This is a genomic window from Pseudomonas sp. FP1762, assembly GCF_030687105.1.
GTDB classification, from domain to species: Bacteria; Pseudomonadota; Gammaproteobacteria; order Pseudomonadales; family Pseudomonadaceae; genus Aquipseudomonas; species Aquipseudomonas siliginis.
In genome coordinates this window covers 5,856,109-5,913,779 of record NZ_CP117458.1, presented here as the reverse complement: position 1 = coordinate 5,913,779, position 57,671 = coordinate 5,856,109, and the positions used below count along the sequence as shown (strand labels likewise).

The window sequence follows — 57,671 nt, the reverse complement described above, 5'->3', positions numbered from 1 at the left end:
CCGGAGATTTTCCCGTCGCTGCACTTGGGCCAGACCGAGATGCTGCCGGTGTGCGCGGCAGATCTGGATGGCAAACCGCTGTTCGATCTGGAAGGCGAGGCGAGTGTGCCGTTGCTGGCTTACAGCGCCGGGGCGTTTCTTGGGCGTTCGGTGAACGGCTTGCTGCGCCAGCGCCAGTTGCGTTTCACCACGATCTACGAAACCGCGATGGCCGACAGCCTGAAAAGCATGGCCCTGGAAGGCCTCGGCATTGCCTGGGTGCCGCAACTGAGCGTACGCGCCGAACTGGCCCGCGGTGAACTGGTGGTGTGCGGCGGCCCGCAATGGCATGTGCCGCTGGAGATCCGCCTGTACCGCTGCGCCCTGGTGCGCAAGGCCAACGTGCGGTTGCTGTGGCGAAAACTAGAAGGTGGCGCCGCACAAAGCGCTTGAAGCTGATGAAGATCGAATGTGGGAGCGAGCCTGCTCGCGAATGCGGAGTTTCAGGCGCTGAGGTATCGTCTGACGCAACGCTTTCGCGAGCAGGCTCGCTCCCACAGGGGGATTTTTGCGGTGTTCTTTCGCTGACCTCAAGGTCAATAAAACCGGGCGTTTCGCTCATTTGACAGATGGTCGTTTCGGGGGCTGTTTATTGCTTTCTTTGCGGTATACTGCGCGGCCTTCGGCCGGCACGTCCGGCCATTTTTCGTACAATCAAGCCACGCAACCTGCGTGGCTTGTTGTTTTATGACGCGCCTGCGGGCGCTCCAGAGAGAAGAGGCGCGACGATGAGTGCACTGGTTGGCGTGATCATGGGCTCCAAGTCCGATTGGTCCACCCTTAGCCACACCGCCGATATGCTGGAAAAGCTCGGCATCCCGTACGAGGTCAAGGTGGTCTCTGCCCACCGCACCCCGGATCTGCTGTTCCAGTACGCCGAAGAGGCTGAAAGCCGCGGCATTGAGGTGATCATCGCCGGTGCCGGTGGCGCAGCCCACTTGCCAGGCATGTGTGCGGCCAAGACCCACCTGCCGGTGCTGGGCGTGCCGGTGCAGTCGGCCATGCTCTCGGGCGTCGATTCGCTGCTGTCGATCGTGCAGATGCCAGCTGGCATTCCGGTTGCCACCCTGGCCATCGGCAAGGCTGGCGCAATCAACGCCGCCCTGCTCTCGGCGAGCATCCTCGGCGCCAAGCACCCGCAGTTCCACGCGGTACTGAAAACCTTCCGTGCCGAGCAGACAGACAGCGTCCTGGACAATCCAGACCCACGTATTGCCTGAGGTTGTTGAGATGAAGATCGGTGTAATCGGTGGCGGCCAGTTGGGTCGCATGTTGGCCCTGGCGGGCACTCCGCTGGGCATGAACTTCGCTTTTCTCGACCCTGCGCCGGACGCCTGTGCGGCCGCGCTGGGCGAACACCTGCGGGCCGATTACGGCGATCAGGATCATCTGCGCCAACTGGCCGATGAAGTCGATCTGGTGACCTTCGAATTCGAAAGCGTCCCGGCCGAAACCGTGGCGTTTCTTTCGCAATTCGTGCCGGTCTACCCGAGCGCCGAAGCCCTGCGCATTGCTCGTGACCGCTGGTTCGAAAAGAGCATGTTCAAAGACCTCGGCATTCCGACCCCGGCCTTCGCCGACATCCAGTCGCAAGCCGACCTGGATGCCGCCGTCGCTTCCATCGGTCTGCCGGCCGTGCTGAAAACCCGCACCCTGGGTTACGACGGCAAGGGCCAGAAAGTCCTGCGCAAACCGGAAGACGTAGCGGGTACTTTCGCCGAACTGGGCAGCGTTGCCTGCCTGCTGGAAGGCTTCGTGCCATTCACCGGCGAAGTGTCGCTGATCGCCGTGCGTGCCCGCGATGGTGAAACGAAGTTCTATCCGCTGGTGCACAACACCCACGACAGCGGCATCCTCAAGCTGTCGGTGGCCAGCACCGATCACCCGCTGCAGGCGCTGGCGGAAGATTATTCCAGTCGCGTGCTCAAACACCTCGACTACGTCGGCGTGATGGCTTTTGAGTTTTTCGAAGTCGACGGTGGCCTCAAAGCCAACGAAATCGCCCCGCGCGTGCACAACTCCGGGCACTGGACCACCGAAGGTGCCGAGTGCAGCCAGTTCGAAAACCACCTGCGCGCCGTGGCTGGCCTGCCGCTGGGTTCGACCGCCAAGGTCGGCGAGAGCGCGATGCTCAACTTCATCGGCGTAGTGCCGCCGGTGGAAAAAGTCATCGCCATCGAAGACTGCCACCTGCATCACTACGGCAAAGCTTTCAAGGCCGGACGCAAGGTCGGCCACGCCAACCTGCGCTGCGCCGACATGGCCACGCTGCAAGCGCAGATCATCAAGGTCGAAGCGCTGATCGCCGAGTAAACCAGTTTCATGTGGCCGCGGCGGAACCATTCAGGGGCCGCCGTTCTCTCATGGCAGGATGCGAAACACTGGCTAGTCTTTCGCATATCTTCCAAATCAGAGGGAAATGCCATGGGAATTATCGGAACCATCTTTATCGGCTTGATCGTCGGCCTGCTGGCTCGGTTCCTGAAACCGGGCGATGACAGCATGGGCTGGATCATGACCATCCTGCTCGGTATCGGCGGTTCGCTGGCGGCCACCTACGGCGGCCAGGCTCTGGGCATCTATCAGGCGGGCGAGGGCGCGGGTTTCCTCGGCGCACTGGTCGGCGCTGTGGTGTTGCTGGTGATCTACGGTCTGATCAAAAAGAACTGATCGAAAGCGACAAAGCCCTCTCGGCCAGCGCGGCCGGGAGGGCTAGAATGCGCGGCGACTCACCGTCCATTCCTTTGCCTGCCGAGCACCTTCATGCGCCGTCTTCTGTTGACTCTCCTCTTGCTGGGCAGCTATCTCGCCCACGCCGGCGAACTGCCGGAAACCGACTGGCTGGAACTGATGCCCAAGTCGGATCAAAAGGCCCTCGAGGCCATGCCGGAAATCGACCACAACTCCCCCGAAGCCACCGGCACCTTCACCGAGAAGGGCGGGATGAAGCAGGCCAAGGGTCTGCCAGCGGTGATGTATTCGACGAAAACCGTGGCGTCAATGAACGACAAGCACATCCGCATCGGTGGTTACCCGGTGCCGCTTGAGTCGGATGCCAAGGGCCGCAGCACGCTGTTCTTCCTTGTGCCGTATCCGGGCGCCTGCATCCACGTGCCGCCACCACCGCCGAATCAACTGGTGCTGGTGCGATATCCGAAAGGGTTGAAGCTGGAGGACATCTACACACCGCTGTGGGTGACCGGCACGCTTAAAATCGAAAAGGTCAGCAATGACCTGGCGGATGCGGCGTATGCGCTGGAGGCGGAGAAGGTGCGGGTGGTGCAGGAGGCTGACCTCTAAAGCGCGCCGTACATAAATTTGGGAGTGAGCCTTTGTGGTGAGGGGATTTATCTGTGGTGAAGGGATTTATCTGTGGCGAGGGGATTTATCCCCGCTGGACTGCGCAGCAGGCCCCAGCTTTTGATTTAAAAAAAGCGGGGGCCGCTTCGCGACCCAGCGGGGATAAATCCCCTCGCCACGGGGCTCTTTGCCCTTTTGTATTGCGCTAGAGCTTAGAGCGGCGTAGCGGCTACGCTAACACCCATCGTATGGCGCGCACCCGGCGCCAGGGTCACCAGATCATCCATCACATTCGCCGTTTCGATGCACAGCATGCGCTGCCAGCCATCGTTGTCCATGTCCGGCAGTGCGGCGGCGCGGTCGATCCACGGGTTCCAGATCACCGCAGTGCGCGAGCCGGTAGAGGTCAGCACGATGCGTCGTTCCCAGGTCGGATCAACGATGCTCAATTGCGGCGGAGCATTGAGGTAGATGCGGTCGGTCTCGCCGGCGAAATGCAGATCGCCGCTCTGGCTGGCCGTGTTCCAGTCGTCCAGGGTCTCGATGTAGTTGAGCCCGGCCACGCCGTCGACATGCACATTACGCACGTCACTCACGGCGAAATAGGTGTGCAGCGCCTGACTCAGCGTGACGCTGTCCGTCCCCCGGTTATGGCTGGTCAGACTGTAATGCAGTTGATCCGCCAGATGCAGGGTCAGGGTCAGATCGACTTCGTGGGGCCAGCCCGGCAGGCCACCTTCCGGGTAGGGCAGCTTGAATTCGACCTTGATGCCGTCAGCCTCTGATTCGATGTTGCCCAACTCCCAGTCCATCGCCCGCACCAGACCGTGCGCGGGGGCCGGCTGCTCGCCGGTGTACATGGCCTGCACGCTGCTCGGGTTGCGTTCGAATTTGCCAAACCACGGCCAGCACACCGGCACGCCGGCGCGGATGCTCTTGCCGGTCTTGAACTCGGCCTTGTCGTTGAGCCAGATGATCGGCGGCTGGCCGTCGATCTGATAACTGAGGATGTGCGCGCCTTGCTGGGCCACCAGCACTTCGGCCTTGCCGTGGCGGATGCGCCAGCAGTTCAGTTCATCCTGTTTCACGGCTTCAACGTTGGGCGTGTTCATGGGCAACTCTCGATCAGACACTGGGGACGACTATCGACCGCAAAACGGTCGCGAGGTTTAACGCGCGCGTGGCGGCACCGAACGGGTGCGACCGCTGCCGTCGATGGCGACGAAAACGAAAACCGCTTCGGTGACCTTGCGCCATTCGCTGGAGAGTGGGTCATCGCTCCACACTTCGACCATCATCTGGATCGAGCTGCGGCCGATTTCCAGGGTCTGGGTATAAAAGGACAACTGCGCGCCGACCGCGACCGGGACGAGGAACGCCATGCGGTCGATGGCGACAGTGGCAACGCGGCCACCGGCCACCCGGCTGGCCATGGCGGTGCCGGCCAGATCCATCTGCGCGACCAGCCAGCCGCCGAAAATATCGCCAAAGCCGTTGGTTTCGCGGGGAAGTGCGGTGATTTGCAGGGCCAGGTCGCCCTGTGGGATCGGATCTTCTTGTTCGAGCTCTATCATGCCGAGGGGCCTCTGACCCGTGACTCTTCGTGGGTATTGCGGGTGGTAGCCGTCTTCAAGAAAAACGATTCAACACCGAACACACTGCGTTCGTCACGTTTTCCATCAGGCGCCTAAAGGGAAACTCTGCGAAAAAGGCTAAATCCCGAGCAAAGGACGGGCCAACAACGTTTTCGCACAGCAACCTCTTACAAATCCTGCGCAGGTGGCGAGTATATCGGTCGATAGACCCCGCGACGACCACCCGGTTCTGATTTCGACCGTCAATTACGCGCCTCTATGTGCTTTTTCGAACAATTTGCTATGGTGCCGAACCTGTCCAAGCCACCGCCAGCGTTGTTGTGGCGACAGATTCGACTATAAGAGAAGCCCTTGCCATGACCACAGCGCCTTCGAGCCTCGCGCAGCCCGAGCAACCCGCACGACCGTTGACCCGCAATGACTACAAGACTCTGTCGCTGTCCGCCCTCGGCGGGGCGCTGGAGTTCTACGATTTCATCATCTTCGTTTTCTTCGCCACCGTCGTCGGCAAGCTGTTCTTCCCGGCCGACATGCCCGAGTGGCTGCGCTTGATGCAGACCTTCGGCATCTTCGCCGCCGGCTATCTGGCACGTCCTTTGGGCGGCATCGTCATGGCGCACTTCGGTGACCTGCTGGGGCGCAAGAAGATGTTCACCCTGAGCATTTTCATGATGGCGGTGCCAACGCTGATCATGGGCCTGCTGCCGACCTACGCGCAGATCGGTATCTGGGCGCCGATCCTGTTGCTGCTGATGCGGGTGATCCAGGGCGCCGCTATTGGCGGTGAGGTGCCGGGAGCGTGGGTCTTCGTTTCCGAACACGTACCGCAAAAGCACATCGGTTATGCCTGCGGCACGCTCACCAGCGGCCTGACTGCCGGCATCCTCCTCGGCTCGCTGGTCGCCACTGCGATCAACAGCATTTATACGCCAGCCGAAGTGTCGGATTACGCCTGGCGGATCCCGTTCCTGCTCGGCGGCGTGTTCGGCCTGTTCTCGGTGTACCTGCGCCGCTGGCTGCACGAGACACCGGTGTTCGCCGAACTGCAATTGCGCAAGGCACTGGCCGAAGAAGTGCCGTTGCGCGCGGTGCTGCGTGATCATCGCGGCGCCATCGCCATTTCGATGCTGCTGACCTGGCTGCTCTCGGCTGGCGTCGTCGTGGTGATCCTGATGACCCCGACCGTGCTGCAAACGGTCTACCACTTCTCGCCAACCACGGCGCTGCAGGCCAACAGCCTGGCCATCGTCTTCCTCAGCCTCGGCTGCATTGGCGCTGGCGCGCTGGCCGATCGCTTCGGCGCCGGTCGCGTCTTCGTCTTTGGCTGCCTCGGTCTGCTGATCAGCTCCTGGACCTTCTACCACAGCCTCGCCGACCACCCGGACTGGTTGTTCCCGCTGTACGCATTGACCGGTTTGCTGGTCGGCACCATCGGCGCGGTGCCGTACGTGATGGTCAAAGCGTTCCCGCCGGTGGTTCGCTTCAGTGGCCTGTCGTTCTCGTACAACGTCGCGTACGCGATCTTCGGTGGCCTGACGCCAATGGTGGTGAGCCTGCTGCTGAAGGAAAGCGCGATGGGGCCTGCCTACTATGTGGCAGTGCTGTGCGGGATGGGAATTCTGGTAGGCGCCTGGCTCTGGAAGAAGGGGCGCTAAAGCCCAGGATCTACTCCACCAATACCGGCCACTTCGCGAGCAGGCTCGCTCCCACAGTTGGAATGCATTTCAATTGTGGGAGCGAGCCTGCTCGCGAATGGGGACGCCACAAATCATCCAGCAAAACCCGATGCTGGCCTTTCATCCAATTGTCATATTTCAGCCATAGAGTGTTCACATGGCCTGCTGATACTTGGCCCCGACTTAACACACCCTATCTGCTAGGAGTAAGGCATGAAACTGAAGCGTTTGATGGCGGCAATGACTTTTGTCGCTGCTGGCGTTGCGACTGCCAACGCGTTCGCCGCTGTTGACCCTGCTATCCCGAGCTACACCAAGACCACTGGTGTGTCGGGCAACCTGTCCAGCGTCGGTTCCGATACCCTGGCAAACCTCATGACCCTGTGGGCCGAGAACTACAAAAAAGAATACCCGAACGTCAACATCCAGATTCAGGCTGCCGGTTCTTCCACCGCGCCACCTGCACTCACCGAAGGCACCGCTAACCTGGGCCCGATGAGCCGCAAGATGAAGGACAACGAGCTGCAGGCTTTCGAGCAGAAGTACGGCTACAAGCCGACGGCGATCCCGGTTGCCGTGGATGCCCTGGCCGTGTTCGTGCACAAGGACAACCCGATCAAGCACCTGACCATGGCTCAGGTCGATGCGATCTTCTCCTCGACGCGCCTGTGCGGTGCCAAAGCTGACGTCAAGACCTGGGGTGACCTGGGCGTGACCGGTGACCTGGCCAACAAGCCGGTCCAGCTGTTCGGCCGTAACTCGGTGTCCGGCACCTACGGCTACTTCAAGGAAGAAGCCCTGTGCAAAGGTGACTACAAGCCAAACGTCAACGAACAACCAGGTTCGGCGTCGGTGGTGCAGTCGATCAGCAGCTCGCTTAACGGCGTCGGCTACTCGGGCATCGGCTACAAGACCGCCAGCGTGAAAACCGTAGCCCTGGCCAAGAAAGAAGGCGGCGAGTTCATCGAAGACACCGAAGAAAACGCCCTGAACGGCAAGTATCCGCTGTCGCGCTTCCTCTACGTTTACGTCAACAAAGCCCCGAACAAGCCTCTGGCCCCGCTGGAAGCCGAGTTCGTGAAGCTGGTGCTGTCGAAGCAGGGCCAGGAAGTGGTAGTGAAAGACGGTTACATCCCGCTGCCAGCCAAGGTTGCTGCCAAAGCACTGGCTGACCTCGGTCTGCAAGAAGGCGGCGCTGTCGCCAAGAAGTAACACCGCAGATCCGGGGCAACCCCCCGGACCTGCTGGAACCGTGTAGGAGCTGTCGAGTGAAACGAGGCTGCGATCTTTTGATCTGGCCTCTGATCGCAAGATCAAAAGATCGCAGCCTCGTTTCACTCGACAGCTCCTGCACAGGTTTCACAACCTCGAATTCTCGACTCCGCTGCCGGACTTCCGGCTGGCGGATTTGCTGCGTCACTGCACTGTCATCTTTCTGTCATACAGGATCGCTAGGGTGTGCGCATGAATGATCTGGCCAATTCCCCAATGACTACGTCTTCCCCTCCCAAGCGCATTGACTTCAATACGCCTGAGCTGCAACGCAAGCGCCGCATCCGCGCGCTCAAGGATCGCTTCACCCGTTGGTACGTCCTCGTCGGCGGCCTGGCGGTGCTGGCGGCCATCACCCTGATCTTCTTCTTCCTCGCCTACGTCGTTGCGCCACTGTTTCAAGGCGCCGACCTGACCGCGAAAGACTCGATCACCCCGGCCTGGATGCAGGACGCGGGCAAGCCGCTGATGATCTCGCTCGAGGAGCAGAATCAGGTGGCCATGCGTGTATCCGACAAGGGCCAGGCGCTGTTCTTCGATCTCGACAGTGGCGCTGAATTGAGGCGTGTCGATCTGCCGCTGCCTGCGGGCGCCACTGTGACGTCTATTGGCGAAGACCAGCCGGGTCATCCGCTGGTGGCCGTGGGTCTGTCCAACGGTCAGGCGCTGGTGTTCCGTCATACCTATAAAGTCAGCTATCCCGATGGCAAGAAAACCATCAGCCCGGCCATCGAATATCCCTATGGCGAGGCGCCAATTGCGCTGAACGAAAGCGGCGGCGCGCTGGAGCATGTCAGCCTCAACGCCACCGACTCGACGCTGATGCTGGTCGGCTCCACTGGCTCGCAACTCAATGTGCTGTCGCTGACCAGCGAAGAAAACATGATGACCGGCGAAGTCACCAACGAGCAGACGCGCATCGATCTGCCGCAGATGACCGAGCCGGTGAAAAACATCTTCGTCGACCCGCGCCAGCAGTGGCTGTACGTGGTCAACGGTCGTGCTCAGGCCGACGTGTTCAGCCTGCGCGACAAGAGCCTCAACGGGCGCTACAAACTGCTGGAAAACGCTGACGCCCAAGTCACTGCCACCGCGCAGCTGGTCGGCGGTATCTCGCTGATCGTCGGCGATTCCAAGGGCGGTCTGGCCCAGTGGTTCATGGCTCGCGATACCGATGGCGAGCAGCGTCTGAAGCAGATCCGCACCTTCCAGATGGGCACCACGCCGATCGTTGAAATCGCTGCCGAAGAACGCCGCAAAGGCTTCCTCGCCCTTGATGCCAGCGGCAAGCTCGGCGTGTTCCACAGCACCGCACACCGCACGTTGCTGGTCGATCAGGTGGTTGAAGGCCAGGGCCTGTTTGGTCTGTCGCCGCGCGCCAACCGGGTGATCGTCGAAGCCGGCGGCAAGCTGCAACCGCTGCTGCTCGACAACCCGCACCCGGAAGTATCGTGGAGCGCGCTGTGGAGCAAGGTCTGGTACGAGAACTACGACGAGCCTAAATACGTCTGGCAATCGACCGCCGCCAACACCGATTTCGAACCGAAACTGAGCCTGTCGCCGCTGACCTTCGGCACCCTGAAAGCCGCGTTCTACGCCATGCTGCTGGCCGCGCCACTGGCCGTCGCTGCGGCGATCTACACCGCGTACTTCATGGCGCCGGGCATGCGCCGCAAGGTCAAACCGGTGATCGAGCTGATGGAAGCGATGCCGACGGTGATCCTCGGTTTCTTTGCCGGCCTGTTCCTCGCGCCGTACGTAGAAGGCCATCTGCCGGGCATCTTCAGCCTGCTGATGTTGCTGCCGATCGGCATTCTGGTCGCCGGTTTCACCTTCAGCCGCCTGCCCGAGTCGATCCGCCTGAAAGTCCCGGACGGCTGGGAAAGTGCGCTGCTGATTCCGGTGATCCTGTTTGTGGGCTGGCTCTCGCTGTACATGAGCCCGTTCATGGAGAACTGGTTCTTCGGCGGCGACATGCGCATGTGGATCTCCCATGACCTGGGCATCACCTACGACCAGCGCAACGCCCTGGTGGTCGGTCTGGCCATGGGTTTCGCGGTGATCCCGAACATCTACTCGATCGCCGAAGACGCCGTGTTCAGTGTGCCGCGCGGCCTGACCCTGGGTTCGCTGGCCCTGGGTGCGACGCCATGGCAGACCATGACCCGCGTGGTGATCCTGACCGCCAGCCCGGGCATCTTCTCGGCGCTGATGATCGGCATGGGCCGTGCGGTCGGCGAAACCATGATCGTGCTGATGGCCACCGGCAACACCCCGGTGATGGAGATGAACCTGTTCGAAGGCCTGCGCACCCTGGCCGCCAACGTCGCGGTGGAAATGCCCGAGTCGGAAGTCGGCGGCAGCCACTACCGCGTGCTGTTCCTCTCGGCGCTGGTGCTGCTGTTGTTCACCTTCGTCATGAACACCCTGGCAGAACTGATTCGTCAGCGTCTGCGCAAGAAATACTCGTCGCTTTAAGCAAAGGTAGAAGTCTGTGAAACAGAACTCCCTGAAAGGATGGTTCAAGAGCGGCGCCCCGGGCGTCTGGATCAGCGGTGGCGCGGTGTCCATCGCGGTCATCATGACCATTGGCCTGTTGGCGGTGATTGCCGTGCGCGGTCTCGGTCACTTCTGGCCGGCGGACCTGATCCACGCGCATTACGACGTACCGGGCCAGGCCAATCACCTGGTGATCGGCGAAGTGGTGCAGAAAGAAGAAGTGCCGCGCGCACGTCTGAAGAGCGCCGGTCTGCCGGTGCCGGACGAAGGTCCGGAATTCATGACCCGCGAGCTGATCAAGGTCGGCAACCGTGACTTGAACGGTAACGACTTCACCTGGATCGTCGGCGAGTGGCTGACCAAGCAGACCACGCCGCCCGAGCTGATGGCGATCGAGCGTCGCGAGTGGGGCAACTTCTACGGCTACCTGGTCAACGTCAAACAGGATGGCAAGGTCATCGCCGAAGGCGAGGCCGCTTGGCCTGAACTGCAAGCGCGCATCGATCGGGTGAACGATCTTGCGGCTCAACTGAAAACGCTGGAAAAAACCGACATCGGCGCAATCAATGCCGGCCTCGAACGCATCCGACTTCATGGCCGCAAACTGGAGCTGGAAGGCAAACTCGACGCCACCGCACAAGCGGACATGGAGTCCGAGCGCGCCGAGCTGGACGCGCGCTACAAAGACATCGAAGCACGTCTGTCTGATTTGCATGCACAGTTCAACCGCGACGCCTTGACCGCCCGTGACGCCAACGGCAAGGAAATCGAAATCGGTCTGGGCAAAGTGGTTCACGCTTACCAGCCGAACGGCATGAGTACCTTGACCAAGGTCGGCTTCTACTTCAGCAAGATCTGGGAATTCCTCTCCGACGACCCGCGTGAAGCGAACACCGAAGGCGGGATCTTCCCGGCGATCTTCGGCACTGTGATGATGACCCTGATCATGGCGATGATCGTTACACCGTTCGGCGTGCTGGCAGCGGTGTACCTGCGCGAATATGCCAAGCAGAACACCCTGACTCGCGTCATTCGTATCGCGGTGAACAACCTCGCCGGCGTACCGGCGATCGTTTACGGCGTGTTCGGTCTGGGCTTCTTCGTCTACGTGCTGGGTGGTTCGGTCGACCGCTTGTTCTTCCCTGAAGCTCTGCCGGCGCCGACGTTCGGTACGCCGGGCCTGCTCTGGGCTTCGCTGACCCTCGCGCTGCTGGCAGTGCCGGTGGTGATTGTGGCGACCGAAGAAGGTCTGGCGCGGATTCCTCGTACCGTGCGTGAAGGCTCGTTGGCCCTCGGCGCGACCAAAGCGGAAACGCTGTGGAAAATCGTTATCCCGATGGCCAGCCCGGCCATGATGACCGGCATGATCCTCGCCGTGGCCCGTGCCGCCGGTGAAGTGGCGCCGCTGATGCTGGTGGGTGTGGTGAAACTGGCGCCGTCGCTGCCGGTTGACGGCAACTACCCGTACCTGCACCTGGACCAGAAGATCATGCACCTGGGCTTCCACATTTATGACGTCGGCTTCCAGAGCCCCAACGTCGAAGCAGCCCGCCCGCTGGTGTACGCCACCGCGCTGCTGCTGGTGCTGGTGATCGCGACGCTGAACCTGTCGGCGGTGTATATCCGCAACCACCTGCGCGAAAAATACAAAGCACTGGATAGCTGATTTTGCAGCACTGATTTTTATGTGGGAGCGAGCCTGCTCGCGAAGGCATCACCGCGGTTTCATAGACAAACCGCAGCGCCTGAATCGCGAGCAGACTCACTCCTACAAAACCGAACCGAATTTGTTAGCACAGGGAGCCTCCCATGCAGCACGAAACACACAGCCACGGCATCAACATGTCTGCCCTGGGCCGCGACAAGCAGAGCCTCAACCTGGCGCAGGAAACCGTCGCCATCGAAGTGCCGGGCCTGAGCCTGTACTACGGCGACAAACAGGCACTGTTCGACGTCAGCATGAACATCCCGAAGCAGCGTGTGACCGCGTTCATCGGCCCGTCCGGCTGCGGTAAGTCGACGCTGCTGCGTACCTTCAACCGGATGAACGATCTGGTCGACGGCTGCCGTGTCGAGGGCGCGATCAACCTGTACGGCAACAACATCTATCGCAAGGGCGAAGACGTTGCCGAACTGCGTCGTCGCGTCGGCATGGTGTTCCAGAAGCCCAACCCGTTCCCGAAGACCATCTACGAAAACGTGGTCTATGGCCTGCGCATCCAGGGCATCAACAAGAAGCGCATCCTCGACGAAGCCGTTGAGTGGGCGTTGAAAGGCGCGGCATTGTGGGACGAGGTCAAAGACCGTCTGCACGACTCGGCCCTCGGCCTGTCCGGTGGTCAGCAACAGCGTCTGGTGATCGCCCGTACCATCGCGGTTGAGCCGGAAGTGCTGCTGCTCGACGAACCTTGCTCCGCTCTCGACCCGATCTCGACGCTGAAAGTCGAAGAGCTGATCTACGAGCTGAAGTCCAAGTTCACCATCGTCATCGTTACCCACAACATGCAACAGGCGGCACGGGTGTCCGACTACACCGCGTTCATGTACATGGGCAAACTGGTGGAATTCGGCGACACCGATACTCTGTTCACCAATCCGGCGAAGAAGCAGACCGAAGACTACATCACCGGTCGCTATGGCTGATTGGAGCAGCTGCACGCCGCAAGCTTCAAGCGGCAAGAAATAATTGGTGCGATATCAGGACTTATACATAACTGCTTGAAGCTTGCAGCTTGAAGCTTGCAACTTTCGCGGAGCGAACAATGATTTCCAAAGAAGGCCTTACCCATCACATTTCCGCGCAGTTCAACGCTGAACTGGAGGAAGTGCGCAGTCACCTCCTTGCCATGGGCGGGCTGGTCGAGAAGCAGGTCAACGACGCGGTCACGGCGCTGATCGAGGCCGACTCCGGCCTGGCTCAGCAGGTCCGTGAGATCGACGACCAGATCAACCAGATGGAACGCAACATCGACGAAGAATGCCTGCGCATTCTTGCCCGTCGTCAGCCGGCAGCCTCTGACCTGCGTTTGATCATCAGCATTTCCAAATCGGTGATCGACCTCGAGCGTATCGGCGACGAAGCCACCAAGATCGCCCGCCGCGCCATCCAGTTGTGCGAAGAAGGTGAAGCGCCGCGCGGTTACGTCGAGGTTCGTCACATTGGCGACCAGGTGCGCAACATGGTTCGTGATGCGCTGGACGCCTTCGCGCGTTTTGACGCCGATCTGGCCTTGTCGGTGGCGCAGTACGACAAGATCATCGATCGCGAATACAAAACCGCTTTGCGTGAGCTGGCCACCTACATGATGGAAGACCCGCGCTCTATCTCGCGGGTGCTGAGCATCATCTGGGTCCTGCGTTCACTGGAGCGCATCGGCGATCATGCGCGCAACATCTCCGAACTGGTGATCTACCTGGTGCGCGGCACCGACGTGCGCCACATGGGCCTCAAGCGCATGAAGGAAGAAGTTGAAGGCACAAGCGCTGAAACCGCTAATGTTCCGGGCGAAGCTGACGATAAGTAAGATTGCCTGAGAAAAGCGCCCGGCCCTCTGGCCGGGCGTTTTTGTTTCTGCTTTTCAGAAGCGGATTCGTATTAAAAGCAGCACCCGCGAACGAAAAGTCCCGGCGTGACTGAAGAGTTTTGGCAATGTGCCATCAGCCAGCGTTATGCTTGCCGGGATTTTAATAGGGGTGTTGGATGAGCAAGATCAGTGTGTTGGTCGTGGACGATGCTTCGTTCATTCGTGACCTGGTGAAAAAGTGCCTGCGTAATTACTTCCCGGGGATCCGCACCGAGGACGCCATCAACGGCAAAAAGGCCCAGGCGATGCTGGCCAAAGAGGCTTTCGACCTGGTGCTGTGCGACTGGGAAATGCCGGAAATGTCCGGCCTCGAACTGCTGACCTGGTGCCGCGAGCAGGACAACCTCAAGACCATGCCGTTCGTCATGGTCACCAGCCGTGGTGACAAGGAAAACGTCGTGCAGGCGATTCAGGCCGGCGTATCCGGTTACGTCAGCAAGCCGTTCACCAACGAGCAGCTGCTGACCAAGGTCAAGCAGGCACTGAACAAGGTCGGCAAGCTCGACACCTTGATGAACAGCGCGCCGACCAAGATGAATTCGGCATTCGGCAACGATTCCCTGAGCGCACTGACCGGCGGCAAGCCTGCCGTGGTCGGCGGCGCTGCGGCCAGGCCTGCCGCTGCTGCACCCGCTCCAGCCGCTGCGCCGTCGCGCGGTTTGCTCAACAGCCCGCCAGTTCAGGCGCCCGGTGCATCCAAGGCGCCGGTGGGCGGTCGTGGTCAGGGCCAGTTGCGCCTGCCGAGCGGTACTCAGCAATGCGTGATCAAGGCCTTGAGCATCAAGGAAGCCCTGCTGGTGGTGAAGCGCACCGAAACCCTGCCGCAGATCCTCGACAGCGCCGTGCTCGATCTGGAGCAGGGCGACAACGCCGAGATCGCGCGGCTCAATGGTTACCTGCACGCCATCGTCGCCCACGAGCAGAAAGCCGACAGCGACTGGCTGCAACTGACCTTCCGCTTTGTCGACCAGGATGCGCAGAAGCTCGACTACATCTCGCGCCTGATCGCCCGGGGCACGGCGCAGAAGCATTTCGTACCCGGCGCGTAAGCTTCGTCGCCCGATAGGCCGCCTTCGCGAGCAGGCTCGCTCCCACCCTGGAACGCATTCCAAATGTGGGAGCGAGCCTGCTCGCGAAGGGGCCAGCCAAAACACCACTTGTCTCCCGTGCTCTGATCGTTCCCACGCGCAGCAAAGGAATGCCTCAACCGGACGCTCCGTGTCCTCTGTGCAGGGGACGCAGAGCGTCCCGGGCTGCATCCCCACGCAGAGCGTGGGGACGATCATTTGAAACATCTGTCGACTAGCCTGGTCTGTCTCAGCTGCTAGGCTGATTCCCAGGCCTTCCCTCGACAGACTTCTGCCCATGCTCGCGCGCCTGCTGTTTTTCTGCGGTCTCTGCCTGGCCTCCCAGCTGGCGATGGCCATGACCATCTACAAATCCACCGATGCCAACGGCGTGGTCTCGTACAGCGACCGCCCGAGCAAAGGCGCAAAGGTGTTCGTGTTTCAGGACCGTATGGTCGAGCGCCTCGACCGCCAGGTGTACCTGGACATCAAGAAGCAGAAAGGCGTCGACGTGGTGTTTGCGCGCAACGATTTGTACGCGCCGGTCGAGGTTGCCCTGGCCTTCATTGGCACGAGCAATGTGCGCGGCGTGCCCGCGCGGGCGATCCGTCGCGTGCTGCCGCCGCGCAGCAACACACGGCTGGCGCTGCTGACGGCGATCAGCCGTGACCAGCCGCTGGTGTATTCGCCGCAGTTCCAGTATTCGCTGGGCGACCCCGCAGGCACCGCACAGAGCTATCGCTATCCGCTGCCCTGGCGTGGCGGGCCGTTTCGCCTGAGTCAGGGCGCCAACGGCCAATACAGCCACTACGGGCCGAAGAACCGCTACGCCATGGACATCGCCATGCCGGTGGGCACGCCGATCATCGCCGCGCGAGCGGGAGTAGTGGTGAAAACCGAGAATTCCCAGAGCGGGCGCGGTACCGATGCCTCCGGCAATTTCGTCCGGGTGCTGCACGACGACGGCACCATGGGCGTGTACCTGCATCTGAAACAGGGTTCGGTGAGTGTGCGCGAAGGCCAGCGGGTCAAGGTCGGCAGCCCGCTGGCGCTGTCGGGCAACACCGGCAACAGCAGCGGCCCGCACCTGCACTTCGTGGTGCAGCGCAATACCGGAGAAGGGCTGGTGTCGATTCCCTATCAGTTCAACCAGCCGCTGGGGGCGTTGCCCAACTTTGCGTTGGGCAAACAGTAGGCGCGATAGGGTGTTGAGGGTTTTTGTGGCGAGGGGATTTATCCCCGTTGGGCCGCGAAGCGGCCCCAAATATTGCAACTCTGTACTAACTGACTGCATTCAATGGTTTTGGGACGGCTGCGCCGTCCAACGGGGATAAATCCCCTCGCCACAAGAGCCCCCCAAACTCCCATCAATCGAGCATCAACACCTTGGCCAGAACAATCTTCGGCCCTTTCATCTTCTTGATGATGATCCGCAAGCCTTCGACTTCCAGCACTTCTTCCTCTTCCGGCACCCGTTTCAGGGTTTCGTAAACCAGCCCGGCAAGGGTTTCCGCTTCGATGTGATCGAGATCGATGCCCAGCAGACGTTCGACCTTGAACAACGGCGTATCGCCACGCACCAGCAGCTTGCCTGGCTGATAGGCGAGAATGCCGCGCTCTGCCTTGCGGTGTTCGTCCTGAATGTCGCCGACCAGCACTTCCAGCACGTCTTCCATGGTCAGGTAGCCGATGATGTTGCCGTCAGCCTCTTCGACCACGGCGAAGTGCGAGCCACCCTTGCGGAACTGCTCCAGCAGCTGCGAAAGCGGCATGTGCCGCGACACGCGCTCCAGCGGGCGGGTCAGCTCGGCCAGGTTGAACGACTCTGGAATGTGGTCCAGCGCGGCCAGTTCCAGCAGCAGATCCTTGATGTGCAGCAGGCCGACGAACTCCTGGCGCTCGCTGTCGTACACCGGATAACGGCTGAACTTGTGGCGACGGAACATCGCCAGGATTTCCTTCAGCGGCGCGTTGAACTCCAGGGTGATCAGGTCTTCGCGGGAGTTGGCCCAGTCGACCACTTCCAGCTCGCCCATTTCCACCGCCGAAGCCAACACGCGCATGCCCTGATCGCTCGGATCCTGGCCACGGCTGGAGTGCAGGATCAATTTCAGTTCTTCGCGGCTGTAATGGTGTTCATGGTGCGGGCCGGGTTCACCTTGCCCGGCGATACGCAAAATCGCGTTGGCGCTGGCGTTGAGCAGGTAGATCGCCGGGTACATCGCCCAGTAGAACAGGTACAGCGGCACCGCGGTCCACAGCGACAAAAGCTCGGGTTTGCGGATCGCCCATGACTTGGGCGCCAGCTCGCCGACCACGATGTGCAGGTACGAAATGATGAAGAACGCGGTGAAGAACGACACGCCTTTGATGATCTCGGGCGAGTCGACGCCGACTGCGCTCAGCAGCGGCTCGAGAATATGCGCGAACGCCGGTTCACCGACCCAGCCCAGACCGAGAGAGGCGAGGGTGATGCCGAGCTGGCACGCCGACAGGTAGGCATCGAGCTGACTGTGCACGGTGCGCAGGATATGTCCGCGCCAGCCATGTTGTTCAGCGATGGCCTCGACCCGGGTCGAGCGCAATTTGACCATGGCGAATTCCGCTGCAACGAAAAAACCGTTGAGCAAAACCAGGATCAGAGCAAAAAGAATCATGCCGAAGTCGGCAAAAATGGTTGCGAGGGACAAGCCAGGGGAAGGGTCCATGATGGAGTTTTGCGGGTTCCGTGTGATTCGAAAGTAGGGAGAAACAGCGCCTGAAAGGCAGGCACAAGTCAGCCAATGTAGCGGCTGACCGTGCGATTGCCTAGTGGCGTGTGCCGGGCGGCATCACTCGGCGGCGCTGATCGCCCGTGCGCTGGCCACCTGAGCCGGGGCGAAATGGCAGGTGAACGTGCTGCCGTGGCCGGGCACGCTGCTGATCTCCATGCGCGCGCGGTGGCGCAGCAGCACGTGCTTGACGATGGCCAGGCCGAGGCCGGTGCCGCCCGTGTTGGAGTTGCGGCTGGAATCGACGCGGTAGAAACGCTCGGTCAGGCGCGGCAGGTGTTTGCTGTCGATACCGATGCCGGAATCCTGCACGCTCAGGTGCGCGCCCTGATCGTCGCCCCACCAGCGAATGCGGATGTTGCCCTCGGCGGGGGTGTACTTGACCGCGTTGAACACCAGATTGGAGAACGCGCTGCGCAACTCCGCTTCGCTGCCCTTGAGCAGCACTCCGGCATTGGCCTCGAGGCTGATGCGCTGGTTCTTCGCCCCGGACAACTGCTGCGCATCGCTGGTGATCGATTGCAGCAAGGTGTCGATCTGCACTGGCTGGTTGTCCGACGGATAGTCGGTGGCTTCCAGCTTGGCCAGCAGCAACAGATCGTTGAGCAGCGTCTGCATGCGCCCGCCCTGTTGTTGCATCTGTTGCAGGGCTCGGCTCCAGCGCGGGTTCACTTCTTCGACATTGTCCAGCAGGGTTTCCAGATAGCCGCAGATCACCGTGAGCGGTGTGCGCAGCTCGTGGGAGACGTTGGCGATGAAATCCTTGCGCATCTGTTCCAGCTGATGGATGCGCGTCACGTCGCGGACCAGCATCAGGTGTTCATTGTTGCCGTAGCGGGTCAGGTACAGCTGAATGCGCACGCGATCGTTGGTCGGCGAAGGGATTTCCAGTGGCTCGGCAAAGCTGTCCTGCTCGAAGTATTCCTTGAAGCGCGGATGGCGCACCAGGTTGGTCACCGGTTGGCCGCTGTCCTGCGGAGTCTTCAGGCCGAGCAGGGTTTCAGCGGCGCGGTTCCACCATTCGAGATTGCCGTCGCTGTCGAGCATGATGACTGCATCTTTCAGCGCGGCGGTGGATTCCTGCACCCGGTCGATCACCGCTTGCAGACGCCCGCGCACCCGTTGGTCGCGGCGTTGCAGGTGATAGATGCTGTCGAACACCTCGCCCCACAGACCATAGCCATCGGGCGGCGCTTCGTCGGGTTGGTGCTGGCGCAGCCATTCGTGCAGACGCAGCAATTGCTTGAGCGTCCAGGCCAGATATAGGCCCAGACCCGCCGCGAGGCTCCAGCCGTAATAGCCGGTGATCAACCCGATCACCAGACACGCTGTGACCAGCAGCAACATGTGGCGAATCAGGGTGCCATGCCAGTTTTGATTCACAGAGGCGTCCTTAGCCGCAGCGTCAAGTTTCAAGCTACAAGCTGCAAGTCAGAGCGGCTCGCTGTTTCTTGCCGCTTGTAGCTGAAAGCTTGCAGCTGCTTTCATGCTTTTGTGGAGAACCGGTAGCCGGTGCCGCGCACGGTTTGTACCAGATTTTCGTAAGCGTCGCCGAGGGCCTTGCGCAGGCGCCGGATGTGCACGTCGACGGTGCGCTCTTCGACGTAGACGTTGCCACCCCAGACCTGGTCAAGCAACTGGCCACGGGTGTAGGCGCGTTCCTGATGGGTCATGAAAAATTGCAGCAGGCGGTATTCGGTCGGGCCCATCTCGGCGGGTTTGCCGTCGATGGTCACGCGGTGGCTGATCGGGTCGAGCAGCAGGCCGCCGACTTCGATCGGCGCTTCGCCATCGGTCGGTCCGGCGCGGCGCAGCACAGCCTTGAGGCGGGCGACCAGTTCACGCGGGGAAAACGGTTTGGTGATGTAATCGTCGGCGCCGACTTCCAGGCCCTGGATCTTGTTGTCCTCTTCGCCCTTGGCGGTGAGCATGATGATCGGGATGTCCCCGGTCAGTTCATCGCGCTTCAGGCGACGGGCCAGTTCGATACCGGAGGTGCCGGGCAGCATCCAGTCGAGCAGGATCAGGTCCGGCTTGCGGTCGACGATGATGGCGTGGGCCTGCTGCGAGTTCTCTGCCTCGAGGCAGTCATAGCCGGCCATTTCCAACGCCACGGCGATCATCTCGCGAATGGGCGCTTCGTCGTCGACGATCAGAATGCTCCTGCCAACCATGCCTTAATCCTCTTGTCATTTAACTGTCTTGCGCCGCATTAGATAACGGAATTATTGCAGTCGTGTGACAGTATTTCAGGCCCGCAACATTTGCACCCATCCTCGACTAAGCTCTAAGTCCGAATCCTGACAACCACAAAAGAAGGTTTCCATGACTCAGATGACTGCTTCGTTCAAAGCCCTGCTGCTGGCCGCCGCCCTGACAATACCGGGGCTGGCCATGGCGGCCGATCCGGCGATGGAAAAGGACGGCATGTACACCGACCACAAGGGCATGACCCTGTACACCTTCGCCAAGGACTCCGCTGGCAAGTCCGCGTGCAATGACAAGTGCGCGGCAAACTGGCCGCCGTTGATGGCGCAGGCGGGTGACAAATCCATGGGCGACTGGACGGTGATCAAGCGTGACGACGGCACGATGCAGTGGGCCTACCAGGGCATGCCGTTGTACACCTTCGTGATGGACAAGAAGGCCGGCGACATGACCGGCGACGGCAAAATGGACGGCGCCTGGAAAGTCGCCAAGGCCAAATAGATGCAACCCAGACGCTGTGGGAGCGAGCCTGCTCGCGAAAAGTGTCAGTTATCGCAGAGGTGACTGACATGACGCCTTCGCGAGCAGGCTCGCTCCCACAGGTGTCATGCATTAGCGCAGTGCGTAATCCAGCACGATCCCGACAAATATCGCCAACCCTGCCCAGTGGTTGTGCAAGAAGGCCTGGAAGCAACGCATGCGGTCCTTGCTGCGTGTGTACCAGAACTCCCACGCATAACACCCCGCAGCCACCAGCAAACCGAGGTGGAACCAGATCCCCAGCTCGAACTTCGATCCGGCCAGGATCAGGCAGCCCAATGACAGCGCCTGCAAGCTGAGGATGATCACCCGATCCGCCTCGCCAAACAGAATCGCCGTGGATTTCACGCCGATCTTCAGATCGTCATCACGATCGGTCATCGCGTAGTAAGTGTCGTAGCCCACCGTCCACAGCAGGTTGGCAATCCACAGCAGCCACGCCGCCGCTGGCAACTCGCCGGTCTCGGCGGTAAAGGCCATCGGCATGCCCCAGGAGAACGCCGCACCCAGCACCACTTGCGGGTAATAGGTGTAGCGCTTCATGAACGGATAAGTGAATGCCAGCGCTAGACCGCCGAGCGACAGCCAGATCGTCGGCGCATTGGTGCACAGCACCAGCAGAAAACTGATGCCCATCAGCACGGCAAAGAACACCAGCGCTTCCTTCGAGCTGATCCGGCCAGCGGCGAGCGGCCGTTGCGCGGTGCGTTTGACGTGGCCGTCGACCTTGCGGTCGGCCCAGTCGTTGATCACGCAGCCGCCGGCACGGGTCAGCACTACGCCAAGAACAAAAATCACCACGTTGGCCAGCGACGGCGAGCCCTTGCCGGCAATCCACAATGCCCACAATGTCGGCCACAGCAGCAGGTAAATGCCGATCGGCTTGTCCATGCGCGTCAACTGAACGAAATCCCAGGCGCGCGGGTTCAGACGGTTGAGGGACTTGAGCAGGCTCTGATACATCAGCAGTTCTCCGGATGGGCGCGGGCGGCGTCCCACAGGCTCGGCAGGAAGATTTCCGCGACCAGCACGCTCAGCGCGCCACGGTCGAAACGCGAACGCCGGCCCCACAGCTCAGGAGCTTGCACCGCTGGCGGCAACCATTGTTCAGGGTAGTGACAGACTTCAATCGCGCGGCGCTGAAATGCGCGATCGCAAAACAGCAATTCGCCCAGCGAGCGGCTGCCCAGTTCATCCATGTGTAAACCATCACCTTGCAGGGCGGCGCGCGAGGCGACGCTGCGGGCAAACACCCAGGCTTCGCCATGACCACGCAAATACACCTCACGCACCCAGCCTTCGCTGCCCTCGGCCAGATCCAGCGCCGCGCATTCATCAGCGCGCAGGGTGTCCCAGCCTTCGAACAACGGCGACACGCTGAAGCCATCCTCGGACAAACGGGTCAAACGGCGGGTCAGCGAACCTTCGTCGAACAACCAGTCCAGGGTCAACGGATCGGGGCGGGGCGTCAGGCGGTCTTGGGTCAGCCAGAGCGGGGCGGGGCAGGCATTTGAATGTTGCACAATGAGTCATTATTGGCCGCAAATGAGGCGGCGAGCTTACCATGGCAGGCGACAGGATTGAGCGGCGCCGGCCGCCGTTGCGCCGAACAGGCTTGCATCTGCGCGGCACCCTCAGTACAAAACGCCCTGAGCAGGATGGCAGCGCAACACCCATCGACCGTCCGCGCCGGCACTACGCCTGAACCCTGAGGAAGTACCTGAATGAAGAAGTGGCAATGTATCGTCTGTGGCCTGATCTATAACGAAGCCGAGGGTTGGCCGGATGACGACATCGCGCCGGGCACCCGCTGGGAAGACGTACCGGCAGACTGGCTGTGTCCCGACTGCGGCGTCGGCAAAATGGACTTCGAAATGATTGAAATCAACTAAGCAAATAGAGGAGTAAGGCATGAGCGCACCAGTCGTCATCATCGGCACCGGGCTTGCGGGCTACAACCTGGCCCGCGAGTTTCGCAAGCTCGACAGCGAAACCCCGCTGCTGCTGATCACCGCCGATGACGGCCGCTCTTACTCCAAGCCGATGCTCTCCACCGGCTTCGGCAAGAACAAGGACGCCGACGGCCTGAGCATGGCCGAACCCGGCGCCATGGCCGAGCAGTTGAAGGCCGAAGTGCGCACCCACACGCGCATCAGCGGCATCGACGCCGGCCACAAACGCTTGTGGATCGGTGAAGAAGCCGTGCCTTATCGTGATCTGATCCTGGCCTGGGGCGCGGAAACCGTGCGCGTGCCGATCGAAGGCGACGGCGCGGAACTGGTATTTCCGATCAACGATCTGGAAGACTACGCGCGCTTTCGTGCCGCAGCCGCGGGCAAGCGTCGGGTGTTGTTGCTCGGCGCCGGGCTGATCGGCTGTGAATTTGCCAATGACCTGATTCTCGGCGGCTACGAAGTGCAACTGGTCGCGCCGTGCGAACAAGTCATGCCAATGCTTTTGCATCCTGCCGCTGCGGCGGCCGTGCAGGCCGGGCTGGAAAGTATCGGGGCGAAGTTTCACCTCGGCCCGGTGCTGACCCGCCTTGAGCAAGTAGTCGATGGCCTGGAAGCGCACCTGTCCGACGGTCAGATCATCCCGTGCGATGTGGTGGTCTCGGCGATCGGTCTGCGCCCGCGCATCGATCTGGCAGCGGCTGCCGGCGTGCAGATCAATCGCGGCGTGATGGTCGATCGTTACCTGAAGACCTCTCACGCCAACATTTACGCCTTGGGCGATTGCGCCGAAGTCGACGGGCTCAACCTGCTTTACGTGATGCCGCTAATGAGTTGCGCGCGCGCGTTGGCGCAAACCCTCGCCGGAAACCCGACCGCGGTCAGCTATGGGCCGATGCCGATCACCGTGAAAACCCCGGTGTGCCCGCTGGTGGTTTCGCCGCCGCCACGGGGCAGCGAAGGCATTTGGAGCGTCGAAGGGCAGGGCGCCGACATCAAAGCGCTGTGCCACAGTGCCGACGGTCAGTTACTCGGATACGCCCTGACCGGCGGGGCAGTCATGGAAAAACTGGCCCTCAACAAACAACTGCCGCCGTTGCTGGCGTAAATGCCGGTCGTTCTGTCGCAAACACCGCTCTTTTGCCCCGACAAAGGTCTTGGGGAGACTGGCGCCGCCGTTGGCGGCGTGCCATTCTCACTCCCGTCTGCCGCAGAGTAGAGCCTGCGGCGCCTTGGGCGCTGTTCCAACGAGAACAGCACGGACATAACAACAAAAAACCGTCAAAGGGGCTTCACTAATGCGTAAACCAGAACTCGCCGCTGCAATCGCCGAAAAGGCAGACCTGACCAAAGAACAGGCCAATCGCGTCCTCAACGCCGTCCTCGAAGAAATCACCGGCGCCCTGCACCGCAAGGACAGCGTGACGCTGGTCGGCTTCGGCACCTTCCTGCAACGCCACCGCGGCGCCCGCACCGGCAAAAACCCGCAGACCGGCGAACCGGTCAAGATCAAGGCCAGCAACACCGTGGCGTTCAAGCCAGGCAAATCGTTGAAAGACAGCGTCAATCCTTGATGGCGGCGTGCTCCCCTGAATGACGGGGAGAACCGCAAATGAAAAATGGGCACACCGATTGCGGTCGGGTGCCCATTTTTTGTGGCTGTCTGTTGGCTTACTGGCGTCGGAAGCAGGCCTTGCCGTTGCCGAAATCCACGGCCAGGCAGTTTGGCTCGATCGCCAGTTGCAGGTCCTGGAACAGTCCGCCCAGATCGCTGTTGGAGGCAGGCTTGGTTTTGCTTTCCAGCAGTACTGTCTGGTTCTCGACTTTCCAGGTGCCTTTGGCAAAGCCATCGGCGCTGCCATACGCCACACCGGCATCAAAGGTGCCGTCGTTTCGCAACAGCAACTCGGCGCCCATTTCCATTGCGCCGGTCAGGTAGTAATGGCCTTCCAGCTGTGGGGTGTCCGCTGACGCTTGGGAGGCGGGCAGCCACATCAGTGCGGCGAAAAACAGTGGTTTCAGTTCCATGAAATGAAGCTCCTTGGCAGTTGTAGTAGAGGGAGCGCATTTTCGAGCGTTGGATTCTGGCACAGCCATGTTTTGCCCGCCCGTTGTTCAGGCGCTACACAATCGAATCAATATCCAGCTGAAACGGCGCGCCAACTGCATGCCCACCGGTCATCGCGGCGATAGCGGCGTCGTGGTCTTCAGCGGCTGGCGGGATCATCGCCAGTTGCTCCTGAACCAGGTTTTCAGGGTGGGCGTTCCAGCGCAGCAGACCTTCCTCGACCCATTCGGGCTGGTCGGCATAGCTGCCGTAAACGTCGGTCTCAGTGACCCGTTGACTGCGCAGCGCTGTCAGGCGGGCTTTGGTCATGCTGATCTTGTCTATTTCCTGATTGAGCATCAGCGTCTTGTGCGCGCGCTCCTGCTCTCGCACGTAAGAACGGTGGTTGTTTTGCAGATCGCGCTTAACGGCCCGCAGCTGTTGCTGAATATTCTCCAGCGCGCTGCTGATCCACTCGAATTCGCGATTGGTCACCAGCGAACGCTTGAGCTGCAGTGCTTCCTGCCAACGGCGCAAGCTGGCCCAGCAGCCGGGGATGTAGCTGCCGACCATTGAGTGGTGACCCCGGTCGAACAACTGCCGCAGAAACGATCCGCGTTCGGGCAAGCCGTTGGTAGCGCGCAGGGCCTTGGCGCAGCCGTGATCGACGATCGTGCTGCAACCCGGCTCCCAGAGAAGGGAGGATCGGTGGTCCTTGTCGAACTCAACGGGCATGAAATGGCGCAAAGCACCGTGATGCCCATAGTCGTCGCCAAAGAAATTGATGATTCCCCAGATCAGCAGGCCGAGGCCGGCGACCGGGTTGAAGCCCAGCACCACGGCGTTGGTTGCGTACATCGGCCCAGGCTTGGCAAAGGTGTTCATCCAGGTCGCCGGCACGCTCGGTACCGGATCGTTCTGATTGACGATGCGGTGATGCACCAGCGATCTGGCGCTTTCGATGAAGGTGGTGTCGCCGGCACGGGGGGCGCCGTAGGTGTAGAGCACGATTTGCGGGGAGAACTCCAGGTTGCGTCTCAGCATCTCGGACAGGATCAGTGCAACTGCACCGCCCAGACTGTGACCCGTGATCAGCAGCTTTTGCCCGCTGTAGAATTTTTCCAGATAAGTCACGATAAATGGATAAGCCGCCAAAGCGCCACCGTAGAAACCGCGGTGCACTTTGCCTTCGCCTTCGGCAAAGGGAACCTGATAGGCATCGCCGTCACGCCGGCCGTCGGGCCAGATCTCACTGGTACCGCGTACGCTGATCAGGATCAGTTCGTCGTGGTGGCAGATGAAAGCCTGAGTGTCCGTGCTTTCGACCTGTTTGCGATCATCGAAAAAATGCAGTCTGGCGGGGTGTTCTTGTTGATTCCCTAACGCGGGGTCATTCACTTCGGGGTAAAGATTCGGGTCAAACGGCACCACTTCCAGGCGTTTCGAATACGGCACGTCTTCATACAGTGGATAGTATTTCTGCGATTGTGAGTCATCGACCTTCCACAACTCATCGAACTGCGGCAGCGCGTGGCCGAACCAGTTGCCGCTGCTGGGCTGTAGCGGAAAGCTTACCGTGTCGGTCTGCACCGGTTGAGTGTTGGGTTCCTGTCCGAAATCGGTGTAGCTCAGCGTCGCCATCACCGACAGCTGATAAAGGTTGAGCGCGCAGAACGCGTCGCCTGTCGACAGCATTGGCCGTAGCGCTCTCATCGGCCGTACTTCCAGCACATGGTGTTTGTTCGGCAGCAGTGCGACGCCCTTGGGCGGCGGCGGGGAAAACCCCAACTCGACGGTGGCCATCTCCGCCGCACTCAAGATGGTGTGCAGTCCGCCATCCGCAGAAGTTTTATCGACGACCGTGAAGTCTCTGGACTTCGCAGCGGGGCGCATGAGCTTGTGCGCCGCCCTCTTCGGAGCGTCGCGACGAGCAGCCAGCGGCGGCAAGTGGGCGATGTATTTTACCAGTTCACTGACTTCGACCTGGCAGTACGCATCGGTTTCGGACAGGTCCTTGGCGGGGTTGGCCTGGGTGCGAGTGCCTGTTTTGTGGAAGAAGCGGGTTTTTTCGGCGCGGACTTGGAGTTCGGTGATGGGGAGAGGGTAGTGCGGTCGTTCCTTCAGTCGCGCATATACTTCCTCTTTACCCTGATAAAACTGACTGAGCTTCAGGGTTACGGGACCGCAGTAATGATCAAGAACTTTTCCGGAGCCCGAGGAATCCAGTTTGCCGGTATAAACAATATCTTCGTAATCGACGGCTTCGTAGGTCAAACCGGCGTAGGGTTTGCCATCACCGAACTCGTCCACCAATTGAAAACTTGTGGCTTGTCCGCGTCTTGGGCAGGCGTGGATGTTGCCTTGCATAAAGGCCGCAATGCCGGAATCTGTCGGCTCAATGCTCATGGGGTCTGATCCTTGTTTTCAGTGCAATCGGGGTAAATAGTGCAGATGCGCTCGTCTACCATCCTGAATGTGCTGAAGTCTTTGTAATTGCCGAAACAGAACGCATCCTGATCCTCAAAGGCTTTCCCCATGCAGCGCTTCCATCCGCCGGGCACTTTTACCCACGTGTCACCAAAAGCGGGCTTTTCCCGCTCAGATAATTGGATTTTCAGAGTCACCGTTTTTCCAGAAAGCTGAGTCAGCGTGTACGCCGTGAAAGGACGGCTCCGCCCGACATTGCCCTGTGCATCCATTTTTTTGCAGGTCAGCAGTTTGATCAGATAACGCTTCGGGCCCACCGTGCGAAAAGACCACATGCACTCACCAAAGAACTCAGCTGTCTCGTCATCTCTGAAACTACCCATCTGTCGTTCCAGCAACTCCGGACGTACAGCAATCGAGGCGTAGTCATAGCTGAAGTTGCTTCGCCCTGAACCATAAATACCGATGACCTTGATCTCGATGTAATTCAGCGCCAGCGGACATTCGCTTACGGTTCTGTACAGCGGGATCTCGGAAGTCCCTTGGTACTTCATATTGGTTTTGTTGTATCCCAGCTGAGTGTTTCTCCCGCCAGGCACGGTGCATGTTTGGCCCTTGGCCGGAACATAGGTGGCCGTCAGGTCGTACTTGAATCCAGGTGGAAAATCCGGAACAAACATAAAGGTGTTCGGGGTCTTCACCGTCGTACAACCCACCAGCAATCCCAGGCAACCACTCAGCAGCAACCCTCGTTTCAAGTTCCTCATCGACCTACCTCTCCCTGCCAATACAACGCTTCCTGATATACCCGCTCAAAATGCATCGCCGGATCTTCACCGGGTTTGGGCAGCCATGATTTGCCTGGCCGATATCCCGGTAACTGCAAACTGCGGGTCAGCAAGAAATGCACGTGCTCCGGTTGTTGCCAGCCCCACAGGTGCGTCAGTTGAATCAGGCCCCACAACCATTCATCGACGTCCAGTTGTTCGGCCAGCTCGGCCATGGCTTCGGTGTGTTCGCCGACCAGGTAACGGCGGGTGTTGTCGAACAGCACGTTGGCGTAGATCAGTTCCGGGGTCGGCGTGTGCAGCCACGGCGGATCCATCGGCAGCGGGTGGTGGCCGGGGTCCGGGTTGTCGATGGCGTTCCATCGTTCTGCGTGCCAATAGCAAACGCTGTTGAATGGCCCGAGAAACGCCGCGCGGTGCTCGGGTTGCAGGTGCGCCAGCGCACGTCCCAGAACCCGGTTGTCATGCACGCGGTACACCGCCTGATTCGGACGTTCGCCGGTTATCAGGCGATCGCGCCAATGCGCCGCCAGCAGATCAAGTTCGACGTGACGGGCACTGGCCAGCCAGCCCCAATTGCGCTCGGGCGTGGCGAGCAAGGTCTGGATCGCGGGATGCTGCGCCGTATCGATCTGCAACAGCAGCGGGCCGGTCGGCACCAGCGACTCGGCCGGCGTGCCGGTGTAGAGCGGACGAAACCGCTCGGTGCCGAGGTCGCGGGTCAACGCAGCGTGCTCTGCGCTGTGGCCGTCGGTGTCGAGCATCAGATACAGATCGCAGCCGGCGCGGGACTGAGCGTGCAACCATTGTTCGACCGGGCTCATGCGACTTCTCCCAGCTCGCACAGACCCGCTGCGCAGGCTTCGCACAGCGGGCAAAAATCCGCTGCCTGCTGGCGGGCGCTGTTGACGATCGACAGCGGCGTGGCGTTGATCGCAGCTGGCAGGCCGGCCTCAACTTGCAGCGGTTGTAGCGGTGCGAGAGCCGGCAGTGGCGCGCCGCCCTGAACGATGGGCACGCTGCTGAAAATCCCGCCGGCATTGATCACGATGTGATGACCGCCCGCTGACAGCGTCAGGCTCATGCCGGCATCGATCACCACGTTGCTTGCCGTGACATGCGCCTGCTGGCCGGCCTGGATCACCAGAGCGCCCAGGGTCTGGCTGCTGGTACCGCTGACCTGCAACAAGTCATCGGCGTTGATCACGGTGCTGCGCAGTCCTTGATGGGTGCGCGAATCCCTGCCCTCGATGAGACTGGTGCTGTCATTGCCGACATGCTCATAGCGGTCGCGAGTGATCAGGCTGCGGCTGTCGTTGAGGATCAGTTGCTCGAGGTCGCGCTGCGCGCGCAGGCAGATTTTCTCCTGCCCGGCGCGATCCTCGATCGACAGTTCGTTGTAGCCGCCATTGCGCGGTGAGCTCTGGCTGCGTAATACCGTGCGGGTTTTACTCGCCGACAAGGGATGGGCGACGGCATTGACCTTGTTGGCGACGCAGCCGGTAATCAGCGGTTGGTCCGGGTCGCCTTCCTGGAAGGTCACGACCACTTCCATGTCGACCCGGGGAATGGTCACCGCACCGAATCCGTCACCTGCCCAACTGGACGCTACGCGTAACCAGCAGCTGCTTTTTTCGCTGTTGCGTTCAGCGCGATCCCAGGGAAACTCGACACGAACCCTGCCGTATTCATCACAGAAGATCTCCTCTCCGGGAGGCCCGGTAACGCGCGCGGTCTGGCAGACCAGCAAGGGTCTTGGCGCGGGCAAAGGCGGACGGTAAACCACCTCTGCGGGAATGGCCCTGAAGGTATTGCGGTAGCCCTGGGAAAAACCATCGGCAGGATTCGCCTCGCTGCTGAAAGCCTCTTCGAGTACTGCCGGTTGCTTGCCTTCGTGACTGAGACTGACCAACAGCCACAACTCGTTGCAGTCGGCCCTGGGATGTTCGCTCAGCTTGAACAGGTGACCGCTGCGCAAAATCGGCTGATTGCTTTTGCCTTCAATCCATTGATAGTCGCTGCGATGGCGCTCCAAGGCCTGACGCGCCAGCTGTTTGCCGTGCTTCTCGGACTTGATCAGCAGTGGATAGCGATAGTCCTCCAGAGCCGGCGTGAACTCGGCGGTGAAGCGGCTTTCCAGCAGCAGGCTTGGGCGCATGAGGTCATAGTCGCGGCGGGTGACCGTGCTGGTACGGGTGTTGAAGCCCATGCTCAGGTGGTTGACCACCGGGTGTTCGGCGACCATGCCGCTATCCACCCGAAAGGCTGTCGTACCCAATTTGCGCGCGAACACCGGGCTGTCGCTGAACACCAGCAAGTGCCTGTCGAGCGAATGCTGGTGGTGCCAGGCAATACCCTCTTCGGCGCACAGGCGCTGAATGAACAGGAAGTCGCTTTCGCCGTATTGCGTGCAGTACTCACGAGGCTCACCGGCGGCGACATTGAACGTGAAGTCATCGGCCTGGATGCCATGGCCTTTGAGGACTTGCGCGATGATCTGCGGCACTGTCAGTTGCTGAAAAATCCGCTGGTCGTGGCTCATTTGCAGATAATGCAGCGCCGGTACCAGTGACAGCTCATAGCGGGTCAGGCGCTTTCCCGATTCGCCGAGCATGACATTTTCGATCCGCCCGTGAATGCCTTCGCCCGCTAACCCGAATTGCAGAAAAGCAGGCTGGCTGAGCAGGCTTTCCAGATCGAAATCCGCGTACTCGCTCACCAGCTCGATGCGAAATGCGTACAGCTGACTGATCGCTTCGGTGCCAGTGAACGCGAGCACCTTGAAGTCGTGACGAATGGCCGGGATATGCAGTGAGAATGGCGCGCAGTGGCCTTTGCCGAACATGGGCTTGTCCTTAAGCAAAGTGAGTCAACGCGCGATACCGTCCTCCCTGATCGCCGCGCATGAAAAGTTGCCAAGGCAAGCTAGCGGCGCGGCAAACTAATTGATGTAAGAAGTATCCCTGAAATTTGTCAGAGTATTCCGGTGTGGAAGTCTTGGTTGGGATGCGAGAAGTGTCTGTAGGACGCGGCTCGGATAACTATCGAAGTGCCAGTATTTGCCGGGGGAGTAAAGTTTCAGAATAATGAAATGCCATCATTATAGTGGCACTTTTTGCATTGATCGTTGTCGCTGCAAACTTCTCGATGGAACCCGGTCATTTTAGGAAGTGTCCTACTTCTATTTTTTTTTGAATTTGGCATGCTGCACGCCGCTCGAGGGTGCGGGCGTCAGGTAAACTCGCCCGGCTGCGGCCGAGGCTCTGGGACAATGGTTTGGCGGGAGCCGGGAAAATGCGCTGATTTATAAACGGCATCAGGGAAACCCCTGCGACATATAGGGCGATCTCCTACAGATCGCAATGAACAGTTCGTCTTGTTGTTTAATCAGATGCTTGCTAGTGGCCATCATAGTGATTACGATGCGCCCACTTGAAAGAGCACATCTCAATTGGATGAGTCGCTGAACTGCTCTTCGATACTGTCCCGCGTTGCTGAAACTCCATTCGCGCGCATGACTGTAATCCTTAATAAAGGCCATGGATGTCCTACTCAAGCAAACTTTCCGCCCATTACCTCGAACTCGCAAAAGTCTCTGTTTCCAAAGAGAATTTCGCGGGCGAAGACGTTCGTTTTTCGAGCGAGTTCGAGGCGCTGGAAAGTGAGCTGGCCAAGGCTTCGTCGATGCACGAAAGCGGGCAGATCGACTGGCTGAAAATCCGCGAAAACAGTGAAAATCTGCTGCGTACCCAATCCAAGGATCTGCGTGTCGGCGCCTGGCTGACGTGGTCGCTGTACCAGCGCGAATCCTTCCCCGGGCTGCTTGCCGGCCTCGGTCTGCTGCACCATCTGTCGGAAAACAACTGGGCCGACGTCCACCCGCTCAAACCCCGCACCCGTGCCGCCGCGATCGGCTGGCTGGTGCCGCGTCTCGAGCAGGTCATCACCGAAAACATTGCGATCAAAGAGCAGTTGCCGATGTTCCGGCAGCTCTCTGAGCACCTGGCCGGTCTTGAGGCCGCGTGCACTGAACATCTGGGCGATGACGCGCCACTGCTGCTGCCGATCTCCCGCCGCCTGAAAACCATGATCCAGCGTGCCGCCGACAACCAGCCGGCGCCCGGCGTGGTGGGCGCGGCGGTGGCGCAGGTCAAGCAGGCCGCGACCCAGCTGCTCACTCCTGGCGCACCGATCGACAACGAGCGGGATGCGCACAAAGCCCTGCGCGCCCAGCAGGACAGCGCCCGGCCGTTGTGTGCCTGGTGGCTCAAGCAGAAGGCTACCGATCTGCGTGCCCTGCGCCTCAATCGCACGCTGTTGTGGATGACCATCGACGCAGTGCCCGAGCGCAACGCCGAGCAGATCACCGTGCTGCGCGGTCTGCCGCTGGAAAAGCTCAAGCTCTATCAGGACCGTTTCGATCAGGGCAAATACGCCGACCTGCTGGTGGAACTGGAGGCGAGCCTGGCGAAGGCGCCGTTCTGGTTCGATGGCCAGAGGATGGTCTGGGAATGTCTCCAGAACCTCAACGCCGAGCTGGCCATGCGCGAAGTGGAAATCCACTTCGCGCTTTTGATTCAGCGCCTGCCGGGCATCATCGAGTTGCGCTTCCATGACGGCGCGCCGTTTGCCGATCCGTCCACCCGGGCGTGGATCGCCGCCAATGTCATGCCGCACCTGCAAAGCGCCAGCGCGCCGCGCAAGGTCGAAAGCGAGAACGTCGAAACCCAGCCGGCCTGGGAAAAAGCCCTCGAGGAAGTCCAGCCGATTCTGCGCAAGGAAGGCTTGAAGCCGGCCGTGCAGATTCTCAAGCAGGGTCTGCAATCGGCCCACGGTGGCCGCGAACGCTTCTTCTGGCAGTTCACCCTCGCGCGGCTGTGTTTCCTGGCCAAGAAATACGAACTGGCCAAGAACCAGCTCGAAACCCTCGATCAGACATTACAGGACTCAGGCCTGCACGCCTGGGAGCCCGATCTTGCATTGCAAGTGCTGCACCTGCTGCACAGTTGCTGCGAGTTGTTGCCGCAGAACCACGCCGTACGTGAAAGCAAGGAAGAGATTTATCGCAGGCTGTGCCACCTCGACCTCGAAGTGGTACTCGAATAGGCCCCAGGGCCACAACCGCAAGGAGAAAAGCCATGGCCAAAGAAGGCTCGGTAGCCCCCAAGGAACGCATCAACGTCACCTTCAAACCCGCCACCGGCGGAGCTCAGGAAGAGATTGAACTGCCGCTGAAGCTGCTGGCAATCGGTGACTACACCCACCGCAAGGACGATCGCAAAATCGAAGATCGCAAGCCGATCAGCATCGACAAGATGACCTTCGACGAAGTGTTGGCCAAGCAAGAGCTGGGTCTGACGCTGAGCGTGCCGAACCGTCTTCAGGAAGATGGCGAGGCTGAAGAGCTGGCCGTGCAATTGCGCGTCAATTCGATGAAGGACTTCAACCCGGCCAGCCTGGTCGAGCAAGTGCCTGAGCTGAAAAAACTGATGGAACTGCGCGATGCGCTGGTGGCCCTCAAAGGCCCGCTGGGTAACGCACCTGCGTTCCGTAAAGCGATCGAAGGCGTGCTCGCCGACGACGAATCCCGCGGTCGCGTACTCGGTGAGCTGGGCCTGAACGCCGCAGCCCCGGACGCCTGAGACTCCAGTAGCCAAGGAAGCCAACACAATGAGCACTAGCGCAGCACAAGAGAAGAGCGCCGCCAGCGGCGAATACAGCATTCTCGACAGCATCATCGCCGAAACCCGTCTGACTCCGGACGACGAAGCCTACGACATCGCCAAGCGTGGCGTGTCGGCGTTCATCGAAGAGCTGCTCAAGCCGCAGAACAACGGTGAGCCGGTCAAGAAAGCCATGGTTGACCGCATGATCGCCGAGATCGATGCCAAGCTCAGCCGTCAGATGGACGAGATCCTGCACCACCCGGATTTCCAGGCGCTGGAATCGTCGTGGCGTGGTCTGCAGTTGCTGGTCGACCGCACCAACTTCCGCGAAAACATCAAGATCGAAATCCTCAACGTCTCCAAAGAAGACCTGCTGGACGATTTCGAAGATTCGCCGGAAGTCATGCAGTCGGGCCTGTACAAGCACATCTACACCGCTGAATACGGCCAGTTCGGTGGTCAGCCGGTGGGCGCGATCATCGCCAACTACTACATGTCGCCAAGCTCGCCAGACGTCAAGCTGATGCAGTACGTGGCCAGCGTTTCGTGCATGTCCCACGCGCCGTTCATCGCTGCCGCCGGGCCGAAATTCTTCGGTCTGGAAAGCTTCACCGGCCTGCCGGATCTGAAAGATCTGAAAGACCACTTCGAAGGCCCGCAATTCGCCAAATGGCAGAGCTTCCGTACTTCGGAAGACTCGCGCTACGTTGGTCTGACCGTGCCGCGTTTCCTGCTGCGTAACCCGTACGATCCGGAAGAAAACCCGGTGAAATCGTTCGTGTACAAGGAAACCGTTGCCAACAGCCACGAGCACTACCTGTGGGGCAACACCGCTTACGCCTTCGGCACCAAGCTGACCGACAGCTTCGCCAAATTCCGCTGGTGCCCGAACATCATCGGCCCGCAGAGCGGTGGCGCGGTTGAAGACCTGCCGTTGCACCACTTCGAAAGCATGGGCGAAATCGAAACCAAGATCCCAACCGAAGTATTGGTTTCCGACCGTCGTGAATACGAACTGGCCGAGGAAGGCTTCATCTCCCTGACCATGCGCAAAGGCTCCGACAACGCGGCGTTCTTCTCCGCAAGCTCGGTGCAGAAGCCGAAGTTCTTCGGCATCAGCGCAGAAGGCAAGGCGGCAGAGCTGAACTACAAGCTCGGCACCCAACTGCCGTACATGATGATCGTCAACCGCCTGGCTCACTACTTGAAAGTGCTGCAGCGCGAGCAACTCGGTTCGTGGAAAGAGCGTACCGACCTCGAGCTGGAACTGAACAAGTGGATCCGTCAGTACGTTGCCGACCAGGAAAACCCGAGCGCCGAAGTGCGTGGCCGTCGTCCGCTGCGCGCTGCGCAAGTGATCGTCAGCGACGTTGAAGGCGAGCCGGGCTGGTACCGCGTGAGCTTGAACGTGCGTCCGCACTTCAAGTACATGGGTGCCGATTTCACCCTGTCGCTGGTTGGCAAGCTGGACAAAGAGTAAGAGCGACTCATGGACGGATACGGCAGCCTGTTCGAACGCCTCAACGGCGACGCACAACTACGCAAGGGCAACAGCCTTGAGGCTTGTGCCATGGCGTCAGTGGCTGCCCATCTGGCCAAAATGCTCAGCACCCGGGCCGGCAGCGTGCAAACGCTGGCCGACTACGGGTTGCCCGATCTCAATGACATGCGTCTGAGCCTGCACGACTCCCTGAGTCAGGCACGTCTGGCTATCGAAAACTTCATCGAAGCCTACGAGCCACGCCTGAGCAATGTGCGTGTCATTTCCCTGCCGCGTGACCACGATCAACTTCGCCTGGCCTTCAGTATCGAAGGCCTGCTGGAAGTCGAGGGGTTCAAGCGTCAGGTCAGTTTTTCCGCGCGCCTGGATGGCAGCGGTCAAGTCAAGGTCACCTAAGGAGATCCCCGATGTCTGGCAAACCCGCAGCACGCGTATCCGACCCCACCGCTTGCCCGCTCCCCGGCCACGGCACCAACCCGATCGCCGCCGGTTCCGGCGACGTATTCTTCGACGGCCTCGCGGCCGCCCGCCAAGGCGATGCGTCGGCGTGTGGTGGTGCGATGTCGGGCGGTTTGGCGACCACTGTGTTGATCAACGGCAAGCCTGCCGCGACGGTTGATTCGGTGGGGACCCATGGCAACAAGGTTACGGCTGGATCCGGCACGGTGATTATTGGCAATTCGCATACGCCGGCACCGTTTGTGCCGCCGTTGCCGGTGGAGATCAAATGGCCGTTCAACGAGCACTACGTGATCAATTGTCAGGACTCTGGGAAGCCACTGGCGGGAGTGGCATACAGCTTCAAAACAGCCTCGGGGAAAGTTATCAGTGGGGTCACGGGAGCCGACGGGAAGACGCAAAAAATCTCGTCCTCTATAGCGGAGTCCTATGAGTTGACTATTGAACAGCAATCTGAAGTCGTAATTGGATAAAAGGATTTTGTTATGGCGGATACGAAAATAGCATCAAGTCTGACGCCGGCCAGTAACCAAACTGGTAAGTCTGCAGCTGTCCGTCAATTCAAAATCACAGATATACCTGATGCGATGGATAAGATGAAATGGCCAGTTGCTGCGAAGCTTATGCGCCACTGGTTTGATGGCGCGCCATGGCCAACCGCCGATGGTGCGATGAGTAAAGAGGTCAAAGACCATATTGCTCTTGCTGACATCGCCTACGTGAATGACACTATCGTAAAAATGGACTGGCTGATGCAGTTTGAACCTGCGAAAGCTGTCATTGAAGAGCTTAAGTCTGCTTGGGATAATACTGCAGGTCGTAATAATATAAGCAAGAAGATTAAAGATAAGTATCTTGGCTCGGCGCCGGGTGTCTATCCTTTTAAGTTTGCGAGCGCCAGGAAGGTTGAAGAGTTTGGATACAGCAATAGTCGAGCAGTTAAATTTGGCCTGATAGACAAGACTGATGAGTTGCGAGCTGCGCTGGCAAACTTTAATGTCCGCGTATTTCCAGAAGGAAAACTGGTGATTTCCGTAGATAGCATTCAGCTGTTTGTGGAGCGAATTGGGTTTTATGCTGAGGACGCGTATGACTTCAATGACTCACCGGATGACAATTTCAGTCAGCCATTGGGGTTCTGGAACTTTGATGGTATAGCCAACCCTGCCTATGCGGCCACCGCAAATACCGGTGCAGCGCAGATGAAGTCAGACATCGCTTCAAACCCCTATATCAGTGCGGAAGATTCTCAGGCGATGTTTAGGGAAATAGAGAGCTCGCGTTATTTCTATATTACAAATTCTCACTTTGTAAAATATCGGATGGAATTTAAAAAAGGCGGTGATTTCCAGGTTTTGTCTGATGTTCAATATCAAAACGTTCCCGCGACAGTTATTAATGTTTGGAATAAATGATGCGCATTTTTACTCGTGTACAATCCGCTGTCGAACTGGGTGTGGCGAAAAAATGACTACGCTTAAAAAGAAATGGCTAGTGCCTATCAGTTTGCTCTTGGTGTTTATTGCGTTGCTCGTTTATTGCTTGAACGCAATGCTGGATTATCCTGCAAGTACAACTACAGCTAGTCCCTCGGGCCGCTACACAATTGAGAATGTACGTGTCGGCAGGATCTTCATGCTTGGTGGCATGGCGTATTTAAGAGTTATCGATTCAAAAGAGCCAGAAAAGGTATATCGAACCCCGTTGTATGATACTCAGTCATTGGATATGCGTACATTTGAAGATGATGCTGAGGTTGGAATTACTTGGATCTCCTTCGAAAAGAAAGATAAGGCTTTTGTAATTTCCATGCCGCAATGGGAAGAAAGCTGGCTGAATATTTTCATCAGTAATACACCCTACGAGATTCTGGAAAACTGATAGCAGTATGAATAGCTACGTCCGTCTCGACCTATGTTTATTAACCCACGCCCTCGGATGCGTGGCTTATGCATTCTTGAATTACGCGGTTGTGCATGCTTACAAGCTTTTTAACGGCGGATTTACCTCCCATGGCGTCGCCATCGGAATTGCGACTTACTCACTGTTTTACATTTTTCTGGGCGTCAATCTGATCGTTGCGCTGACTCCAAATCTGGTTGCCAAGCTGGTCATCCTTTTTCTGATGGTGGGCTTCATCCTGCTCTGGATGCTACCCGACAACCCGTTCAGAGCCCTGTTCTACGGCGTGGCCCAAGGTTGCGTCACGTTGCTGGCGATCCTCACCACTCAAGTCATCGAGTTGCGCTGGGCTTTGCGAAACATCACAGGTCGCATTCAGCCAAGTCGGCCTGCAGGTGCAATCCAATGACCAAGTCGGGCGTTGAACGTAATTCACAGGTCGGTAATTCCATGAGCTCCATTACCAGGCAGGTACCCCGTGTCCTTTAACCACTACTACCAAAGCGAACTCACCGCACTGCGCCAGCTCGGTCGCCGTTTCGCCGAGCGTAGTCCGGCGCTGGCGCCGTATCTGGGGCAGGCCGGGCGGGACCCGGATGTGGAGCGGTTGCTCGAAGGCTTTGCGTTCCTGACCGGGCGTTTGCGCCAGAAGCTCGATGACGAACTGCCGGAGCTCAGCCATTCGCTGATGCAGCTGCTGTGGCCGAACTACATGCGCCCGCTGCCGGCGTTCAGCATTCTGCAGTTTGATCCGCTCAAGCGTTCCGGGCCGGCGCTGCTGGTTGAGCGCGATACGCCGATCGAAAGCAAGCCGATCGAAGACGTGCGCTGCCGCTTCCGTACGTGCTACCCGACCGAAGTGTTGCCGCTGGATCTGGCCGCGCTGAATTACTCGGTCAAGGGCGATGGCTCGCTGCTCAGCCTGCGCCTGGAGATGAGCGCTGACGGCCACCTCGGGGAACTGGAGCTGAGCAAGTTGCGCCTGCACTTTGCCGGTGAGCGCTACATCAGCCAGATGCTCTACCTGAGCCTGCTGCGCAACCTCGACGGCATCGAGCTGATCCCGCTCGACGCCGCCGGCAAGCCGATTGATGGCGTCAGCGGCAAGCCGATGGCGTTCAAGATTCCCGGTGATCGGGTCAAACCAGTGGGCTTTGCCGAAGAAGAAGCGTTGATTCCGTATCCGCTGAACACCTTCCGTGGCTATCGCTACCTGCAGGAATATTTCGCCTTCCAGGACAAGTTCCTGTTCGTCGACGTCAACGGTCTGGACATTCTCAAGGCGCTGCCGGAAGACACGCTCAAGCAGATGCGTGGTCTCGAACTGCGCTTCGACATCCGCAAGAGCGGCATCATGCGCATGCGCCCGACCCTCGATAACGTGAAGCTGTTCTGCACGCCGATCGTCAATCTGTTCGAGCACGACGCGCTGCCGATCCGTCTCGATGGCAAGCAGGACGAGTACCTGTTGCTACCAGCGGAATACGACCTGGAAAACTGCGGTGTGTTCTCGGTGGAAACCGTCACTGGCTGGAAGCCCGGCGGTCTCGGTTATCAGGAATACGTGCCGTTCGAGTCCTTCGAGCACGACCCGAGTTTCGACGTGCCCAACAGCCGTCCGCATTACAGCATTCGCCAGCGTTCGTCCTTATTGCATGACGGCCTCGACACTTACCTGAGCTTCGGCATCCGCCACACCGAAGCCCACGAAACCCTGTCGATCGAGCTGATGTGCACCAACCAGAACCTGCCGAAAAAGCTCAAGCTCGGCGACATCTGCATGGCCAGCGAGCAGACCCCGGAATTCCTCAGTTTCCGCAACATCACCCCGGCCACTCCGAGTTTCGCGCCGCCGCTGAACCGTGACTTCCTGTGGAAGCTGATCAGCAACATGTCGCTTAACTATCTGTCGCTGGCGGACGTCAATGCGTTGAAGGTGATTCTGGAAACCTACGACCTGCCTCGCTACTACGACCAGCACGCGGAAAAGGTCAGCAAGCGCCTGCTCGGCGGCCTCAAGCACATCAAGCATCACCACGTCGACCGCCTGCATCGCGGTCTGCCGGTGCGCGGTTTGCGCACCGAACTGACCATCGACCCGGAAGGCTATATCGGCGAAGGCGACCTGTTCGTCTTCGCTTCGGTTCTCAACGAGTTTTTCGCGCTTTACGCCAGTCTCAATTCATTCCATGAACTGCGGGTAAAAAGCACACAGGGAGAGGTGTACCAATGGACACCACGTATGGGCCTGCAGCCCCTGCTTTAAGCGGGCTGACCAAGGTAATACGCGAGTACTCGCTGTTTCAGGCCGTGCTGCTGGTGATCGACCGGCTGCGCGAGGCACACCCGCATCTGAGCGAAGACGATCTGTACGACCAGGTCGAGTTCCAGGCCAACCCGAGCCTGGGCTTTCCGCGCAGCGACGTCGATCGCGTCGAGTTTTTCGAAGAGCACGGCAAGATGCGCGCGCGCATGCGCTTCAACCTGATCGGCCTGGTCGGCTCCGGTTCGCCGCTGCCAGCTTTCTATGGCGAACAAGCCCTGGGCGACAGCGAGGACGGCAACCCGACGCGCAATTTCCTCGACCTGTTCCACCATCGCCTGCAACGACTGATGCTGCCGATCTGGCGCAAGTACCGCTACCGCGCGAGCTTCCAGAGCGGCGCGATCGACCCGTTCTCGGCGCAACTCTTTGCGCTGATCGGCCTGGGCGGCGACGAGATCCGCAAGGCCAAGGAACTCAACTGGAAACGCCTGCTGCCGTACCTCGGTTTGCTCAGCTTGCGGGCGCACTCGGCGGCGTTGATCGAAGCCGTGCTGCGTTACTACTTCAAGCACGAAGACCTGGTCATCGAGCAGTGCATCGAGCGCCGCGTGGAAATTCTCGACGAGCAGCGCAATCGTTTGGGCCGCGCCAACAGCGTACTCGGGGAAGACCTGGTGCTGGGCGAGCACGTGCGCGACCGCAGCGGCAAATTCCGCATTCACATCACCGAACTCGACTGGCAGCGATTCCATGAATTCCTGCCGATCGGGTTCGGCTACCAGCCGCTCTGCGCGCTGGTGCGGTTCACCTTGCGTGACCCGCTCGATTACGACATTCGCCTGGTCCTGCGCCAGGAAGAAATCCGCGAACTGCGCATCGGTGAGCAGAACGCCTGTCGCCTCGGTTGGACCAGTTGGCTGGGACGCGAGAAAGCGGACGGCGTGGTAACCCTGGGCAGCAAAATTCATTAAGGACGTGAGCCATGATCAACGTAGACCTGCAACAACTCATCCAGGCGCTGGACGCCGAAACCCGTCGTGATCTGGAACGTTCGGCCGAGCGTTGCGTCGCCCGTGGCGGCAGCAAGATCCTCGTCGAAGACTTGCTGCTGGGCTTGCTCGAGCGCCCGAACGGCTTGCTGTCGCGCGCGCTGCAAGATGCTGACGTCGACGCCGGTGAACTGACCGCTGCATTGCAGTCGCGGGTCGAGCACAGTGCTTCGCGCAACCCGGTGTTCGCCCCGGAACTGGTGCAATGGCTGCAAGACGCACTGCTGGTGGCCAACCTCGAACTGGGCCAGACCCAGGTCGAAGACGCGGCGCTGATCCTGGCGTTGCTGCGCAACCCGATGCGTTATGCCGGCAGCCGCTATCAACCGCTGCTTGCCAAACTGAACATTGATCGCCTGAAAGAATTTGCCCTGTCGCAACAGGAGCAACCGGCGGCCAACGGCAAACCGGCCGCACAGGGCGAATCGCTGTTGCAGCGCTTCACCCACAACCTGACCCAACAGGCCCGCGACGGCAAACTCGACCCGGTGCTCTGCCGCGATGGCGCGATCCGCCAGATGGTCGACATCCTTGCCCGTCGGCGCAAGAACAACCCGATCGTCGTCGGTGAGGCCGGTGTCGGTAAGACCGCCATCGTCGAAGGCCTCGCCTCGCGCATCGCTGCTGGTGAAGTGCCGCAGGTGCTCAAAGGCGTTGAATTACTCTCGCTGGACATGGGCCTGTTGCAGGCCGGCGCCAGCGTCAAAGGTGAATTCGAGCGTCGTTTGAAAGGCGTGATTGATGAGGTCAAAGCCTCGCCAAAACCGATCATTCTGTTCATCGACGAAGCTCACACCCTGATCGGCGCGGGCGGCAATGCCGGCGGTTCCGACGCGGCCAACCTGCTGAAACCGGCACTGGCCCGTGGCGAACTGCGCACCATCGCTGCCACCACCTGGGCCGAGTACAAGAAATACTTCGAGAAAGACCCGGCGCTGGCGCGTCGCTTCCAGCCCGTGCAACTGCACGAACCGACCGTCAGCGAAGCGGTGACCATTCTGCGTGGTCTGGCTCAGGTCTACGAGAAGAGCCACGGCATCTACCTGCGCGATGACGCGGTGGTGTCCGCTGCTGAATTGTCCGCGCGTTACCTGGCCGGTCGGCAACTGCCGGACAAGGCTGTAGACGTCCTCGACACCGCGTGCGCCCGCGTGCGCATCAGCCTCGCTGCGGCCCCGGAAAGCCTCGAGCGCCTGCGTGGCGAACTGGCTGAAGGCGGCCGCCAGCGTCAGGCCCTGCGCCGCGATGCCGAGGCCGGTCTGCTGATCGACCACGAAGCGCTGGAGGCGCTGGAAGCGCGGCTGGACGAAGCCGAAAGCGAGATGGTTGCGCTCGAGACCCTGTGGACTGAGCAGAAAGAGCTCGCCGAGCGTCTGCTGGAACTGCGTCAGCAACTGGCCAAGGCCCGCGAGGCTGCAGCTGTTGAGCCGACCGTCAGCGTGGAAGAAGACGCCGAAGGCACCGTGATTGAAACTGTGGTCGCCGAAGTCGAAGAAGGCCAGAGCGTCGAAGCTCTGGAAGCTCAGCTGCATGAAACCCACGCCGCGTTGACTGCCGCGCAAGTCAAAGAACGCCTGGTCAGCTTCGAAGTCTGCCCGCGTCTGGTTGCCGAAGTGATCAGCGCCTGGACCGGCGTGCCGTTGGCGCAACTGGCCCGCGAGCACAACGCCAAGGTCGCCAGTTTCGCCACCGACCTGCGCACACGCATCCGTGGTCAGGAGCAAGCCGTGCACGCGCTGGATCGTTCGATGCGCGCAACCGCTGCCGGTCTGAACAAGCCTGATGCACCGGTCGGTGTGTTCCTGCTGGTCGGCCCGAGCGGCGTCGGCAAGACTGAAACCGCGCTGGCCCTGGCTGACCTGCTGTACGGCGGCGACCGCTTCATCACCACCATCAACATGTCCGAGTTCCAGGAAAAGCACACCGTCTCGCGTCTGATTGGTGCGCCACCGGGCTACGTCGGTTACGGCGAGGGCGGCATGCTCACCGAAGCCGTGCGCCAGAAGCCGTATTCGGTGGTGTTGCTCGATGAAGTCGAGAAGGCTGATCCGGACGTGCTCAACCTGTTCTACCAAATCTTCGACAAAGGCGTGGCCAACGACGGCGAAGGTCGCGAGATCGACTTCCGCAACACGTTGATCCTGATGACCTCCAACCTCGGTAGCGACAAGATCAGCGAACTCTGCGAATACGGCGCGCGGCCGACCGCCGAAGTGCTCGAAGAAACCATTCGCCCGGTACTCAGCAAACACTTCAAACCGGCGCTGCTGGCGCGGATGAAAGTGGTGCCGTACTACCCGGTGGGCGGCCCGGTGCTGCGCGAGCTGATCGAGATCAAACTCGGCCGTCTCGGCGAGCGCCTGAACCGCCGTCAGCTGGAGTTCAGCTGGTGCCAGAACCTCGTCGATCACCTGTCCGAGCGCTGCACGCAAAGCGAAAGCGGCGCGCGCCTGATCGATCATCTGCTCGATCAACACGTGCTGCCGCTGGTGGCCGATCGTCTGCTTGATGCGATGGCGACCGGCGAGAGCCTCAAGCGTGTGCATGCCACGCTCGACGGCAACTCCAGCGTGACCTGCGAGTTCGTCTGAGGTGGGCGTGATGTTCACTCAGGTGCCGCAGCCACTGGTCTATGCCGAAGCGTTGCTGGCGCAGTTCGCCAGTCTGTCGCGGGCGGCGGACAGTGCTGCGCTGCTGGGTGAATTCGTCCGTGGGTTGGCCGAGCTGAGCGGCTGTGAATTGACGCAGCTGTATCTGCTCGATGCCACCCACACTTGCCTGGGGATGAACGCCGAGTGCCTCGACGGTGCGCTGCAACCGCGTCAGGCGGCGAGCATGCCAGCGGATTACAACGGCGAGCAACTGCTGCAATTCGCCCTGTGCCAGAACCGCGTGGTGTGCCTCGACGACCTGACCGGCAGCCTGCACGAAACCAGTTTTCTACCGGCGGCGAGCACGCCGTGGCAGTCGCTGTTGTGCGTGCCGCTGGTCAATCAGCACAAGTCGGTCGAGGGCTTGCTGCTCTGCGCCAGCCGTCGGCGTACTGACCTTCAGGGTTTTGCCGATTCCCTCGGCCAGCTCGGCTCGTTCGTGCTCGGCCAACTGCATCTGCTGCAACGCCTGCGTCAGCCAGCCGCCGAATCGGCCACCGCCACACGCAGCGTGCCGAGCATCAGCGGCTACGGCCTGATCGGCAAAAGCGCGGCGATGCGCCAGACCTATTCGCTGATCAGCAAGATTCTTCACAGCCCGTACACTGTGCTGTTGCGTGGCGAGACCGGCACCGGCAAGGAGGTGGTGGCGCGGGCGATCCACGATTGCGGCCCGCGTCGCTCCCAGGCGTTCATCGTGCAGAACTGCGCGGCGTTCCCGGAAAACCTGCTGGAAAGCGAACTGTTCGGCTACCGCAAAGGCGCCTTCACCGGCGCCGATCGAGATCGCGCAGGGCTGTTCGACGCGGCCAATGGCGGCACGTTGCTGCTCGATGAAATCGGCGACATGCCGTTGTCGCTGCAAGCGAAGATTCTGCGTGTGTTGCAGGAAGGCGAGATCCGTCCGCTGGGTTCCAACGACACGCACAAGATCGACGTGCGCATCATCGCCGCAACGCACCGTGATCTGGCGGCACTGGTCAGCGAAGGCAAGTTCCGCGAGGACTTGTACTACCGCCTCGCACAATTCCCGATCGAGCTGCCGGCCCTGCGTCAGCGCGAAGGCGACATCCTCGATCTGGCCCGGCATTTCGCCGAGAAGACCTGCACGTTTTTGCAGCGTGATCCGGTGCGCTGGTCGGACTCGGCGCTGGAGCATCTGTGCGGTTACACCTTCCCCGGCAACGTTCGCGAACTCAAGGCACTGGTCGAGCGCGCGGTGCTCCTGTGCGAAGGCGGCGAGTTGCTCGCCGAGCATTTTTCCCTGCGTCTGGAACCGATGCCCGAAGACAACAGCGGCCTGAATCTGCGCGAACGCCTGGAGCAAGTCGAGCGCACTTTGCTCCTCGATTGTCTGCGCAAGAACGACGGCAACCAGACCCTCGCCGCCCGCGAACTGGGCCTGCCGCGGCGCACGTTGCTGTACCGCCTCGGGCGCCTGAATATCAATTTGGGTGACTTTGATGGTTGAGCTACAGCACTTCTTCGAACCCAACACATACCCTGTGGCGAGGGGATTTATCCCCGTTCGGCTGCGCAGCAGTCGCAGTCCGGTACATACGGTTTCACTGAGAAATCGCGCTGGCAGGTTATGGGGGCGCTGCGCACCCCAACGGGGACAAGTCCCCTCGCCACGGGAGGTCGCCGTACCTCCAGGCTATGGCTCAAGGCCCCGATCTAGAGGCTTCGAGCCCACCTCAAAAACTTATTTCAGCGCCGCCCGCAAGGGTCGGCGCTTTGTGCTTTGTCTACACCTGGAGACCCTCTGATGTCTGTTCGTCACTGGCACGCTGTCCTGCTGACCCTCGTCGTTCTATGCGGCCTTGGCGGCTGTAGCGGCAATTACAAATTCAACGACAACGACTATCGCCCGTTGGGTGATCCGCAAGCGGTCAATCGCGGCAAGTGACCGCAAGGAGCATCAAACATGGAATTGGTTTTCGAAATGCTGAACACCAAGCAGTTCGTGCCCACCGAGCTGTGCCAGCGGACCTTCAAGCAGGCCGGCGGCGTGATCGGGCGCGGCGAGGACTGCGACTGGATCATCCCTGACCGCAAGCGGCACCTGTCCAATCATCACGCGATTGTCAGCTACCGCGAGGGCTCGTTCTTCCTCACCGACACCAGCAGCAACGGTGTCCAGGACGGCAGCAGCGGCGCGCGCCTGCACAAGGGCGAGCCGGTGCGCATCGAGCACGGCAGCACCTACATTCTCGGCGACTTCGAGATCCGTGCGCGGCTGGTCCGTGACCCGGCGACCTTCGACGGCGAAGTCGGCCGCCCGCGCGCCGCTGGCAGCATCATTCCGGACGACGCGTTCCTCGACCTCGACCCGCTCAACGCCCTCGAACAGCAAGAGCGCGTCTACTCGGAAATCGACGAACTGCTGTCGCCTACCGCCAAGCCGGAAGATTCCCGTCAGCGTGCCGACTACGCGCGCATCGACATGGAAAGCCTGATGGTCCCGGAGCTGATTGCCGCCCCGGTCGAACCTGAGCCGGCGCCTGCACCGAAAGCCGTCGAGCGTCAGAGCGAAGGATTCTGGGAGCACTTCGGCGCGGCGCTGGGCGTCGACGTCAAAGGCCTCAGCCACGACGAACGCGAAGCGTTGGCGCTGAACGCTGCGCGCCTGCTGCGCCAGAGCATCGGCGGTTTGCAGCAGAGCCTGCGCACCCGCTCCGAGCTGAAAAACGAGCTGCGTCTGGCCCAGACCACCGTGCAGGGCACCAACAAGAACCCGCTGAAATTCGCCGTCGATCCGAGCGAAGCACTGCAAATTCTGTTGCAGCCAAGCAAGCCCGGCCATCTGCCGGCCGAGCAGGCGATCTCCCGCGCATTCCGTGATTTGCAGGCGCACCAAGTGGCTCTGCTAACCGCCAGTCGCGCCGCTGTGCGTGGCACCCTGGAGCACTTCTCGCCGGAGCAACTGACCCTGCGTTTCGAGCGCGACAGCAAGCCGTTGATCGCCACGTCGGGCGGGCGCTGGAGAGCGTTCGGCCGCTATCACCAGGCCCTGCGTCAGGACGATGACTGGAGCGAGCGTCTGCTGGCCCGCGACTTCGCCCAGGCCTACGAAGAACAGATCCGCCTGATCTCCACCCTCCACACCGACCACCAAGGATGATGCGCATGTCTCGCCGCTCGACCGCTTTTTTCAAGACGCTGACTGCGCTCACCGTGCTGGTGCTGCTTGCCGGTTGCTCGTCGCTGTCGCCGTACTCGAAAGTGACCAAGATCAATCTGAAACTGACCGGCAGCGATCAGCTCAACCCGGACCTCAACGGGCGGCCGTCGCCGATCGTCGTACGCCTGTTCGAACTCAAGCACCCGGTGACCTTCGAGAACGCTGATTTCTTCAGCCTCTACGAGCGCGCCAAGGAATCCCTCAACCCGGACCTGGTGGCCAGCGAAGAACTCGAACTGCGCCCGGGTGAAACCGTGGAACTGAAACTCAGCGTGGAGGAGGGCAGCCGTTACGTGGGCATCCTTGCTGCCTATCGCGACCTGCCGGATACGCAATGGCGGCACACCGTGCAGATCACTCCGCTGGAACTCACCGAGGCTGATCTGACCCTCGATCAGGCCGGTATCCGCAACACCCAACAAGTGCTCGCCAAGGCGGATGACTGATCATGAACACCCATAAAGTCATTTGGCAGGAAGGCATGCTGCTGCGACCGCAGCACTTCCAGCACAACGATCGTTATTACGATCACCAGATGAAAACCCGCACGCAATTGCTCGGTGGCTACACCTGGGGTTTTCTCAATCTGGAAATCGACTTGCAGTTCCTCAACATGGGCAAACTGGTGATCAGTGAAGCCTCGGGGATTCTGCCGGACGGCAGCCTGTTCGAACTTGGTGGCAACACTGAGCCGCTGGCGCTGGACGTGCCGCCGAACACCGGCAACACGCCGATCTATCTGGCGCTGCCGCTGGTCACTGGCAACCACATCGAGGCCCGGCGCCCGGAGCAATCCGACGTGCTCGCGCGCTACACCGCGTATGACGCCGAAGTCGCCGACTCCAATGCCGGCGACGATTCCGCCAGTCAGGTCAGCTGCGGTCGCCCGGATTTCAAACTGTTGCTCGGCGAGCAGCAGAGCGATCAGGCCTACGTGAAGCTGAAAATCTGCGACGTGCTCGACACCACGCCCGACGGCGTCATCAGCCTCGACCCGGATTTCGTCCCGACCTACATTCAGGCCCACGCCTCCAGCTATCTGCTGTCGTGCCTGAAAGAAGTCATCAGCATGCTCAGCCACCGTGGCGACACCATCGCCGAGCGGATTCGCTCCAACGGCAAGGTCGGCGGCGCTGAAGTCGGCGACTTCATGATGCTGCAACTGATCAACCGTACCGAACTGCTGCTGCGCCATTACCTCGGTCTTGAGCAGGTTCACCCGGAAGAGTTGTATCGCACGCTGCTGACCATGCTCGGCGATCTGGCGACCTTCTCCGGCGAGAGCAAACGCCCGCGTCTGGACAGCCGCTACTCCCACGCCGATCAGGGCGCGAGCTTTCGCAAACTGATGGAAGCGATCCGTCAGGTGCTGTCGATGGTGCTCGAACAGCACGCCATCGAACTGATCCTGCAGGCGCGTCAGTACGGCATCATCGTCTCGCCGTTGCACGACCACAAACTGCTCGGCTCGGCCTCGTTCGTGCTGGCAGCCAGTGCCAACTGCGACTCCGAAGAACTGCGTCAGCGCTTGCCGCAGCACCTCAAGGTCGGCCCGGTGGAGCGCATCCGCCAACTGGTCAACCTGCACTTGCCGGGGATCAAGGTCAAACCGTTGCCGGTGGCCCCACGGCAGATCGCGTTCCATTCGAACAAAACCTATTTCATCCTCGAACTCAGTTCCGAAGACCTGGCACAACTCGAGCGCTCCGGCGGTTTCGCGTTCCACGTGTCCGGCGAATTCGCCGAGCTTGAACTGAAATTCTGGGCCATCAGGAACTGACCGACATGATCAAGGAAACGGATTACAACCAGGACGACAAAACCGTCCTGCTCGACCGTCAGGGCCACGGACCGGCATCGAGTCCGCTGACCGACTTCGCCGCGCCGCCGCGTTTCGAGCAACTGGAAGAACGCATGATCTACGCCGCGCGCCTGCGTCCGGCCGAGGCGTTCAACATCAGCCTCAACTCGCTGGTCGCGGCCTCGTCCGACCTGCTCTCGGAAGTGGTGCGTCTCAAGCACAGCGAGACCCGCGAAGACCTGTACGCGCTGAATGAGCGGCTGACCGCCGGGCTGAAATTGTTTGAAGTACGCGCCCTGCACAACGGCGCCGAAAGCAGCCAGGTAATGGCCGCGCGTTACGTGCTCTGCACCGTGGTCGACGAAGCCGTCGTGACCACGCCGTGGGGCAACGAAAGCGAGTGGTCGCAGATGAGCCTGCTGAGCAGCTTCCACAACGAAACCTTCGGCGGCGAGAAGTTTTTCCAGCTGCTCGATCGGCTGTCGAAAAACCCGGTCAAGCACCTGCCGATGCTCGAACTGATGTACCTGTGCCTGTCCCTCGGTTTCGAGGGCAAGTACCGCGTGCAGGCGCGCGGCATGCTTGAGCTTGAAGGCATCCGCGACGCCTTGTACCGGCAGATCCGTCAGTTGCGTGGCGACGTGCCGCGCGAGTTGTCGCCGCACTGGGAAGGCCTCAACGATCAGCGCCGCAACCTGGTGCGCATCGTGCCGGCGTGGATGGTGGTGCTCTTTACTCTGGTCTGTCTGGTGGTGATGTATTCGGGCTTCGCCTGGGTCCTGAGCGAACAACGCGACACCGTTCTGCATCCTTATCAGCCGCTTGATCCAGCCGCGGTGCAACCGCAGGCGCAGCCGTAAAACAGGGACGTGTGATGAAAAAGTTTTTCAAGAAAGTCGGCGCCTTCCTGCGCCAGACCTGGGTCTGGACTCTGCTGCTGGTGCTGTTCGTGGCGCTGCTGGTGTGGTTCGTCGGCCCGTTGTTGGCGGTCGATGATTACAAGTTCTGGGAAAGCGCGACCTCGCGCCTGCTGACCATCAGCGTGCTGTTCCTGATCTGGGGCCTGACCATGGTCTTCGTCAGCTGGCGCGCGGGTATCCGCAAGAAAGCCGAGGAAGAAAGCGAGGACGGTCAGGACCGTATCCGCCGCGAAGAGCTGATCGACGAAGAACAGAAAGAGTTGAAGGCGCGTTTCAAGGACGCGCTGAAAACCCTGAAGACGTCGAGCCTGTATCGCGGTCGCAGCGAGCGCTGGCGCAGTGACTTGCCGTGGTACCTGCTGATCGGTCCGCAGGCCTCCGGCAAGACCAGCCTGCTGGATTTTTCCGGTCTGGAATTCCCGATCAACAAGATCGACCGCAAGCTGACCCGCGACACCCTCGGCACCCGTCATTGCGACTGGTATTTCGCGGATCACGGTGTACTGATCGACACCGCCGGGCGTTACACCACTCAACCGGACGCCGAAGTCGACGGCAACGCCTGGACAACACTGCTGGAGCTGCTGCGCAAGCGTCGTCGCGGTCGTCCGTTGAACGGCGTGCTGGTGACCATTCCGGTGGAAACCCTGACCGGCGGCAGCGAGCAGGACATCGAAACCCTCGCACGCCAGGTGCGCAGCCGTCTGCAGGATGTGCATCAGAAACTGCACGTCGACGTGCCGGTGTATTTGGTCCTGAGCAAGGCTGACAAGCTGCTCGGCTTCGACGAGTTCTTCGATCAACTGACCCGCGAAGAAAGCGATCAGGTGCTCGGCACCAGTTTCCGCAAGGATCAGGTCGGCACCGACGTCACGGTCCTGCGCAACGAGTTCGAAGAGCTGCTGCGCCGCCTGAACAGCCAAGTGATCATGCGCATGCACTCCGAGCGCGACACTCAGCGCCGTGGCCGCATCCTCGACTTCCCGCATCAGCTCGGGCAGATCGGCGAGCGCCTGTGCCTGTTCGTCGACATGGCGTTCACCGGCAACCGCTATCAGCGCGCCACGCAACTGCGCGGTTTCTACCTGACCAGCGCGCCGCACCTGACCCAGGAAATGGATACGACCACCGCCGGCATCGGCGCCAGCCTGGGCATGAACGCCGGCGTGCTGCCGACTCTGCGCAGCGGTCGTTCGCGATTCATCCACCACTTGCTCAGCCAAGTGATTTTCCCCGAGGCCGATCTGGCCGGTCTGGACAAGCGCGAGCGCAGCCGCATTCATTGGGGCCAGCGTGCGCTGTACGTCGGCGCTCTGGCGGCACTGGCACTGTTCGGCATGCTCTGGGCCGGTGGTTTCTCGGCCAACTACGAGCGTCTGGAAAACCTGCGCACGCTGGCGCAGAACTGGACCCAGCAACGCTCGGCCGTGACGCCGCGCGATGACGCCATGGGCGTGCTGAAAGTCCTCGACACCAGCTACGCCGCGACCCAGGTGTTCCCGAACAAGAGCGACGTGTCGTACCACGAGCGTGGCGGCCTGTATCAGGGCGAAGAGATCAACCCGGTGGTGAAAACCGCCTACGAGCGTGAGCTGGAAGCGCAGTTGCTGCCACGGGTGGCGACCATGCTCGAGGGGCAGATCCGCGCCAACATGAAGGACCGCGATCGCCTGCTCAACAGCCTGCGCGCGTACCTGATGCTGAACATGAAGGATCGTCGCGACGCGGCGTGGCTCAAGGACTGGGTCGCCACTGACTGGTCGCAGCGCTACACCGGTAACACTGCGGTGCAGAATGGTCTGAACACGCACCTTGAGCGCTTGCTCAAGCAGCCGTTCATCTACCCGCTGAACGATCAACTGGTGACGCAGGCGCGTCAGGTCCTGCGCAGCGAATCGTTGGCCAACGTGGTTTACCGCATGCTCCGCGAGCAGGCGCGCAACCTGCCGGACTACCGCTTCAGCCAGCACCTCGGCCCGCAAGGTTCGTTGTTCATCGGCACTGAATACGTGATCCCGGGTTTCTACACCCAGCAGGGTTATCAGCAGTATTTCTCGGTGCAGGGCGCGGCGCTGGTCACCGACATCCTGCGTGACAACTGGGTGCTGGGCGAAGGCGCGGGCATCAGCGACATGGATTTGCGTCGCCTGATGGTCGAGCTTGAGCAGCTGTACTTCCGCGACTACGCCAACTACTGGAGCGAAGCCGTCGGCCAGGTCGCACTGCCACCGATCAGCGACGCTGGCGAAGGCGCCGAGCAACTGGCGGGCCTGACTTCGGCCAACTCGCCGGTCCTCGCGCTGCTCACCGAAGTGCGTGAAAACACCCGCTTCGAAGCCGCGGCTGATCCGGTCGATGAAGCCGGCGAAGCTGCCGATGCGCTGGCCGGACAGAAAGGCAAACTGGGCAAGGTCGGCAAACTCGCCGCCGCTGCCGCCGACAAGGCTTCGGCGCTGAACGTGGCGAAGAACCTGCCGGACACCGCGAAGAAATCCCTGCAACGCCGCTTCGAACCGCTGCATCGTCTGCTCGACGACAACAACGGCCCGGGCGCTGACCTGACGCCAGCGTTCAGCGCGCTCAACGACCTGCAACTGCAACTGGCCGGTCTGGCCCGTTCCAGCACGCCGGAGCAAGCCGCGTTCGAGATGGCCAAGACGCGCATGAGCGGCCAGCGTGATGCGCTGACCAACCTGCGCAATGCCTCCGGTCGTCTGCCGCGTCCGCTGAGCGTGTGGTTCAACGTGCTGGCCGAGGACTCGTGGCGTCTGGTGCTCAACGATGCCTATCAATACCTGAACGGCCGTTATCAGAACGAGCTGTACAGCGTGTATGGCAAAACCATCAGCAAGCGTTATCCGTTCAGCGCCAGCAGCACCAGCGACGTGGCGATCAGCGACTTCCGCGAGTTCTTCCGCGCTCAGGGTACCGTCGACCGTTTCTTCGACAGCTACATGCGTCCATTCGTCAGCGGCGATCCGGGCAACTACCGCATGCGCAGCGTCGACGGTCACAGCCTGCCGGTATCGAAGGTCTACCTCGATCAGATGGCGGCGGCGCAGACCATTCGCCAGAGCTTCTTCTCGATCAACCCGGCCGAGCCGACCGTGCAGTTCAAGCTTGAGCCCTACACCCTCGATCCGGCGGTCAGCCGCTCCGAATTCAAGTTCGGTGACAAGACCATGGAATACCGTCACGGCCCGATCCTGCCAATGACCTTCAAGTGGCCGACCGATGCTGAAGACGGTCGCACCAGCCTGGTCATGGACAAGATGGCCGGGCGTCCGATCGGGATCGAGAAGAACTCCGGCCCATGGTCGCTGTTCCGTCTGTTCGACCTGATGCAGACCGAGTACCTGAACGGTCGCGACGTGCTGGTACTGAAAGCCGACGTGGGCGGCCTGCGCGCCAACTACCTGCTGACCAGCCAGCGCACGCCGAACCCGTTCGACATGGGCGTGCTGCGCACCTTCCGTATGCCGGTGCAGCTCTGATGCTGGTGGCCAGTCCCTGGCGCAGCGCGGCGCGTACCGACCCGGGCAAGGTGCGGGCGCGCAACGAAGATGCCTTCCTCGACTCGCCGCAGCATGGGCTGTGGGTGGTCGCGGACGGCATGGGCGGTCATCAGGGGGGCGACATCGCCAGCCAGTTGATCGTCGCCAGCCTGGCTGAGCTGCCGCAACACGAGGACTTCGACGAACGCCTCAAAGCCATCCGCCAGTGCCTGCACTGGCTGAACCGGCGCTTGGGGCAGGAGTTGACGGTCACTGCCGGGCGTCACGACAGCATCATGGGCAGCACCGTCGTCGCGCTGCTGGTGGAAGGCAATCGCGCGGCCTGCATCTGGGCCGGCGACAGCCGTTGCTATATGTGGCGCGGGCAGCGGCTGTATCAGCTGTCCAAGGACCATTCGCTGCAACAGCAATTGATCGACGAGCAGCAAATGAGCGTCGAACAGGCGGCAGCGCACCCGGCGGCTCAGGCACTCACCCGAGCCGTCGGCGCCGCCGACACACTGACCCTGGATGTGCTTGAACTCGAGGTCTATCCGGGCGATGTGTTTTTGCTCTGCAGCGATGGTTTGTATCAGGGTCTGAGCAGCGATGCCCTCGGCAACGCCCTCAGCCTCAGCGCGCCGCACGTGGCGCTGGAACGTTTGTTCGACGGCGCTCTGCGTGGCGCTGCGCGGGACAACCTGACAGCCGTGGTGATCCGCCAATGACCAAAATCGAATCACCCATCGATGACTTGCTGATGAGCGAAGAACAGGCCAACAACCTGACCTACTTCGCCTTCGCCAAGGAGAACAAGGCAGAGCCTTTGCTGGCGCCGACCAAGGCCAGCATCGGAGCACTGCCGGATGTACTCGCCGGTCGCTACCACCTCGAGCGTCTGCTCGGGGCCGGTGGCATGGGCGCCGTTTACCGGGCGCGGGATCTGCTGCACGAACAGTTCGGCGATCCCGATCCTTACATCGCGCTGAAAATCCTCAGCGAAGAATTTGCCGAATCGCCGGATGCCAGTGCCTTGCTCTACAGCGAGTTCGCCCTGACCCGGCGTCTGCGCCACGACAACGTCGTACGTGCGCACACCTTTGAAGTCGACACCGACTGCCAACGGGCCTTCATCACCATGGAATACATGCGTGGCCTGACCCTGGACAAATTGCTCTGCGAGCGGCCCCTCGGCCTGCCGTGGCAAGAATTGCGCGACATCGTCCTGCCGCTGCTCGACACGCTGGCCTACGCCCACCGTCGCGGCGTGCTGCACGGTGATCTGAAACCGAGCAACGTCATGCTCAGCGAAGACGGCCTGCGCCTGTTCGACTTCGGTCTGGGACAGGCAGAGGAGGGCACCTTGCCCGGTCTGCCGCACCTGAGCCGCGAGCGCTTCAACGCCTGGACCCCAGGCTACGCCGCCCCCGAACTGCTTGAGGGCCAACCGTTGTCGGCCAGCGCGGACGTGTACGGCGTGGCCTGCGTGATCTATGAACTGGCGGGCGGCAAACACCCGTTCCGCCGCTTACCCTCGACCCAGGCCCGCGACGAGCATCTGGAGCGCGAACTGCGCGCCCCAGCGAATCTACCCCAGCACGGCTGGCACGCGCTGCGAACCGCGCTGAGCTTCAACCCGGCAGAACGCACCATCACTGCCCGACAATTGCGTGACGCCTTGGGCGCCACTTCGTCCTGGCTGCAACGTCTGCGACTTCGGGCGTAACGGATGACATTCGAACAGGGAGCACACGATGTTCAACTCAGCTAACGAAACCCACTTCAGCCTCAAGGTCGAAGACTACGTCGGCGACCTGCAAGTGCTGTCGTTCACCGGCACCGAAGGCATCAGCCAGGCGTATCGCTTCGACCTCGAACTGGTCAGCGAAAACCCCGACCTGGATCTCGAACAACTGCTGCACAAGCAGGCGTTTCTCGCGTTCGATCCACAGGGCTCGGGCATTCACGGGCAGATCTACCGCGTCGCCCAGGGCGATGCCGGCAAGCGCCTGACCCGCTACAAAGTCTCGATCGTGCCGCAACTGCAATACCTGCATCACCGCACCAACCAGCGTATCTACCAGCAGATGTCGGCGCCGAAAATCATCGCGCTGATCCTCGAAGAGCACGGCATCAAGAGCAACGCCTACAGCTTCCAGCTCAGCCAGCCGTGCCCGGATCGCGACTACTGCGTGCAGTACGACGAAACCGACCTGCATTTCGTTCAGCGCCTGTGCGAAGAGGAAGGCATTCACTACCACTTCCAGCACAGCGAAAAGGCCCACCTGCTGGTGTTCGGCGACGACCAGACCGTGTTCCAGAACCTTGGGCAGCCAACTGCTTATGTGCAGGGCAGCGGTATGGTCGCCGACGAGCCGGTGATCAAAGCCTTCAAACTGCGCCTGGAAACCCGCACCACCCGCACCACGCGCCGCGACTACGACTTCGAAAAACCGCGCCTGCGAATGGAAGCGGCCTACAAACCGGACGGCGACAGCACTGAACCGGATCTCGAAGACTACGACTACCCCGGCCGCTTCATCGACCGCGCCCGAGGCAAGTTCCTCAGCCAGCGCGCCCTCGAACGCCACCGCGCCGACTACCGCCAGGCCGAAGGTCGCGGCGACCAGACCAAACTGGTCAGCGGCCACTTCATGGAAATGTCCGACCACCCGCGCAGCGAGTGGAACGACCTCTGGCTGCTCACCGAAATCTTCCACGAAGGCAAACAACCGCAAGTCCTCGAAGAAGGCGTGACCAGCGACACCACCGACGAAAAAGATGACTTCCACCAGGGCTACCGCAACCGATTCCTCGCCACCCCGTGGGACGTGTTCTACCGCCCGGCCCTCGAACACCCGAAACCGCGCGTGCTCGGCAGCCAGACCGCCATGGTCACCGGCCCAAAAGGCGAAGAAATCCACTGCGACCAATACGGCCGCATCAAAGTGCAATTCCACTGGGACCGCGAAGGCTTGGCCGACGACAAAACCAGCTGCTGGCTACGCGTCTCCAGCTCCTGGGCCGGCGACCGCTACGGCGCCATCAGCATCCCGCGCATCGGCATGGAAGTCCTCGTCACCTTCCTCGAAGGCGACCCCGACCAACCGCTGGTGACCGGCTGCCTGTACCACAAGGAAAACCCGGTGCCGTATGCACTGCCGGCGAACAAGACTCGCAGCGTGTTCAAAACGCTTAGCTCGCCGGGTGGTGGTGGGTACAACGAACTGCGCATCGAAGACAAGAAAGGTGCCGAGCAGATCTACATCCACGCCCAGCGCGATTGGGATGAGAACGTTGAGCATGACCAGAAGATTCGCGTCGGTAATGAACGTCATGACACGGTGGTTAAGAACACCTACACCGAGCTGAAGGCTGAAGAGCACCGCACCACGATCTCTGACCGCAAGATTGAAGCGAAGCTGGATGATCACCTGACGGTTGGGCGGAACCAGCATGTGAAGTTGGGCACGGCGCAGCTGACCAGCGTGGGGAAAGAGATTCACCTCAAGGCTGGGGACAAGATCGTTATTGAGGCGGGGACAGAGCTGACCATTCTTGGGGGTGGGAGCTTTATCAAGCTGGATGGCGGTGGGGTCACGGTGGTTGGGCCGGTGATCAAGATCAATGCGGGTGGTTCTGCGGGATCGGGGACTGGCATCGGGATTAAACCGCCGGTGCTGCCGGGGGCGGCGGATAAGGATAAGGCGGGGAGTTTGATGGATCAGGCGTTGTTGAATGCACCGCCTGAGAAAGTTAAACCGAAGGCTTTTTTTGTGTTTTCCGAGTGATCGACATGAATCGTGTTTTGAAGAAGAGCAATGGCATCGCGATAGCGGTTTTCACCGCGTCGCTGTTGAGCCTGTTTCATGGCAGCGCTTATGCGGATGAATGCCCGTCCGAGGATTTTTCCCAGTTTCTGCCGGCGTTTTCTGCGAATGCTGAAACCCAGCAGCGTTTGACTGCGATGACGGTGAAGTCGCTGGTGTTGAAACCCGAAGGAGAGGGGCGGACTCTTGAGCCGCAAACGGCGGAGATCAACAGCTCCACATTGGCGTTTCCGCTGATGGCACCTTTAGCCACAGACAAGACAGACGGGGTTGAAGTCGAAATAATCGACGACAGTCACGTCAACGTTGTGGACAAGCGAGCGGGTAACAGCAACATCAAGATTTTCAATTTTTCTCGTCAGGCATGCTGGGTACTCGAGGGCGTCGAGAACTGGTCGATCAATGATAAAGACCTTGTTGAAGGGACCACGCCGACCCTGAGTACCGCCGAGAACTTTTGCTATCAGCGTGCGCGAACTTACGGACGCCTTGGTGGCCTGGACAAATACTCCCTGACGGGAGAACTCTTTGAAGCAGCATTGGAAAACTACCTGTGTGCAGCAGCTTCCGGCGATCCTCAGGCAAGTCTCAGTGCTGCCAGTCTGAGCCTTTCCGGAATGGCATCGCAATTGGAAACAGAGAAGGTCGAAGCCCTGTTCAAGGCCGCCGCTACTACTCTGGCAAGCGGAGCTTCTGCATTGTCCACATTCTATTGTTATGGCAATGACACAGACCCCGAGGGCCCTTGTCAGCATCCTGAAGAAGCAGAAAGGGAATTGATTCGCGCCGCATCGATGGGCTCTTCCGATGCTCAAAATAAACTGGGTGATACATTCGAGACCGGTAGATTGGTAACCAAGGATGCCTCCAGAGCACTGGATTGCTATCGCTTGGCCGCCAGTAAAGGAAATGCCACCGCCCTGAGTAATTTAACCAGATTGAAATCGCAAACCGCTGACGCCACAGAATCCAGCCATTGCTATTGATTTGCAGGATGCAGAAATGACAGAACCATTAGATTTAACGGGTAATTACGAAAACCGTGGCTACGTGTACAAGATGGGCGGCGATGGCATAAAAACAAATGCGGCCGGTAATAAGTTAATCGACTGCTCGCACATGGTTAATTTGTTGCTAACGGGGGCTGGCTATAAAATCCCGTATCAAGACACACGTGTAATGG

At 60.4% G+C, this 57,671-nt stretch carries 52 protein-coding genes (2 of these 52 only partly in view); 40 read left to right on the top strand and 12 right to left on the bottom strand.

Features of this window, described 5'->3' with window-relative positions; translation table 11 throughout:
* The 5 genes from PSH90_RS26600 to PSH90_RS26580 form a co-directional block, all read left to right on the top strand.
* Positions 1-432 carry the final stretch of a LysR substrate-binding domain-containing protein gene (locus PSH90_RS26600; protein WP_024014837.1) on the top strand. The gene continues 477 nt to the left of window position 1, outside the view, so only the last 432 of its 909 coding nucleotides appear in the window; its start codon lies off the left edge, out of view; the stop codon is at positions 430-432.
* A 335-nt stretch (positions 433-767) separates the two neighbouring features.
* Entirely contained in the window at positions 768-1,259 is a 492-nt protein-coding gene (gene purE, locus PSH90_RS26595) for a 5-(carboxyamino)imidazole ribonucleotide mutase (protein ID WP_007920220.1), read from the top strand.
* 10 nt (positions 1,260-1,269) lie between these two features.
* Positions 1,270-2,352, top strand: coding sequence for a 5-(carboxyamino)imidazole ribonucleotide synthase (locus PSH90_RS26590; RefSeq protein ID WP_041476593.1), 1,083 nt, complete (start codon positions 1,270-1,272; stop codon positions 2,350-2,352).
* A gap of 111 nt (positions 2,353-2,463) precedes the next feature.
* Positions 2,464-2,709 (top strand): GlsB/YeaQ/YmgE family stress response membrane protein, encoded by a 246-nt coding sequence (locus PSH90_RS26585; protein ID WP_016772475.1) that lies wholly within the window; start codon positions 2,464-2,466, stop codon positions 2,707-2,709.
* Positions 2,710-2,802: 93 nt separating this feature from the next.
* A complete protein-coding gene (locus PSH90_RS26580; RefSeq protein WP_056790934.1) occupies positions 2,803-3,339 on the top strand; it encodes a DUF3299 domain-containing protein in 537 nt (178 codons plus the stop codon).
* A 212-nt stretch (positions 3,340-3,551) separates the two neighbouring features.
* On the opposite strand, the gene PSH90_RS26575 is transcribed toward PSH90_RS26580, so the two are convergent.
* Positions 3,552-4,451, bottom strand: coding sequence for a D-hexose-6-phosphate mutarotase (locus PSH90_RS26575; RefSeq protein WP_305381793.1), 900 nt, complete (start codon positions 4,449-4,451; stop codon positions 3,552-3,554).
* 57 nt (positions 4,452-4,508) lie between these two features.
* Positions 4,509-4,913: an acyl-CoA thioesterase gene (locus tag PSH90_RS26570; protein ID WP_003229628.1), complete on the bottom strand. Its 405-nt coding sequence runs from the start codon at positions 4,911-4,913 to the stop codon at positions 4,509-4,511.
* 377 nt (positions 4,914-5,290) lie between these two features.
* On the opposite strand from PSH90_RS26570, the gene PSH90_RS26565 reads away from it, so the two are divergent.
* The 8 genes from PSH90_RS26565 to PSH90_RS26530 all read left to right on the top strand — a co-directional run bounded on the left by PSH90_RS26565 (position 5,291) and on the right by PSH90_RS26530 (position 16,227).
* A complete protein-coding gene (locus PSH90_RS26565; protein WP_016772479.1) occupies positions 5,291-6,589 on the top strand; it encodes an MFS transporter in 1,299 nt (432 codons plus the stop codon).
* A 234-nt stretch (positions 6,590-6,823) separates the two neighbouring features.
* Positions 6,824-7,822 (top strand): phosphate ABC transporter substrate-binding protein PstS, encoded by a 999-nt coding sequence (locus PSH90_RS26560; RefSeq protein ID WP_016772480.1) that lies wholly within the window; start codon positions 6,824-6,826, stop codon positions 7,820-7,822.
* Between the two features lie 252 nt (positions 7,823-8,074).
* Complete coding sequence (locus PSH90_RS26555; RefSeq protein ID WP_024014834.1) at positions 8,075-10,360, top strand: ABC transporter permease subunit; 2,286 nt, start codon at positions 8,075-8,077, stop codon at positions 10,358-10,360.
* Positions 10,361-10,376: 16 nt separating this feature from the next.
* Positions 10,377-12,047 (top strand): phosphate ABC transporter permease PstA, encoded by a 1,671-nt coding sequence (gene pstA / locus PSH90_RS26550; RefSeq protein WP_016772481.1) that lies wholly within the window; start codon positions 10,377-10,379, stop codon positions 12,045-12,047.
* 143 nt (positions 12,048-12,190) lie between these two features.
* Positions 12,191-13,024, top strand: a complete 834-nt coding sequence (pstB, locus tag PSH90_RS26545; RefSeq protein ID WP_041476597.1) for a phosphate ABC transporter ATP-binding protein PstB — start codon at positions 12,191-12,193, stop codon at positions 13,022-13,024.
* Positions 13,025-13,143: 119 nt separating this feature from the next.
* Positions 13,144-13,905: a phosphate signaling complex protein PhoU gene (phoU, locus tag PSH90_RS26540; protein ID WP_016772483.1), complete on the top strand. Its 762-nt coding sequence runs from the start codon at positions 13,144-13,146 to the stop codon at positions 13,903-13,905.
* A 176-nt stretch (positions 13,906-14,081) separates the two neighbouring features.
* Complete coding sequence (locus tag PSH90_RS26535) at positions 14,082-15,014, top strand: response regulator (RefSeq protein ID WP_041476598.1); 933 nt, start codon at positions 14,082-14,084, stop codon at positions 15,012-15,014.
* Between the two features lie 316 nt (positions 15,015-15,330).
* Positions 15,331-16,227, top strand: coding sequence for a M23 family metallopeptidase (locus tag PSH90_RS26530; protein ID WP_041476599.1), 897 nt, complete (start codon positions 15,331-15,333; stop codon positions 16,225-16,227).
* 172 nt (positions 16,228-16,399) lie between these two features.
* On the opposite strand, the gene PSH90_RS26525 is transcribed toward PSH90_RS26530, so the two are convergent.
* The 3 genes from PSH90_RS26525 to phoB form a co-directional block, all read right to left on the bottom strand.
* Positions 16,400-17,740, bottom strand: coding sequence for a hemolysin family protein (locus tag PSH90_RS26525; RefSeq protein WP_016772486.1), 1,341 nt, complete (start codon positions 17,738-17,740; stop codon positions 16,400-16,402).
* A gap of 123 nt (positions 17,741-17,863) precedes the next feature.
* Positions 17,864-19,150, bottom strand: a complete 1,287-nt coding sequence (phoR, locus tag PSH90_RS26520; RefSeq protein WP_231991049.1) for a phosphate regulon sensor histidine kinase PhoR — start codon at positions 19,148-19,150, stop codon at positions 17,864-17,866.
* A 137-nt stretch (positions 19,151-19,287) separates the two neighbouring features.
* The gene (phoB, locus tag PSH90_RS26515) at positions 19,288-19,977 is read right to left on the bottom strand and encodes a phosphate regulon transcriptional regulator PhoB (protein WP_007896474.1); all 690 of its coding nucleotides are present in this window, start codon (positions 19,975-19,977) and stop codon (positions 19,288-19,290) included.
* Positions 19,978-20,128: 151 nt separating this feature from the next.
* On the opposite strand from phoB, the gene PSH90_RS26510 reads away from it, so the two are divergent.
* The gene (locus tag PSH90_RS26510; RefSeq protein WP_041476600.1) at positions 20,129-20,512 is read left to right on the top strand and encodes a hypothetical protein; all 384 of its coding nucleotides are present in this window, start codon (positions 20,129-20,131) and stop codon (positions 20,510-20,512) included.
* A 111-nt stretch (positions 20,513-20,623) separates the two neighbouring features.
* On the opposite strand, the gene ubiA is transcribed toward PSH90_RS26510, so the two are convergent.
* Together ubiA and PSH90_RS26500 are read right to left on the bottom strand one after the other, a co-directional pair.
* Positions 20,624-21,514, bottom strand: coding sequence for a 4-hydroxybenzoate octaprenyltransferase (ubiA, locus tag PSH90_RS26505; protein ID WP_122506247.1), 891 nt, complete (start codon positions 21,512-21,514; stop codon positions 20,624-20,626).
* Positions 21,514-22,074 (bottom strand): chorismate lyase, encoded by a 561-nt coding sequence (locus tag PSH90_RS26500; protein ID WP_076564594.1) that lies wholly within the window; start codon positions 22,072-22,074, stop codon positions 21,514-21,516. The genes ubiA and PSH90_RS26500 overlap by 1 nt, the downstream gene beginning before the upstream one ends.
* Before the next feature lie 201 nt (positions 22,075-22,275).
* Between PSH90_RS26500 and PSH90_RS26495 the strand changes: the two genes are divergently transcribed.
* The 3 genes from PSH90_RS26495 (at position 22,276) to PSH90_RS26485 (ending at position 24,077) form a co-directional block, all read left to right on the top strand.
* Complete coding sequence (locus PSH90_RS26495; RefSeq protein ID WP_305381791.1) at positions 22,276-22,443, top strand: rubredoxin; 168 nt, start codon at positions 22,276-22,278, stop codon at positions 22,441-22,443.
* A 19-nt stretch (positions 22,444-22,462) separates the two neighbouring features.
* The gene (locus tag PSH90_RS26490) at positions 22,463-23,611 is read left to right on the top strand and encodes an NAD(P)/FAD-dependent oxidoreductase (RefSeq protein ID WP_095181216.1); all 1,149 of its coding nucleotides are present in this window, start codon (positions 22,463-22,465) and stop codon (positions 23,609-23,611) included.
* 190 nt (positions 23,612-23,801) lie between these two features.
* Positions 23,802-24,077, top strand: coding sequence for an HU family DNA-binding protein (locus PSH90_RS26485; RefSeq protein ID WP_003213368.1), 276 nt, complete (start codon positions 23,802-23,804; stop codon positions 24,075-24,077).
* 97 nt (positions 24,078-24,174) lie between these two features.
* Here the strand turns inward: PSH90_RS26485 and PSH90_RS26480 are convergent, their stop codons facing one another.
* The 5 genes from PSH90_RS26480 to tssI all read right to left on the bottom strand — a co-directional run bounded on the left by PSH90_RS26480 (position 24,175) and on the right by tssI (position 30,610).
* Positions 24,175-24,531 (bottom strand): hypothetical protein, encoded by a 357-nt coding sequence (locus PSH90_RS26480; RefSeq protein WP_150637178.1) that lies wholly within the window; start codon positions 24,529-24,531, stop codon positions 24,175-24,177.
* Positions 24,532-24,625: 94 nt separating this feature from the next.
* Positions 24,626-26,956, bottom strand: coding sequence for a lipase family protein (locus tag PSH90_RS26475; protein ID WP_305381790.1), 2,331 nt, complete (start codon positions 26,954-26,956; stop codon positions 24,626-24,628).
* Positions 26,953-27,744 carry a hypothetical protein gene (locus PSH90_RS26470; RefSeq protein WP_095181219.1) on the bottom strand — a complete coding sequence of 264 codons (792 nt, stop codon included), beginning with the start codon at positions 27,742-27,744 and terminating at the stop codon, positions 26,953-26,955. Before PSH90_RS26470 ends, PSH90_RS26475 begins: the two co-directional genes overlap by 4 nt.
* Complete coding sequence (locus tag PSH90_RS26465) at positions 27,741-28,589, bottom strand: DUF4123 domain-containing protein (protein ID WP_095181220.1); 849 nt, start codon at positions 28,587-28,589, stop codon at positions 27,741-27,743. Before PSH90_RS26465 ends, PSH90_RS26470 begins: the two co-directional genes overlap by 4 nt.
* A complete protein-coding gene (gene tssI, locus PSH90_RS26460; protein WP_305381789.1) occupies positions 28,586-30,610 on the bottom strand; it encodes a type VI secretion system tip protein TssI/VgrG in 2,025 nt (674 codons plus the stop codon). Before tssI ends, PSH90_RS26465 begins: the two co-directional genes overlap by 4 nt.
* Positions 30,611-31,308: 698 nt before the next feature.
* Here tssI and tssA point away from each other — a divergent pair.
* The 23 genes from tssA to PSH90_RS26345 all read left to right on the top strand — a co-directional run.
* A complete protein-coding gene (tssA, locus tag PSH90_RS26455) occupies positions 31,309-32,871 on the top strand; it encodes a type VI secretion system protein TssA (RefSeq protein WP_056790892.1) in 1,563 nt (520 codons plus the stop codon).
* Positions 32,872-32,903: 32 nt separating this feature from the next.
* On the top strand, positions 32,904-33,407 hold the full coding sequence (gene tssB / locus PSH90_RS26450) for a type VI secretion system contractile sheath small subunit (RefSeq protein WP_016772498.1): 504 nt from the start codon (positions 32,904-32,906) through the stop codon (positions 33,405-33,407).
* Between the two features lie 28 nt (positions 33,408-33,435).
* Positions 33,436-34,911, top strand: coding sequence for a type VI secretion system contractile sheath large subunit (tssC, locus tag PSH90_RS26445; protein ID WP_016772499.1), 1,476 nt, complete (start codon positions 33,436-33,438; stop codon positions 34,909-34,911).
* A 9-nt stretch (positions 34,912-34,920) separates the two neighbouring features.
* Positions 34,921-35,328, top strand: a complete 408-nt coding sequence (gene tssE, locus PSH90_RS26440) for a type VI secretion system baseplate subunit TssE (RefSeq protein ID WP_007920274.1) — start codon at positions 34,921-34,923, stop codon at positions 35,326-35,328.
* 11 nt (positions 35,329-35,339) lie between these two features.
* Positions 35,340-35,864, top strand: a complete 525-nt coding sequence (locus PSH90_RS26435; protein ID WP_122087903.1) for a PAAR domain-containing protein — start codon at positions 35,340-35,342, stop codon at positions 35,862-35,864.
* Positions 35,865-35,876: 12 nt separating this feature from the next.
* The gene (locus tag PSH90_RS26430) at positions 35,877-36,806 is read left to right on the top strand and encodes a DUF6402 family protein (protein WP_256807599.1); all 930 of its coding nucleotides are present in this window, start codon (positions 35,877-35,879) and stop codon (positions 36,804-36,806) included.
* Between the two features lie 52 nt (positions 36,807-36,858).
* On the top strand, positions 36,859-37,272 hold the full coding sequence (locus tag PSH90_RS26425) for a hypothetical protein (protein ID WP_064365134.1): 414 nt from the start codon (positions 36,859-36,861) through the stop codon (positions 37,270-37,272).
* A gap of 7 nt (positions 37,273-37,279) precedes the next feature.
* Entirely contained in the window at positions 37,280-37,702 is a 423-nt protein-coding gene (locus PSH90_RS26420) for a hypothetical protein (RefSeq protein WP_256807601.1), read from the top strand.
* A 69-nt stretch (positions 37,703-37,771) separates the two neighbouring features.
* Positions 37,772-39,559 carry a type VI secretion system baseplate subunit TssF gene (gene tssF, locus PSH90_RS26415; protein WP_256807608.1) on the top strand — a complete coding sequence of 596 codons (1,788 nt, stop codon included), beginning with the start codon at positions 37,772-37,774 and terminating at the stop codon, positions 39,557-39,559.
* Positions 39,523-40,530, top strand: a complete 1,008-nt coding sequence (gene tssG, locus PSH90_RS26410) for a type VI secretion system baseplate subunit TssG (RefSeq protein ID WP_056790879.1) — start codon at positions 39,523-39,525, stop codon at positions 40,528-40,530. Before tssF ends, tssG begins: the two co-directional genes overlap by 37 nt.
* 11 nt (positions 40,531-40,541) lie before the next feature.
* Positions 40,542-43,199: a type VI secretion system ATPase TssH gene (gene tssH, locus PSH90_RS26405; RefSeq protein ID WP_150637161.1), complete on the top strand. Its 2,658-nt coding sequence runs from the start codon at positions 40,542-40,544 to the stop codon at positions 43,197-43,199.
* A 10-nt stretch (positions 43,200-43,209) separates the two neighbouring features.
* Positions 43,210-44,730 (top strand): sigma-54-dependent Fis family transcriptional regulator, encoded by a 1,521-nt coding sequence (locus PSH90_RS26400; RefSeq protein WP_150637159.1) that lies wholly within the window; start codon positions 43,210-43,212, stop codon positions 44,728-44,730.
* A 297-nt stretch (positions 44,731-45,027) separates the two neighbouring features.
* Complete coding sequence (locus PSH90_RS26395; protein ID WP_003229566.1) at positions 45,028-45,168, top strand: hypothetical protein; 141 nt, start codon at positions 45,028-45,030, stop codon at positions 45,166-45,168.
* 18 nt (positions 45,169-45,186) lie between these two features.
* Complete coding sequence (gene tagH / locus PSH90_RS26390; RefSeq protein WP_016772508.1) at positions 45,187-46,383, top strand: type VI secretion system-associated FHA domain protein TagH; 1,197 nt, start codon at positions 45,187-45,189, stop codon at positions 46,381-46,383.
* Positions 46,384-46,388: 5 nt separating this feature from the next.
* Positions 46,389-46,889, top strand: a complete 501-nt coding sequence (gene tssJ / locus PSH90_RS26385) for a type VI secretion system lipoprotein TssJ (protein ID WP_016772509.1) — start codon at positions 46,389-46,391, stop codon at positions 46,887-46,889.
* A 2-nt stretch (positions 46,890-46,891) separates the two neighbouring features.
* On the top strand, positions 46,892-48,223 hold the full coding sequence (tssK, locus tag PSH90_RS26380) for a type VI secretion system baseplate subunit TssK (RefSeq protein ID WP_016772510.1): 1,332 nt from the start codon (positions 46,892-46,894) through the stop codon (positions 48,221-48,223).
* Between the two features lie 5 nt (positions 48,224-48,228).
* Complete coding sequence (icmH, locus tag PSH90_RS26375; RefSeq protein WP_016772511.1) at positions 48,229-49,104, top strand: type IVB secretion system protein IcmH/DotU; 876 nt, start codon at positions 48,229-48,231, stop codon at positions 49,102-49,104.
* 14 nt (positions 49,105-49,118) lie between these two features.
* Positions 49,119-52,658 (top strand): type VI secretion system membrane subunit TssM, encoded by a 3,540-nt coding sequence (tssM, locus tag PSH90_RS26370; protein WP_305381787.1) that lies wholly within the window; start codon positions 49,119-49,121, stop codon positions 52,656-52,658.
* Entirely contained in the window at positions 52,658-53,386 is a 729-nt protein-coding gene (locus PSH90_RS26365; RefSeq protein WP_041476618.1) for a PP2C family serine/threonine-protein phosphatase, read from the top strand. The genes tssM and PSH90_RS26365 overlap by 1 nt, the downstream gene beginning before the upstream one ends.
* Entirely contained in the window at positions 53,383-54,384 is a 1,002-nt protein-coding gene (locus PSH90_RS26360) for a serine/threonine-protein kinase (protein ID WP_305381785.1), read from the top strand. Before PSH90_RS26365 ends, PSH90_RS26360 begins: the two co-directional genes overlap by 4 nt.
* Before the next feature lie 28 nt (positions 54,385-54,412).
* Positions 54,413-56,449, top strand: coding sequence for a type VI secretion system tip protein VgrG (locus PSH90_RS26355; RefSeq protein WP_305381783.1), 2,037 nt, complete (start codon positions 54,413-54,415; stop codon positions 56,447-56,449).
* Positions 56,450-56,454: 5 nt separating this feature from the next.
* Positions 56,455-57,474, top strand: coding sequence for a tetratricopeptide repeat protein (locus PSH90_RS26350; RefSeq protein WP_256807621.1), 1,020 nt, complete (start codon positions 56,455-56,457; stop codon positions 57,472-57,474).
* A gap of 16 nt (positions 57,475-57,490) precedes the next feature.
* Positions 57,491-57,671, top strand: partial view of a hypothetical protein gene (locus PSH90_RS26345; RefSeq protein WP_256807623.1) — the 5' portion only. The gene runs 2,855 nt beyond the window's last position; only the first 181 of its 3,036 coding nucleotides appear in the window; its start codon is at positions 57,491-57,493; the stop codon falls past the right edge of the window.

Bases quoted from the DNA above. Each gene is read 5' to 3' on its own strand.
- PSH90_RS26580 (WP_056790934.1), top strand. From the start codon at position 2,803: ATGCGCCGTCTTCTGTTGACTCTCCTCTTGCTGGGCAGCTATCTCGCC.
- PSH90_RS26425 (WP_064365134.1), top strand. From the start codon at position 36,859: ATGACTACGCTTAAAAAGAAATGGCTAGTGCCTATCAGTTTGCTCTTG.
- PSH90_RS26395 (WP_003229566.1), top strand. From the start codon at position 45,028: ATGTCTGTTCGTCACTGGCACGCTGTCCTGCTGACCCTCGTCGTTCTA.
- PSH90_RS26535 (WP_041476598.1), top strand. From the start codon at position 14,082: ATGAGCAAGATCAGTGTGTTGGTCGTGGACGATGCTTCGTTCATTCGT.
- PSH90_RS26360 (WP_305381785.1), top strand. From the start codon at position 53,383: ATGACCAAAATCGAATCACCCATCGATGACTTGCTGATGAGCGAAGAA.
- PSH90_RS26480 (WP_150637178.1), bottom strand. From the start codon at position 24,531: ATGGAACTGAAACCACTGTTTTTCGCCGCACTGATGTGGCTGCCCGCC.
- tssC (WP_016772499.1), top strand. From the start codon at position 33,436: ATGAGCACTAGCGCAGCACAAGAGAAGAGCGCCGCCAGCGGCGAATAC.
- PSH90_RS26365 (WP_041476618.1), top strand. From the start codon at position 52,658: ATGCTGGTGGCCAGTCCCTGGCGCAGCGCGGCGCGTACCGACCCGGGC.
- PSH90_RS26575 (WP_305381793.1), bottom strand. From the start codon at position 4,451: ATGAACACGCCCAACGTTGAAGCCGTGAAACAGGATGAACTGAACTGC.
- PSH90_RS26350 (WP_256807621.1), top strand. From the start codon at position 56,455: ATGAATCGTGTTTTGAAGAAGAGCAATGGCATCGCGATAGCGGTTTTC.
- PSH90_RS26475 (WP_305381790.1), bottom strand. From the start codon at position 26,956: ATGAGCATTGAGCCGACAGATTCCGGCATTGCGGCCTTTATGCAAGGC.
- tagH (WP_016772508.1), top strand. From the start codon at position 45,187: ATGGAATTGGTTTTCGAAATGCTGAACACCAAGCAGTTCGTGCCCACC.
- tssB (WP_016772498.1), top strand. From the start codon at position 32,904: ATGGCCAAAGAAGGCTCGGTAGCCCCCAAGGAACGCATCAACGTCACC.
- ubiA (WP_122506247.1), bottom strand. From the start codon at position 21,514: ATGTATCAGAGCCTGCTCAAGTCCCTCAACCGTCTGAACCCGCGCGCC.
- PSH90_RS26400 (WP_150637159.1), top strand. From the start codon at position 43,210: ATGTTCACTCAGGTGCCGCAGCCACTGGTCTATGCCGAAGCGTTGCTG.
- phoB (WP_007896474.1), bottom strand. From the start codon at position 19,977: ATGGTTGGCAGGAGCATTCTGATCGTCGACGACGAAGCGCCCATTCGC.
- PSH90_RS26355 (WP_305381783.1), top strand. From the start codon at position 54,413: ATGTTCAACTCAGCTAACGAAACCCACTTCAGCCTCAAGGTCGAAGAC.
- tssG (WP_056790879.1), top strand. From the start codon at position 39,523: ATGGACACCACGTATGGGCCTGCAGCCCCTGCTTTAAGCGGGCTGACC.
- PSH90_RS26470 (WP_095181219.1), bottom strand. From the start codon at position 27,744: ATGAGGAACTTGAAACGAGGGTTGCTGCTGAGTGGTTGCCTGGGATTG.
- phoR (WP_231991049.1), bottom strand. From the start codon at position 19,150: ATGTTGCTGCTGGTCACAGCGTGTCTGGTGATCGGGTTGATCACCGGC.
- PSH90_RS26490 (WP_095181216.1), top strand. From the start codon at position 22,463: ATGAGCGCACCAGTCGTCATCATCGGCACCGGGCTTGCGGGCTACAAC.
- PSH90_RS26510 (WP_041476600.1), top strand. From the start codon at position 20,129: ATGACTCAGATGACTGCTTCGTTCAAAGCCCTGCTGCTGGCCGCCGCC.
- tssK (WP_016772510.1), top strand. From the start codon at position 46,892: ATGAACACCCATAAAGTCATTTGGCAGGAAGGCATGCTGCTGCGACCG.
- tssM (WP_305381787.1), top strand. From the start codon at position 49,119: ATGAAAAAGTTTTTCAAGAAAGTCGGCGCCTTCCTGCGCCAGACCTGG.
- tssH (WP_150637161.1), top strand. From the start codon at position 40,542: ATGATCAACGTAGACCTGCAACAACTCATCCAGGCGCTGGACGCCGAA.
- PSH90_RS26555 (WP_024014834.1), top strand. From the start codon at position 8,075: ATGAATGATCTGGCCAATTCCCCAATGACTACGTCTTCCCCTCCCAAG.
- tssA (WP_056790892.1), top strand. From the start codon at position 31,309: ATGTCCTACTCAAGCAAACTTTCCGCCCATTACCTCGAACTCGCAAAA.
- PSH90_RS26560 (WP_016772480.1), top strand. From the start codon at position 6,824: ATGAAACTGAAGCGTTTGATGGCGGCAATGACTTTTGTCGCTGCTGGC.
- PSH90_RS26525 (WP_016772486.1), bottom strand. From the start codon at position 17,740: ATGGACCCTTCCCCTGGCTTGTCCCTCGCAACCATTTTTGCCGACTTC.
- PSH90_RS26430 (WP_256807599.1), top strand. From the start codon at position 35,877: ATGGCGGATACGAAAATAGCATCAAGTCTGACGCCGGCCAGTAACCAA.
- PSH90_RS26590 (WP_041476593.1), top strand. From the start codon at position 1,270: ATGAAGATCGGTGTAATCGGTGGCGGCCAGTTGGGTCGCATGTTGGCC.
- phoU (WP_016772483.1), top strand. From the start codon at position 13,144: ATGATTTCCAAAGAAGGCCTTACCCATCACATTTCCGCGCAGTTCAAC.
- PSH90_RS26465 (WP_095181220.1), bottom strand. From the start codon at position 28,589: ATGAGCCCGGTCGAACAATGGTTGCACGCTCAGTCCCGCGCCGGCTGC.
- PSH90_RS26495 (WP_305381791.1), top strand. From the start codon at position 22,276: ATGAAGAAGTGGCAATGTATCGTCTGTGGCCTGATCTATAACGAAGCC.
- PSH90_RS26570 (WP_003229628.1), bottom strand. From the start codon at position 4,913: ATGATAGAGCTCGAACAAGAAGATCCGATCCCACAGGGCGACCTGGCC.
- PSH90_RS26435 (WP_122087903.1), top strand. From the start codon at position 35,340: ATGTCTGGCAAACCCGCAGCACGCGTATCCGACCCCACCGCTTGCCCG.
- PSH90_RS26420 (WP_256807601.1), top strand. From the start codon at position 37,280: ATGAATAGCTACGTCCGTCTCGACCTATGTTTATTAACCCACGCCCTC.
- PSH90_RS26530 (WP_041476599.1), top strand. From the start codon at position 15,331: ATGCTCGCGCGCCTGCTGTTTTTCTGCGGTCTCTGCCTGGCCTCCCAG.
- tssI (WP_305381789.1), bottom strand. From the start codon at position 30,610: ATGTTCGGCAAAGGCCACTGCGCGCCATTCTCACTGCATATCCCGGCC.
- icmH (WP_016772511.1), top strand. From the start codon at position 48,229: ATGATCAAGGAAACGGATTACAACCAGGACGACAAAACCGTCCTGCTC.
- tssE (WP_007920274.1), top strand. From the start codon at position 34,921: ATGGACGGATACGGCAGCCTGTTCGAACGCCTCAACGGCGACGCACAA.
- tssJ (WP_016772509.1), top strand. From the start codon at position 46,389: ATGTCTCGCCGCTCGACCGCTTTTTTCAAGACGCTGACTGCGCTCACC.
- pstB (WP_041476597.1), top strand. From the start codon at position 12,191: ATGCAGCACGAAACACACAGCCACGGCATCAACATGTCTGCCCTGGGC.
- PSH90_RS26585 (WP_016772475.1), top strand. From the start codon at position 2,464: ATGGGAATTATCGGAACCATCTTTATCGGCTTGATCGTCGGCCTGCTG.
- purE (WP_007920220.1), top strand. From the start codon at position 768: ATGAGTGCACTGGTTGGCGTGATCATGGGCTCCAAGTCCGATTGGTCC.
- PSH90_RS26485 (WP_003213368.1), top strand. From the start codon at position 23,802: ATGCGTAAACCAGAACTCGCCGCTGCAATCGCCGAAAAGGCAGACCTG.
- PSH90_RS26565 (WP_016772479.1), top strand. From the start codon at position 5,291: ATGACCACAGCGCCTTCGAGCCTCGCGCAGCCCGAGCAACCCGCACGA.